At 73.4% G+C, this 57,671-nt stretch carries 41 protein-coding genes and 1 pseudogene (1 of these 42 running past the window's edge); 11 read left to right on the top strand and 31 right to left on the bottom strand.

Going from position 1 to position 57,671, the window contains the following annotated elements; genetic code table 11:
• Positions 1 to 156 carry the 5' portion of a hypothetical protein gene (locus AB0E98_RS30850; protein ID WP_361709057.1) on the bottom strand. It extends 63 nt beyond the left edge of the window, so only the first 156 of its 219 coding nucleotides appear in the window; the start codon lies at positions 154 to 156; its stop codon lies off the left edge, out of view.
• Positions 157 to 280: 124 nt separating this feature from the next.
• Between AB0E98_RS30850 and AB0E98_RS30845 the strand changes: the two genes are divergently transcribed.
• On the top strand, positions 281 to 1,018 hold the full coding sequence (locus tag AB0E98_RS30845; protein ID WP_361709056.1) for a TetR/AcrR family transcriptional regulator: 738 nt from the start codon (positions 281 to 283) through the stop codon (positions 1,016 to 1,018).
• Positions 1,019 to 1,076: 58 nt separating this feature from the next.
• On the opposite strand, the gene AB0E98_RS30840 is transcribed toward AB0E98_RS30845, so the two are convergent.
• The 5 genes and pseudogenes from AB0E98_RS30840 to AB0E98_RS30820 all read right to left on the bottom strand — a co-directional run bounded on the left by AB0E98_RS30840 (position 1,077) and on the right by AB0E98_RS30820 (position 6,916).
• The gene (locus tag AB0E98_RS30840) at positions 1,077 to 2,213 is read right to left on the bottom strand and encodes a tetratricopeptide repeat protein (protein ID WP_361709054.1); all 1,137 of its coding nucleotides are present in this window, start codon (positions 2,211 to 2,213) and stop codon (positions 1,077 to 1,079) included.
• Positions 2,210 to 3,070, bottom strand: a pseudogene (locus AB0E98_RS30835) (ATP-binding protein); the annotation flags it as partial. The gene AB0E98_RS30840 and the pseudogene AB0E98_RS30835, both read right to left, overlap by 4 nt.
• A gap of 168 nt (positions 3,071 to 3,238) precedes the next feature.
• Complete coding sequence (locus AB0E98_RS30830; RefSeq protein ID WP_361709052.1) at positions 3,239 to 4,366, bottom strand: amidase domain-containing protein; 1,128 nt, start codon at positions 4,364 to 4,366, stop codon at positions 3,239 to 3,241.
• A gap of 192 nt (positions 4,367 to 4,558) precedes the next feature.
• Complete coding sequence (locus tag AB0E98_RS30825) at positions 4,559 to 5,767, bottom strand: cytochrome P450 (protein ID WP_361709049.1); 1,209 nt, start codon at positions 5,765 to 5,767, stop codon at positions 4,559 to 4,561.
• 222 nt (positions 5,768 to 5,989) lie between these two features.
• Positions 5,990 to 6,916 (bottom strand): DMT family transporter, encoded by a 927-nt coding sequence (locus tag AB0E98_RS30820; protein ID WP_361709046.1) that lies wholly within the window; start codon positions 6,914 to 6,916, stop codon positions 5,990 to 5,992.
• 315 nt (positions 6,917 to 7,231) lie between these two features.
• On the opposite strand from AB0E98_RS30820, the gene AB0E98_RS30815 reads away from it, so the two are divergent.
• Positions 7,232 to 8,665, top strand: a complete 1,434-nt coding sequence (locus AB0E98_RS30815; protein ID WP_361709044.1) for an alkaline phosphatase family protein — start codon at positions 7,232 to 7,234, stop codon at positions 8,663 to 8,665.
• 97 nt (positions 8,666 to 8,762) lie between these two features.
• On the opposite strand, the gene AB0E98_RS30810 is transcribed toward AB0E98_RS30815, so the two are convergent.
• The 9 genes from AB0E98_RS30810 to AB0E98_RS30770 form a co-directional block, all read right to left on the bottom strand.
• Entirely contained in the window at positions 8,763 to 9,506 is a 744-nt protein-coding gene (locus AB0E98_RS30810) for a helix-turn-helix domain-containing protein (RefSeq protein WP_361709042.1), read from the bottom strand.
• A 358-nt stretch (positions 9,507 to 9,864) separates the two neighbouring features.
• Positions 9,865 to 10,929: a class I SAM-dependent methyltransferase gene (locus tag AB0E98_RS30805; RefSeq protein WP_361709039.1), complete on the bottom strand. Its 1,065-nt coding sequence runs from the start codon at positions 10,927 to 10,929 to the stop codon at positions 9,865 to 9,867.
• Positions 10,926 to 12,092: a glycosyltransferase gene (locus AB0E98_RS30800; RefSeq protein ID WP_361709036.1), complete on the bottom strand. Its 1,167-nt coding sequence runs from the start codon at positions 12,090 to 12,092 to the stop codon at positions 10,926 to 10,928. Before AB0E98_RS30800 ends, AB0E98_RS30805 begins: the two co-directional genes overlap by 4 nt.
• Positions 12,089 to 12,883 carry an alpha/beta hydrolase gene (locus AB0E98_RS30795; RefSeq protein ID WP_361709035.1) on the bottom strand — a complete coding sequence of 265 codons (795 nt, stop codon included), beginning with the start codon at positions 12,881 to 12,883 and terminating at the stop codon, positions 12,089 to 12,091. The genes AB0E98_RS30800 and AB0E98_RS30795 overlap by 4 nt, the downstream gene beginning before the upstream one ends.
• Positions 12,880 to 13,200: a phosphopantetheine-binding protein gene (locus AB0E98_RS30790; RefSeq protein WP_361709032.1), complete on the bottom strand. Its 321-nt coding sequence runs from the start codon at positions 13,198 to 13,200 to the stop codon at positions 12,880 to 12,882. The genes AB0E98_RS30795 and AB0E98_RS30790 overlap by 4 nt, the downstream gene beginning before the upstream one ends.
• Positions 13,197 to 17,708, bottom strand: a complete 4,512-nt coding sequence (locus tag AB0E98_RS30785; RefSeq protein ID WP_361709031.1) for a beta-ketoacyl synthase N-terminal-like domain-containing protein — start codon at positions 17,706 to 17,708, stop codon at positions 13,197 to 13,199. Before AB0E98_RS30785 ends, AB0E98_RS30790 begins: the two co-directional genes overlap by 4 nt.
• Positions 17,709 to 17,710: 2 nt before the next feature.
• Positions 17,711 to 24,559, bottom strand: a complete 6,849-nt coding sequence (locus AB0E98_RS30780) for an SDR family oxidoreductase (RefSeq protein ID WP_361709029.1) — start codon at positions 24,557 to 24,559, stop codon at positions 17,711 to 17,713.
• 280 nt (positions 24,560 to 24,839) lie between these two features.
• Positions 24,840 to 25,664 (bottom strand): SDR family oxidoreductase, encoded by an 825-nt coding sequence (locus AB0E98_RS30775; RefSeq protein ID WP_361709027.1) that lies wholly within the window; start codon positions 25,662 to 25,664, stop codon positions 24,840 to 24,842.
• A gap of 89 nt (positions 25,665 to 25,753) precedes the next feature.
• A complete protein-coding gene (locus AB0E98_RS30770) occupies positions 25,754 to 26,821 on the bottom strand; it encodes a helix-turn-helix domain-containing protein (RefSeq protein ID WP_361709025.1) in 1,068 nt (355 codons plus the stop codon).
• Between the two features lie 227 nt (positions 26,822 to 27,048).
• Between AB0E98_RS30770 and AB0E98_RS30765 the strand changes: the two genes are divergently transcribed.
• The 7 genes from AB0E98_RS30765 to AB0E98_RS30735 all read left to right on the top strand — a co-directional run bounded on the left by AB0E98_RS30765 (position 27,049) and on the right by AB0E98_RS30735 (position 35,462).
• A complete protein-coding gene (locus AB0E98_RS30765) occupies positions 27,049 to 28,065 on the top strand; it encodes a 3-oxoacyl-[acyl-carrier-protein] synthase III C-terminal domain-containing protein (protein WP_361709023.1) in 1,017 nt (338 codons plus the stop codon).
• A gap of 151 nt (positions 28,066 to 28,216) precedes the next feature.
• Complete coding sequence (locus AB0E98_RS30760; RefSeq protein WP_361709022.1) at positions 28,217 to 28,927, top strand: hypothetical protein; 711 nt, start codon at positions 28,217 to 28,219, stop codon at positions 28,925 to 28,927.
• Positions 28,914 to 30,680: a thiamine pyrophosphate-binding protein gene (locus AB0E98_RS30755; protein ID WP_361709019.1), complete on the top strand. Its 1,767-nt coding sequence runs from the start codon at positions 28,914 to 28,916 to the stop codon at positions 30,678 to 30,680. Before AB0E98_RS30760 ends, AB0E98_RS30755 begins: the two co-directional genes overlap by 14 nt.
• Before the next feature lie 103 nt (positions 30,681 to 30,783).
• Entirely contained in the window at positions 30,784 to 32,382 is a 1,599-nt protein-coding gene (locus AB0E98_RS30750; RefSeq protein WP_361709017.1) for an FAD-binding protein, read from the top strand.
• A 12-nt stretch (positions 32,383 to 32,394) separates the two neighbouring features.
• The gene (locus AB0E98_RS30745; protein ID WP_361709014.1) at positions 32,395 to 33,393 is read left to right on the top strand and encodes a histidinol-phosphate transaminase; all 999 of its coding nucleotides are present in this window, start codon (positions 32,395 to 32,397) and stop codon (positions 33,391 to 33,393) included.
• A gap of 120 nt (positions 33,394 to 33,513) precedes the next feature.
• Complete coding sequence (locus AB0E98_RS30740; RefSeq protein ID WP_361709012.1) at positions 33,514 to 34,353, top strand: NAD(P)H-binding protein; 840 nt, start codon at positions 33,514 to 33,516, stop codon at positions 34,351 to 34,353.
• A 59-nt stretch (positions 34,354 to 34,412) separates the two neighbouring features.
• A complete protein-coding gene (locus AB0E98_RS30735) occupies positions 34,413 to 35,462 on the top strand; it encodes a methyltransferase (protein WP_361709010.1) in 1,050 nt (349 codons plus the stop codon).
• A gap of 263 nt (positions 35,463 to 35,725) precedes the next feature.
• On the opposite strand, the gene AB0E98_RS30730 is transcribed toward AB0E98_RS30735, so the two are convergent.
• The 3 genes from AB0E98_RS30730 to AB0E98_RS30720 all read right to left on the bottom strand — a co-directional run bounded on the left by AB0E98_RS30730 (position 35,726) and on the right by AB0E98_RS30720 (position 38,891).
• Positions 35,726 to 36,649, bottom strand: a complete 924-nt coding sequence (locus tag AB0E98_RS30730) for a MurR/RpiR family transcriptional regulator (RefSeq protein ID WP_361709007.1) — start codon at positions 36,647 to 36,649, stop codon at positions 35,726 to 35,728.
• Positions 36,650 to 36,717: 68 nt separating this feature from the next.
• On the bottom strand, positions 36,718 to 37,929 hold the full coding sequence (locus AB0E98_RS30725) for an acyltransferase (protein WP_361709004.1): 1,212 nt from the start codon (positions 37,927 to 37,929) through the stop codon (positions 36,718 to 36,720).
• On the bottom strand, positions 37,929 to 38,891 hold the full coding sequence (locus AB0E98_RS30720; RefSeq protein WP_361709002.1) for an alpha/beta hydrolase: 963 nt from the start codon (positions 38,889 to 38,891) through the stop codon (positions 37,929 to 37,931). The genes AB0E98_RS30725 and AB0E98_RS30720 overlap by 1 nt, the downstream gene beginning before the upstream one ends.
• A 269-nt stretch (positions 38,892 to 39,160) precedes the next feature.
• On the opposite strand from AB0E98_RS30720, the gene AB0E98_RS30715 reads away from it, so the two are divergent.
• Complete coding sequence (locus AB0E98_RS30715; RefSeq protein ID WP_361709000.1) at positions 39,161 to 40,225, top strand: cobalamin-independent methionine synthase II family protein; 1,065 nt, start codon at positions 39,161 to 39,163, stop codon at positions 40,223 to 40,225.
• Between the two features lie 64 nt (positions 40,226 to 40,289).
• Here the strand turns inward: AB0E98_RS30715 and AB0E98_RS30710 are convergent, their stop codons facing one another.
• The 12 genes from AB0E98_RS30710 to AB0E98_RS30655 all read right to left on the bottom strand — a co-directional run bounded on the left by AB0E98_RS30710 (position 40,290) and on the right by AB0E98_RS30655 (position 55,037).
• The gene (locus AB0E98_RS30710) at positions 40,290 to 40,940 is read right to left on the bottom strand and encodes a DUF4360 domain-containing protein (protein WP_361708998.1); all 651 of its coding nucleotides are present in this window, start codon (positions 40,938 to 40,940) and stop codon (positions 40,290 to 40,292) included.
• Positions 40,941 to 40,992: 52 nt separating this feature from the next.
• Positions 40,993 to 41,637 (bottom strand): DUF4360 domain-containing protein, encoded by a 645-nt coding sequence (locus tag AB0E98_RS30705; RefSeq protein WP_361708996.1) that lies wholly within the window; start codon positions 41,635 to 41,637, stop codon positions 40,993 to 40,995.
• Positions 41,638 to 41,833: 196 nt separating this feature from the next.
• Positions 41,834 to 42,727 carry a catechol 1,2-dioxygenase gene (locus AB0E98_RS30700; protein WP_361708994.1) on the bottom strand — a complete coding sequence of 298 codons (894 nt, stop codon included), beginning with the start codon at positions 42,725 to 42,727 and terminating at the stop codon, positions 41,834 to 41,836.
• A 12-nt stretch (positions 42,728 to 42,739) separates the two neighbouring features.
• Entirely contained in the window at positions 42,740 to 43,714 is a 975-nt protein-coding gene (locus AB0E98_RS30695) for a quinone oxidoreductase (protein WP_361708991.1), read from the bottom strand.
• Positions 43,714 to 45,579, bottom strand: a complete 1,866-nt coding sequence (gene asnB, locus AB0E98_RS30690; protein WP_361708989.1) for an asparagine synthase (glutamine-hydrolyzing) — start codon at positions 45,577 to 45,579, stop codon at positions 43,714 to 43,716. Before asnB ends, AB0E98_RS30695 begins: the two co-directional genes overlap by 1 nt.
• 55 nt (positions 45,580 to 45,634) lie before the next feature.
• Positions 45,635 to 47,149: a 4-hydroxyphenylacetate 3-hydroxylase family protein gene (locus tag AB0E98_RS30685; protein WP_361708986.1), complete on the bottom strand. Its 1,515-nt coding sequence runs from the start codon at positions 47,147 to 47,149 to the stop codon at positions 45,635 to 45,637.
• Positions 47,146 to 48,018 carry a TauD/TfdA family dioxygenase gene (locus tag AB0E98_RS30680; protein ID WP_361708983.1) on the bottom strand — a complete coding sequence of 291 codons (873 nt, stop codon included), beginning with the start codon at positions 48,016 to 48,018 and terminating at the stop codon, positions 47,146 to 47,148. The genes AB0E98_RS30685 and AB0E98_RS30680 overlap by 4 nt, the downstream gene beginning before the upstream one ends.
• Positions 48,008 to 48,817 (bottom strand): TauD/TfdA family dioxygenase, encoded by an 810-nt coding sequence (locus tag AB0E98_RS30675; RefSeq protein WP_361708980.1) that lies wholly within the window; start codon positions 48,815 to 48,817, stop codon positions 48,008 to 48,010. Before AB0E98_RS30675 ends, AB0E98_RS30680 begins: the two co-directional genes overlap by 11 nt.
• Positions 48,814 to 49,821, bottom strand: a complete 1,008-nt coding sequence (locus AB0E98_RS30670; protein WP_361708977.1) for an isocyanide synthase family protein — start codon at positions 49,819 to 49,821, stop codon at positions 48,814 to 48,816. The genes AB0E98_RS30675 and AB0E98_RS30670 overlap by 4 nt, the downstream gene beginning before the upstream one ends.
• Positions 49,822 to 50,028: 207 nt before the next feature.
• Positions 50,029 to 53,355, bottom strand: a complete 3,327-nt coding sequence (locus AB0E98_RS30665; RefSeq protein ID WP_361708975.1) for a BTAD domain-containing putative transcriptional regulator — start codon at positions 53,353 to 53,355, stop codon at positions 50,029 to 50,031.
• 139 nt (positions 53,356 to 53,494) lie between these two features.
• Positions 53,495 to 54,202: an RraA family protein gene (locus AB0E98_RS30660; RefSeq protein WP_361708972.1), complete on the bottom strand. Its 708-nt coding sequence runs from the start codon at positions 54,200 to 54,202 to the stop codon at positions 53,495 to 53,497.
• A 115-nt stretch (positions 54,203 to 54,317) separates the two neighbouring features.
• A complete protein-coding gene (locus AB0E98_RS30655) occupies positions 54,318 to 55,037 on the bottom strand; it encodes a transglycosylase SLT domain-containing protein (protein ID WP_361708970.1) in 720 nt (239 codons plus the stop codon).
• 650 nt (positions 55,038 to 55,687) lie between these two features.
• On the opposite strand from AB0E98_RS30655, the gene AB0E98_RS30650 reads away from it, so the two are divergent.
• Positions 55,688 to 57,277, top strand: coding sequence for a M4 family metallopeptidase (locus AB0E98_RS30650; RefSeq protein ID WP_361709105.1), 1,590 nt, complete (start codon positions 55,688 to 55,690; stop codon positions 57,275 to 57,277).
• 67 nt (positions 57,278 to 57,344) lie between these two features.
• Here the strand turns inward: AB0E98_RS30650 and AB0E98_RS30645 are convergent.
• Positions 57,345 to 57,671, bottom strand: a 327-nt coding sequence (locus AB0E98_RS30645; protein WP_361708967.1) for a transglycosylase SLT domain-containing protein, incomplete at its 5' end; no start/stop codon positions are given.

The following is a 57,671-nucleotide window of genomic DNA, read 5'->3' as shown; positions in this document are numbered from 1 at the left end:
GGACTTCGTCTCCCCGTGGCACAGCACGGCCTCGGCCGGAGCGGCGAGCTGGACGACGGGATCCGGCCCGGCACCCGGTCCGGCGGCGTGGGCGGGGGACGCGGTGGCGCAGAGCACGGCGGTGCCGAGCACGCCGAGAGCGACGATCCTTCTCATGCCCGGCCCAACGATCCGTCAGGTCCGGCGGATGCGCTCCGGCCGGGAATCACCGCGGGTTTTCGTGTACCGGGTACGGTAATAGCTCATGACGGTATGACCGGAGGAGGAAGGAGAGGTCGCCATGGCCCGTACCGGCTCGTCCGGCCGTCCCGCCGGTGTAGATCCCGAGCGGCTCTGGTCGCGCGCCGAACGTCCCCGCCGGGGCAGGCCGCCGGCCCACAGCCGCGAGGCGATCACGGCGGAGGCCGTCGCCCTCGCCGACGCCGAGGGGCTCGCGGCGGTCACCATGCGCGCGGTCGCGGCCCGGATCGGCGCCGGGACGATGTCCCTCTACAGCTACGTCCCGAACAAGGAGACGCTGCTGGAGCTCATGATCGACCACGTCGGCGGCGACCACTCCCTGCCGGCCGGGCCCTCCGGGGACTGGCGCGCCGACCTCCGGCGGATCGGCCGCGAACAACGCGCGATCATACGGCGGCACCCCTGGCTGCCCGAGGCCCTGTCCGTCCGGCAGACGCTCGGCCCCAACACCCTGGCCGTCCTGGAGTACGTCCTCGCCGTGCTCGAACCCGCGGGCCTGGCCGCCCGGGCCCGGCTGGAGACCTTCAGCCTCCTCACCGGCTTCGTGGCCAGCCATGTCTCGCACGAACTCGCCCAGGAGCGGCTGATCGAGGCGACGGGCGGCGCGCCCGGCGCCTTCTTCGAGGCCCAGGCCCGCCATCTGCGGTCCGTCGCCGAGGGCGGCGACTACCCCCGGCTCGCGGCGGCCCTGGCGGCCCCGGCCGACGACTCCTCGCCGGAGGCCGTCTTCGACCGTCTCCTCGACCGCATGATCGACGGACTGACGGCGACGGCATGACCTGCCGGCCCGTCAGCCCGGGCGGACGGGCGGACGGGCGGACGGGCCGGCGGGTGACTCAGGGCCGGTTCGCCGGGGCGGCCTCGGCGGAACGCGTCGTCCTGGCAGCCCGCTCCGCGCGCTCGCGCTCCTCGCGGCGCCGGGCGGCCCCGTACCACATGGCCAGCACCACCGGCACGGCGCCGACCAGCGCGACCGTCCGCTCGGACGTCCGGTCCGTCCAGGGGACCGCCACCAGCGCCACCGCGCACAGCGTGCCCCACAGCGCGTGCGCGACCGGCAGGCGCGCGGACCAGCGGAGCCGGAGCAGCGACCACACCATGGACCGCGCGCCGCGCGGCAGCTTGCGGTAGGTGAGGAACCAGCCGCCCAGCACCCACACGATTCCCATCAGCACCAGGGCCCACAGCCGGATGCCGAGTGGTACGGGCAGTTCCGTCGGGGCGTCGCCCGTGGGGAAGGCCCGGGACGCCTGAGCGGCGATCACCAGAGTGCCCAGGGCGAACCATCGGGTGCGGCGCAGCAGCCGCAGGACGATCAGCTGGAGCCGGTGTTCGAGGTGGCGGGCGTCCGGTTCGGTGCCCAGCGCGGCGGCGTACTCCCCCGCCAGCTCGGGCAGCTTGATCTCGCGGGCGTCGGCCCGTATGTCCGCGAGCTGGGCGCGGGCGTCGGCGAATTCCGGGTCCAGGCGGAGCGCGGTGCGCAGGGCGTCGACACGGATGTCGTCGCGGCCTGTGTCCCCGGCGGCCGAGGCCAGGTTGAAGTGCGCGACGGCGCTGTCCGGGGCCAGTTCGACCGCCTTGAGCTGCGCGGCGTACCGTCCCTCGCGGTCGCCCGCCAGGAGCAGGCACCGGGCCAGCACGGCGTGGGTCGCCGCGACCTCGGGGCCCACGCGCACGGCCTCCCGGGCCGCTTCCAGCGCGTCGTCCAGGCGGAGGAAGAACGGCAGCAGGAAGGAGCGCCGTTCCCACGCGTACCAGCACGCGGGGTCGGCGGCTATGCCTTCGTCCGCCGCCTTCAGGGCGCCCTCGCGGTCGCCGGCGCGGAAGCGGCAGTGGGCGAGCCTCGCCCAGGCCCAGGCGTCGGCGGGCGCGTCCGCCAGGTAGCGGGCCAGGAGCTCGGCGGCCTGCTCGAACCGGTCGGCCTCCATGAGGGCCTGCGCGCGTTCCTTCAGCTCGGTCGTGCCCGTGCTCACAACATCTTCTTCCGCTTGAGGTGGACCAGCAGGTCGTCGTAGGCCCCGCCCTCGTCGACGAACCGCGCGACGTTGCGCGCGGAGGCGAACCAGGGGCCGGTGGACGGCCGGAGGCCGCCGAGGACGGCCGTGAAGTCGGCCGTGCCGATCATCCGGGCCTCGCCGGTGCGGGCCGGGTCCAGCAGCGCCCGTTCGGCCGCCGACTCGCACAGGTGCCGCAGGTCGGCACCGGAGAACCCGTCGGTCCGCCGGGCGAGCTCCGCCAGGTCGATGCCGGCGACCGGCCGGTCCATGAGGTGGTGCCGGAGGATCGCCTCGCGGGCCGGCCGGTCGGGCGGCGGCACCAGGAGCGTCCGGTCCAGGCGGCCGGGGCGGCGCAGGGCGGTGTCGACGTCCCAGGGGTGGTCGGTCGCGGCGAGGACGAACACGCCGTCGTCCGACGCCGCGTCCACGCCGTCGAGTTCGGCGAGGAGCTGATTGACCGTGGTGCGCATGCCGGTGTGCCGGATCCGGCCGCGCTCGGCGCCCAGCGCGTCGATCCCGTCGAGGAACAGGACGCAGGGGGCGTCGCGGCGGGCGGTCTCGAAGAGCCGGCGGAGGTTGCGCCCGGAGTCGCCCGTCCCCATGTCGAGGACGTCGCCGATGCTCACGGACAGGAAGCGGGCGCCGAGTTCGCCCGCGACGGCGCGGGCCATGTAGGTCCTGCCGCAGCCGGGCGGGCCGTACATCAGCAGGCCGCCGCTCAGACTCCTGCCGTAGAGGCGGCGCAGGGCGGGGTTGCGGAGGGGGGCGAGGAAGGCGGCCTCCAGCCGTGCCTTGACCTCGTCCATGCCACCGACGTCGGCGAGGGTGAGGGCGGTGCTCTCGACGTCCCGGGGGGAGGCGGGGGCGTCGTCCGGGTCGTCGCCGTGCGCGGCGTCGACGGCCGCGCGCGGGCTGGTGACCGGCGGGGACTCTTCAGGCATGGGCCACAGCCTAGACACGCCCGGTGGGCCCCTCCGGAGCGGGACCCACCGGGCGGGCTGTCAGGTGCGGTAGGCGTAGTAGACCGCGTCCGGGTAGGACGCGATGATGCTCGCCAGCGACTTACGGAAAGTGTTGGTCGAGTGGTAGGTCATGTACGGGATGCCGACGCGGCTCTTGTACGTGACGATCATGGAGTGGTCCTTCGAACCGTCACGGTCGAAGTCCATCTGGAGGATGTCGCCGACGTCCATCTGGTAGACGTTCTTCAGGTTGGTGACCCGCTTCGACGACATCGCGTACCAGGACCACTCGTTGGCGCCCACGAAGGACGTCGACTCGGCCTTGGAGTTGTTCCACCACTTCTTGTAGTCCGAGGCCGAGCCCGGCTCGTCCTTCCAGCCGCCGGCCCGCAGGGCCTGGCTGATGAAGTTGGTGCAGTCGCCGCCGGCGTCGTTGTACTGGCGGTACTGGGGGTTGTAGTTCCGCCAGTACTTCTCGGCGTAGGCGGCCATGGCCTTGTAGTCGTAGCCACCCGCCTTCTGGGACTTGGGCACCGGGCGCGCGCCCCAGGATATGGAGGCCGGGGTGGCCTGGGGGAAGCCCCCGGTGTCCTTGGCCGGGGCGGCCGGGGCGGTCTGCGGCTGGTTGATCGCACCCGGGCCGTCGTCCTGGGCCTTGAGGTCCGACAGCTCCCACTTGCCACCCTTGCCGCGGGTGAAGGTGAGGGTGTGGTGGGCGGTGAATCCGGTGGTGCCCGGCTCGTCGCCGCGGACCTTCTTGTAGGTCAGGACGGTGGTCTCGGTGACCTCGACCGTGGCGCGGTCGCCCTTGACGGTCGTCTTGTCCGTGGTGACCTTGGTGTCGGCGTCGGAGTACGCCTCACCGAGGGAGGCGAGGCGCTTCTTGCGGGTGTACAGCGAGGACACACCGCGGTCCTCGGCCTTCTCCATACCGCTGGAGAGGCGCACCTTCTTCTCCCGCGGAGCGTTGTAGCCCCGCTCCTTCTGTCCGTCGACGAGCGCTGCCGTGCGCTGGGTCAGCACGTCGTCGGCGATGCGACCGAAGGCCGCCGTGGTGGCACCGTCGACCTTGTGGTCTTCGGAGGCGTTCGCGCCGGGCAGCAACAGGGCGGAGGCACCCACTGCCAGCGTCGCACCGATGGCGATGCTCAGTGTTCTCTTCTTCACGAAGTTTCCCCTTGTCACCCGGTCCGTTCGGACCGGGAGTCGGAATCTTCGCATGAACTTTCGTACCGTCGGTCACATGGTCGACTCAAGCACCAAAAATCCCTGTTCAACGGGGTGTACGGGATCCCGGAAAGCCCGGGGCATACCCTGGGAACCGGTCAACCGGAATGCGATCGGCGCCGCTTCCGGGGGTCACCACTCCACGGTGAACCGGGCGGGGGCGATGACGTTGATGCCCTGTTCGTACGCAGGTGTCCGCTCCGTGACGCGGCGCATTCCCGGGTGGCGCCGCATGAGCGCGGCGAGGCCGGCCCGGGTCACCGTCCGGGCGAGGTTCACACCGAGGCAGTAGTGCAGCCCGTGGGAGAAGTGGAGACTGGTGCCGAGCTGCGGGCGGTGCGGGTCGAAGGAGTCCGGGTCCGCGAAGTGCCGTTCGTCGCGATTGGCCGAGGCCGTCAGGGCCCAGACGGCCGAGCCCGCGGGGATCTGGACACCCTCGATCTCCACGTCGGTCGCGGTGGCGCGGAAGACCCCTGTGGCCAGGCCGGAGCGGCGGAGGGTCTCGTCGAACAGGCCGTCGAAGCGGCCGGGTTCCGCCAGTAGCCCTTCCCAGCGGCGCCGGTCCCGGAGCAGCTCGTCGCACAGGTTGATCAGGGCGAAGCTGCTCGGCCGGATGCCGGCGGTGACGATGTCGAAGCTGAAGAGGCTGATGAGCTCCTCATCGGTGTAGTCCGCCTCCCCGTGGGACACCTTCCGCGTGAGCAGGCTGATCAGATCGCCCCCGGGGCGGCCGCGCCGCTCGTCGATGACTCCGGCCAGATACTCCTCCCACGCGCGGATGTCCTTGGCGTAGCCGAGCTGGACGTCCGGGGCGGGCCTGCCGAAGAAGAAGTCGTTGAGCGCGCGATGGCCGCGCAGTACGCGGTCGCGGTCACCGGCCGGGAAACCGGCCAGCTCGATGATGACGCTGTTCGCCAGCGGGCGGGCGTACGACTCGACCAGGTCGGCCGGGGGCCGGCCGGGCATCCCGTCGAGGTGCCGGTCGGCGATCGCGTTTATTCGCTCCTCCAGGCGCGACACACCCCGGAAGGAGAAGTACTGCGTGAGCGGCCTGCGCAGCCGGTCGTGGACCGGCTGATCGTCGAACCCCATGTTGGGCGCCGAGAAGGTGCTGGTGACGGCGAGGATCTCGCGGACCTCGGGCGGATAGCTCGCCAGGATGAAGGACCGGGTGGCCGCGGGAAAGCGCCGGGGGTCCTTGAGGATCCTCGCGACGTCGTCGTACCGCGACACGATCCACATGTTCAGCTCTTCGCCGAAGAACACCGGTGCCTCGTCCCGCAGCCGCTTCATCACCGGGTACAGATCCGGTGAACCGGGCGTGAGGAACACGGCCGACACGGCCGCCGAGGTAAGAGCAGAGGTAAGAGGGGAGGAGAGGGGTGGGCGCTGGGGTTCCCCGGCCCGCGCGCCGGGGCTGATCTCGGTCGACTCCGGCACGTTCCTGCCCGCCCTCGTTGGTGCTCGTCGGTCCACCCGTACGGATCCCTGACAGTTCCCCGGGATCCCCACAACAGTGCATATCAACGTATCAACATGGAATGCTCCCCAGAAGGACTGGATTTACCGGTCCTTCGGTGCGACACCCGGTCCATCGTTCCGCCCATCGCCGGCTACGCCCTCATCGGCCGGGCCCTTCGGCGCCTGCGGCTCCACTCCCGGCAGGGCCAGCACCCCGGCCGTCACCAGCAGGGCGCCGACAGCCGCGGGGAGCAGCCACCACCCGGTGCGGATGTGCTCCCCGTACAGCATCAGCCCCAGCGCCAGACTGACCGCCGCGTCGCCGAGGGTGAGGGCGGGCTGCGAGGCGATCAGCGGGCCGGACTCGACGGCGTTCGACAGCAGGAACAGCGAGCAGGCCCCGGACGCGGCGAAGGCGTACGTCTGCCACGTGGTGAAGAACGCGGCGGCGCCGTGCAGGGCGAAGGCATGGACGGCGGACTTCATCAGCGCGGCGGTCAGCGCGTAGCCGATGGCCGCGGCGGTGCCGAAGAGTGCGGCCCGGGCCCGGCCCCGGGGGCGCCGCAGGGCCGCCCCGACGCACAGCGTCATCGCACCGGCGGCGACGGCCAGGGTGAGCACCCACGTCGCGAGGCCGATCCCGGCGCGCCCGCCGGAGGGCGAGGCCGCCGCCAGCGCGATCCCGATCCCGGTGGTGACGGCGATGACGGCGGCCCAGCCCCGGGCCGGCAGCCGGCGCCGGAAGGCCACGCCGGCGATGAGCAGCGCGAAGGGAAGCTCGGTGACGAAGATCGGCTGGACCAGGGCCAGCGAGCCCATGGTCAGGGCCAGCGCCTGACAGACCGCGGCGCAGAGAATGGCGGCGATGCCGCCGAACCACACGGGCTGGTGCAGCAGATGGCGGATCAGCCTGAGGCTGAAGGCGTCGTCCTTGGGCACGGTCCGCGCCGCCGCCCGCTGGAGCACCATGGCGGTGGCGTTGCTCACGGCCGCCAGCACGGCGAAGAGGGCGGCGAGCGGCGCTGACACGGGGAGGCTCCTCCGGAGGGGCCGACGGGGTGGCTGTCGATCACGACATTGGCAGAGCGGCGAGGCGGGGCGCGGTGACAACACGCGCGGGCCGGACCCGCGGTTCCGGGCTCGCTTTCGGACTCGTTCTCGGGCTCGCGTTCGGGCGTCGTCGCCCCGGGGCCCGAACACCAGCGGATATATGCGCCATCTCCCGCCTCTTTACAGCCAATTGACACCTTGTTCACTTCCTCCCCCCTGCCCCTGACACGTGCGCGCCACGAAAGTCGTAGCGGTCATTCGTGTGGCACCGCACGACTCCAGGGAGGGATCCCCATGCCCGACATCACCCGGCGCAGGCTCCTCGGCACGGCGGTCGGTACGGCCGCGAGCGCGGCGGCGCTCTCGCTGCTGCCGCCGAGCGTCCAGCAGGCGGTGGCCGCCGGTCCGGCGCGGCGCGGTTCGCTCGGGGACATCCAGCACGTGGTCCTGCTGATGCAGGAGAACAGATCCTTCGACCACTACTACGGCACCCTCAAGGGCGTCCGCGGCTTCGCCGACCCCGACGCCCTCAAGCTCCCCGACGGGCGCAGCGTCTTCCACCAGCCCGACACGGAGAACCCCAAGGGCTATCTGTTGCCCTTCCACCTCGACACGCTCAAGACCCGCGCCCAGGCCATCCCGTCCACCGACCACTCCTGGCGGATCCAGCACGAGTCGTGGAACGGCGGGAAGATGGACCGCTGGATGCCGGCGCACCGCAGAGCGGACTCGGACGGCAAGAACGCGCCGTACGTCATGGGCTACCACACCCGCGAGGACATCCCGTTCCAGTTCGCCCTCGCCGAGGCCTTCACCGTCTGCGACAACTACTTCTGCTCGGTCTTCGGGCCGACCTGGCCCAACCGGCTGTACTGGATGACCGGCACCAACGACCCCTCGGGCACCCGGGGCGGCCCGGTCATCGACAACATCGCCCCCACGCCGTACCGCTGGACCACCTACCCCGAGCGGCTGGAGGCGGCGGGGGTCAGCTGGCGCGTCTACCGGCAGGAGGACGACTACGGCACCAACATGCTGGAGCAGTTCCGCCAGTTCAAGGACGCGAAACCGGGCAGCCCGCTGTACGAACGGGGGCTGCGGACGTCCCCCGAGGGCACATTCGAGGACGACGCGCGCAACGACCGGCTGCCGGCCGTCTCCTGGCTGCTGCCCACCACCGCCGGCTGCGAGCACCCCGACTCGATGCCCGCCGCGGGCGCGGACTTCATCGCGAAGAAGCTGGAGGCGATCGCCGACAACCCCGAAGTGTGGCGGAAGACCGTCTTCATCCTGAACTTCGACGAGAACGACGGGCTCTTCGACCACGTGCCCCCGCCCGTGCCGCCGAAGGGCACCAAGGACGAGTTCGTGGGCGGCCTGCCGATCGGCGGGGGCTTCCGGGTCCCGTGCCTGGTCGTCTCGCCGTGGACGGTGGGCGGCTGGGCGGCCGGGGAGGCCTTCGACCACACCTCCGTGCTGCGCTTCCTGGAGCGCTGGACGGGGGTACGGGAGCCCAACATCAGCGCGTGGCGGCGCCGTACCTTCGGCGACCTCACCTCGGCCTTCGGCTTCGGCTCCCCCGCCACGAGCCCGCCCGCGCTGCCGGGTGACACCGAGGAGCGGCTGCGCCAGGCCGAGTGGGACGTCGCCCATCTGCCGGCGCCCACGTTCCCGGGCGCCACGCAGCGGCCTCCGGTCCAGGAGCCGGGCACGCGGCCGCGGCGGTAGGGGGCGGCATCAGCGGTGTCGCGCCGGTCCCGAGCCCCGTGCGGGACCGCCGCGACGGGCTTCTCGCGGGGGCCGACGTCCGCGTGGATCGTGTGGCTCACGATGCCCGCCCCAGCGCGGGTCCCCGCAGGGCCGCGCCGACGGCCCGGCCCGTCCGGGCGACGGCGCGGGTGAGCCGTCCCAGGTCATGGGCCGGGTCGACCATCGCGCACAGCCCGGCGACGACCTCACCGCCCGGAGCCGTCAGCGGCACGGCGACACAGCACACGCCGGGCACCAGCTCCTCCCGGTCGACCGCCACTCCCCCGTCGCGGATGACGGCGGCCTCCCGCCTCCAGGACGCCGGCAGCGGATCCAGCGGCACGCGCGGCGACGCTGCGGCCACCAGGACCTTTCCGGCCGCGGCGTACCAGGGCCAGGTGGCGCCCGGCCGGAGGGGCGCCAGATGGTCCACCACGCCGGGCACGCCCTGGACGGCGAGGGTCCGGCCCTCGCGCAGCACGCAGATCCCGACCGAGGCGCCGGTGGCCTCCGCCAGCCGGCGCGCCGGTACCCGCGCCGCCGCGCACAGCCCCGGTGGTGGCTGCCAGCCCAGCCCCAGGCGGAACATCCGCGAACCCATCCGGTAGCGGGAGCCGTGGTGTTCGACGACGCCGAGATCGACCAGCTGCTCCAGGAGCCGGTACGCCGTGGTCTTGGGCAGCCCGCTGTCCGCCGACAGCGCGGTCAGCCCGGCCTCCCGCGCCTGTCCCAGGGCTTCCAGCAGGGCGAACGCCCCCTCGAGAACTCCCCGTCCGGGAGTCGGCCGCTCGCCCGTCCCCCCGGCCGCGGTTCTGCCCATCGCCGGTCCCCTTCCGAGAGCGCCTTCCGTATGCCACCGTCCGGACCGAGTGAACACCCACGGGGTAAACACGCCCTAAATGCGCTGGCCGTCCGCCCCGGCGGCGGTCCGCTCACCGGACCGCCGCGCGACAGTCAGGCCGTCGCGGCCCATGCTCGGTACCACGGGGGAACTCCGGCGGGCGCCGTCCTCCAGGTCTCCGGCGCCCGCCGGGGGACGGGCCGCCGTACGGGCGCGACTACGGCGACCGCCAGGGTGCGGGCCTACGGGACGCTCTCGGCCCCGTAGGGCTCGCGGACCGGTCGGGCCCGTACGGCGAAACCCGCGCCGACGGCGTGTGGGTGACGGAGCACCGGGATCAGGCCGCGGTTCCGTACCGTGCCACGATCCGGTACGCATTGGAGAGCCGCGTCCGGCGCAGGAGCGGGGCGAGCAGCTGTTCCGCACCGTACACACCGGCCAGCAGGGGGACGGACGACCAGAACAGGGCCGCGCGGGCCTTGCTCTGGAGGCCGCTGGGCGGAGCGGGGTACCAGGGGTCGTCGGCGGGCGGCAGGGCGTGGGCGAGGGCGAGGACCGCGGCGCCGGTGAGATCGAACGGGATGTGCGGCTCGTGCCGTTCGACGGCGACGACGGTGTAGCCGAGTGATTCCAGTTCGCGGCGGAGGTTGGCGAGCGGGATGAGGTGCAGGTGCTGGGGCTGGAAGTACGGCATCCACCAGCGGCCCAGGATCCCGCTCGACACGCACTCCGGGTCCGGGACCTCGATGATCAGGTGGCCACCGGGTGCGAGGACCGTGCGGGCGGCGGTCAGCTCCGCGCGCGGGTCGATGGTGTGCTCGAGGTAATGGAACATGCTCACCGCGTCGTACCTGCCCTCCAGCTTGGGGGCGAGGTCGGTGAGGAGGCCGCGGTATGCCTCGTCGATCCGGCCCTGGCGCTCGGCCTCCTCGGCACCCTCGCTGATGTCGAGGCCGTCGAAGACGGTGGCCGGATGGACCGTCCTGGCGCTCTGGGGGAAGTGGCCGTGTCCGGTGCCGACGTCCAGCCAGCGGCGAGGGGTTCCGAACGGGAGGAGGGCACGGGCGCTGGCGAGGTAGCGCTTGCGGTTGCCACCGCCGTTGAAGACCCATTCCGCCAGCGCGGCGCCCAGGCCGTCGTAGAAGTCCCGGTAGTAGAAGTCCAGCCCCTCGGGCGTGAGCCGGGGGTTCTGGAAGGAGTGGGAGCAGTCGCGGCACTGGTCGATCACGAAGGTGCCGGGCTTGTGCTGGAGCAGGTCGACGGTGCGCAGCCGGGTCCGCAGCCGGGAGGAGTCGCACCAGGGGCACGTGGTGCGCCTCGGCGCGTGGAAGCGGTCCGTGCCGTCGGCGAGTTCGCGCTGGTACGCGATGCGGAGCTGAGCGACCTCTTGGGTCCGGTTCATAGTTCTCCCTGTCGTGTGGCAACCGCTTCGAGGTGTGCGGCCGCCGCGGCGGCGCCGCCCGCCGAGCGGAAGGAGTCGCGCACGCGGCAGGCGGCCGCGCGGTATCCGGGTGCGGTGAGGACGCCGTCCAGCGCGGCGCCGATCGTGTGGCGGTCGCCACGGCCGAACCGGATCCGGATCCCGGCTCCGGCCGTGGTGACCTGTGCGGCGATCACGGGCTGGTCGTCCCGGATCGGGGCGACGACCAGCGGCACCCCGTGCAGCAGGGTCTCGGCGACGGTGTTGTGGCCGGCGTGGCAGACGACCGCGGACACCCGTCGCAGCAGGGTGAGTTGTGGCACCCGGCGTACGGGCAGCACGGCGTCGTCCGCGGTGCCGTCGAGCGCCCCGCCCGGGTCGGCGACGACGGCCTGGACCTGCCCCGCGCGCTCCCGTACGGCCGCCGCGCACTCGGTGAGGAAGCGGTCGCCGAGACCGGTGTTGGCGGTGCCGAGGGAGACCAGGACGGTGTGCCGTGCGGGGTCCAGCCGCTCCCAGGGGAAGGGGACCGGGTCGGGCCGCCGGGTGAGCGCGGGGCCCACGAAGCGGGTCTGCGGAGGGGCCGCGCTCTCGCCCGCGAGGGCGGTGGTGGTGAAGGCGAGGACGAGGTCCGGCGAGAAGCGGGGGTCGTGGGTCCGTGACGGGTCGCCGAGCGTGGCGCGCAGCTCGCCCAGCAGCCCGCGGATCCACTCCTCCACCTTCGGCATCCCGGCGAGCGGGCCGGAGAAATCGGCGGACGTGGTCGCCGAGGTGGCGCAGGGGATGCGGAGCCGTTCGGCCACCAGGGCCCCGGCGAGCGCCTGCTGGTCGGTGACGATCGCATCCGGGCGGAAGGCCGCCACGGCCTTTTCCACGCCGGGCGCCATCGCCGTGGCGAGCGGCCCGAGGAAGTCCTGCCACAGGAAGCGCAGCGCGGCGACTCCGCGCAGTTCAGGGGGGCGCCGCGGTTCGCTGGACATCGCGCAGGCGTGGATCTCGGCCCCGGGCCCCGCCAGCTCTTCGACGAGTCCGGGGTGCCCGGCCCAGGCGACGTGGTGTCCGCGCCGGGTGAGTTCGGCGGCCACCGCGACGGCCGGGTTGACGTGCCCGACGAGCGGCGGCACCACGAAGAGGAACCGGCTCATACCCGTACGGCCTCCGCGTGGTGCCGCTGGCCCACGCGGACCCAGTCGAGCATGAGCGCGCCGATGGTCTCCGGGGCGCTCACCAGCACGGAGTGGCCGTGGCCCGGCACCTGGTGGGTGCGGCAGCCGGGGAGCAGGGACTCCATCCGGGGCGCCGTGGCGGCGAGGTCGGAGGTGGCCCCGTACACCGCGAGGACGGGCAGGCCGAGGTCCCGCCAGCGTTCCTCGGGGGGTATGCGGCTGGCCGCGATGTCCTCTGCGATCGTCGTCCCGTGCAGCAGCGGGCGGGCCTGGCGGACCAGCCGGGCCGCGTGCCCGCCGTAGGTGTGCTCGATCCAGGGCAGGGCCCGCTCGTCGTGGAGCCGGCGCGCCGCGCCCGCCAGCAGGGTGCTCATCTTCGCCGCCCAGGCCGCGGTGGGCGGTTCGGACTCCACGACCAGGACGCCGGCGACCCGGCCGGGGTGGTGCAGGGCGTAGTCGAGGACGACGGTGCCGCCGAAGGAGTTCCCGACCAGGTGGACCGGACCGGTGGTGCGCGCGTCGTCGAGAACGGCGGCGAGGTCGCCGGTGAAGTCCTCCAGGCGGTAGCCGGTGGCCGGGCGCTCGCTGCGGCCGTGACCGCGCTGGTCGTACATCACCACGTCGTGCCCGGCCGCCGCGAGGGCCGCGGCCACGGTGAAGTAGTAGCTGGTCAGGTTGTCCGTGGCGATGCCGTGCACCAGGACGACGGGATCCCGGCCGGGCGGCCCGACGCGGGCGGTGTTCAGGCGCGGGCGGCGGACTGCCGTCACCCCAGGCGCCCGGTGATGTAGCGGACCACCTGGCCGGCGGAGAGCCCGATGATCTCGTTGAGTTCGAGGGAGGCGAAGAAGGCCGGGAAGTCGACGCGGTCGCCGTAGCGGCGGCCGAGCTCGGCGGTGAGGGTGACCAGGTCGATGGACTCCAGGTCGAGGTCCTCGACGAAGCGGGTGTCCATGGTGACGGCCGTGCCTTCGAGGCCGAGCTCGGGGATCACGGCGTGCAGGGCCTCGGTGAGCCCGGCGAGGACGGCGCGTTCACCGGGCTCCGGGTGGGAGGCGACGACGTCGGGTGTGGGGGTGGTGGTCATGAGGGGGTCTCCTCGTGGTGCTGCCGGTGGGTGTCCTCGGTCCAGGCGACGACGTAGCGGCGGGGGCGCAGGCCCGCCGGGTTGCCGGCCTCGGCGAGGGACACGGAGTGGGTGCGGCCGGATGGGGTGAGGACGGTCAGCCGGTCGCCGTCGGCGGCGGTGACGCGGAAGTCCCGCGGTCTGCCGCGCAGGCCGGTTCCCTCGGCCTTGGCCGCGGCTTCCTTGGCCGCCCAGAAGCGGACGAGGGTGCGCGCGTCGCCGCCGAGGCGGTCGAGGAGCGGGAGCTCCTCGGGGGCCAGGGCCGCGTCGCGGGCCGCCGCGGGCCGCTCGGTGATCTCTTCGATGTCGATGCCGGTGGGGGTGGTGCCCGCCGGGCGTACCAGGGCGACCGCGGCTTCCGCGCAGTGGGCGAGGGACAGCTCCAGGGGCGGCAGTTCCCGGCCGTGCACGCCTTCCGGGTACGGCCGGCCGCTGTCGTCGTTGCGTACGCGGATCTCGGCGGGGTAGACCGGGCCGGCGCCGTGCCGCCACAGGTGGTGGCGTACCGCGTCCTTGGCGGCGATCCGGCCGAGGAGCCATTGCTGTCTGCCCCGCGGGGGCCGGGCCGCGTAGGCGTCCCGTTCGGCGCCGCCCAGCACGTTGCGCATCATCAGCTCGCGGGAGGCCGGGTCGGGCCAGTGCTCGAAGACCAGGTGCCAGCCGCCGGGCTGGACCCGGGCCAGGGTGCCGCGCTCCGGGTGGCGCCGGATGGCGTCGGTGGCGGGCGGTGAGTCGAACCGGCGGTCCTCCCAGCCGTCGATCTCGCACCAGACGGTTCCGTGGTGGCTGAGCTGGATGTCCGCTGCCAGCAGGGTCTCGGTGAGGGAGGTGACGCGGACGTGGCAGTCGAGGCGCCGGCCGGGCTCGGGTTCCGGGCCGTGGAAGCGGATGGCGCGGATGCCGGCCGGCAGGACCACCGTGCGGTCGGAGCGGGTGGCCATCAGCCAGTAGCCGAGCAGCTGGCCGGCGTTGTCGAGGAGCGCGCCGGGCGCGGGCGGAGCGGTGAGCACGCCCCGGACGTGCCGTGCGCCGATCCCGGTGACCGTGGTGACGCCCTGGAAGAGCGGGCCGTGGAACATCCAGCGCTCGTCGTACATCCGCCGGGCCGAGACGGTGGGCGTCTCCTCACCGGCCGGAACGGGCCAGCGGGCGGGGGGTGCCGGGTGGCGGGGTGCCGTCTCGGTCTCCGCGCGCGCGTACCGGCCGAACTCCACGGTGCGGCGGCCCGGACGGCCGGGGACGCCCCGGACGGTCACCGCCACGTCGACGGCCGGTTCGGCGACCAGCCAGGCGAGGAAGCGGGCGTCGCGGACGGCGACGGTGACACCGGTGCCGGGCGGCGCGGCCACCGCTTCGGACATGTGCCGGATCATGGTGGTCGCGGGGACCACCGGCCAGCGGTCGCCGATGTCGGGCCAGTCCGGCCGCTGCCGGTAGAAGCAGTGGTCGGCGAGGTACGGCATGGTGTCGAGGGCGACCCGGACCGTGGTGGTCCGGCCGGGGTCCGCCGTGGGGCGCGGTGTCGCGGGGCCGGGGGCGGAGGTGCTGGCGTCCGGGATCGCCGTCGCCCGCCCGGGGACCGGTGCGGTGGTCCCCGGTCCGTCGTACGCCGCGAAGAGGGCCGCGGCCGTGTCGGCCGTCTCGGTCAGCAGGGCGCGCAGCTGTGCCGCTTCCGGGAACCGCCCTACGACACCGTCGAGTTGCGGGACTCCGGGCATCCCCTCGCCGGTGAGCGCCTCGCGCAGCAGCGTACGGAGCCGGTCGCGGGTGACGGGTTCGAGGTGGACGGGTCCGGCGTCCAGGCCGAGCCGTACGCCCGTCCGTCCCGGCGTGCCGGCGGAGGGTGCCGGCACGGTACGGGTGGCCCGGCCTCCCCGGGGGCGCAAGGCGGCGAGGTCGGGCTCCGCCCCGTAGGCCCACAGCCCGGCCACGGCCCGTCGCAACTGGCCCAGGCCGTCGCCGTCGGTGGCCGCGGCCGTGACCGCCAGGTGCTCGCGCCCGGCGAGGATGTCCCCGGTCAGGGCGGGCAGCTGGCCCTGGCCGGCCTGGACGAAGGCCCGGAACCCGGCCGCGTACAGGGATTCGACGAGTCCGCGGAACCGGACCGGCTCCAGGAGGTGGCGTACGGCCAGCTCGCGGACCTCCGGCTCACGGTCGGGGAACGGCGCGCAGGTCGTGCCCGACCAGACCGGTACCGAGGGCCGGTGCAGGGTGAAGCGCCGCATCGCCTCCCGGATGGGCCCCAGGTAGGGCGCCAGCATGGGTGTGTGGAAGCCGGACGCGAAGGGCAGCGCGCGGCCGAGCACACCGGCGCGGCGCAGGCGTTCGGTCACCTTCTCCACCTGGGCCGCAGGGCCGCAGACCACCGACTGGTGCGGGGCGTTGTCGTGGGAGAGCACCACCTCGCCGATCCCGGCCAGGGCCGCCTCCACCTGCTCGGCGGGGGCACCGAAGGCCACGAAGACCAGGTCCGGGACCAGCAGGGCCAAGGGGTCGAAGTCCTTGAGGAAGGTGTCCACTTCCTTGTCGGCGAAGATTCCGCCGACGGCCATGGCGGTCCACTCCCCCACACTGTGCCCGGCCAGGGCGTCGGGGGTGACACCGGCGCGGCGCAGCGCGGTGGCCAGGAGGCGGCCCGCGTCGACGACACCGGCGCCGTGTTCGGCCACGGCGCCGACCCGGGCCTGCTGCCAGGTGGGACGGGGCAGTCCGAAGTGGCGGGCGACGTCCTCGCCCTGGGGGGTGAACCCGGCCTCCAGGCCGGGGAAGAGGAAGGCGGTGCGGCCGCCGCCGGCCGGTCCGAGCAGGGGCCGGGGCGCGAACCACACCTCGCGGCGGCCGCCCCAGGCCCGGCCGCGGGCGACCGCCTTGCGGGCCAGCGCGAGCCGTTCGCCCCCGGGCCCGGCCACGGCCAGCCGGGCGCCTCCGTCGCCGGTGTCCCCTCCCGCGCGCAGGAGGGCGTCCTCCGCGTCGAGCAGCGCGCGCAGTTCCCCGGTGGTCTTCGCGGCGATCCGCAGGACGGGTTCGGGCTCGGCGACGTGGAGTGCCGTGGACGAGGGTCTCCTCCTGCCGGCCGTGGGCCGGAACTCCTCCAGGACCACGTGGGCGTTGATGCCGCCGAAGCCGAAGGCGTTCACCCCGGCCCGGCGCACCTCCGCCTCCCAGGGGCGGGCCACCGCGGACGGGCGGAAGCGGGTGGCGAGCAACCCGGGGTGGGGGTCGTCGCAGTGCAGGGTGGGCGGCAGCACCTGGTGGTGGAGGGCCAGAGCGGCCTTGACCATGCCCGCGGCGCCCGCCGCCGGCATGGTGTGGCCGATCATCGACTTGACCGAGCCGATCACCGCGTCCGGTGCGCGCGGGGTGCCGAACACCCGGCGCAGCGTGGTGATCTCGGCCGCGTCGCCGTTGGGGGTTCCCGTGCCGTGCGCTTCCAGCAGACCGATCGCGCCGGGGGCGGCCGGGTCCACGCCGGCCGCCTCCCAGGCGAGCCGGACCGCCCGGGTCTGACCGTCCGGGTCCGGGTTCACCAAGGTGGCGGCGCGCCCGTCACCGGCCACTCCGGTGCCCCGGATCACCGCGTACACCCGGTCACCGGCGCGCACGGCGTCGGCGAGCCGTTTGAGGACGAGCACCGCGGTGCCCTCTCCCATCAGCACACCGTCCGCGTCCCGGTGGAAGGGGCGGATCCGCTGGGTCGGGGAGAGGGCCCCGAGCCGGGCGAACACCGACCACAGGGTCACGTCGTGGCAGTGGTGGACGCCTCCGGCGAGCATCACGTCGCAGCGTCCCGCGGTCAGCTCGCCCACGGCCTGGTCGACCGCCAGCAGGGAGGAGGCGCAGGCCGCGTCGACCGTGTAGGCGGGACCACGCAGGTCGAGCCGGTTGGCGACGCGCGAGGCGGCGAAATTGGGGACCAGGCCGATGACCGCGTCGGGGCTGTCCGGTCCCAGGGCCTCCTCGAAGGCGGTACGGACCCGGGCCAGCCGCTCCTCGCCGAGCTCCGGCAGCAGTTCCCGCAGCGTGCGGGTCAGTTGGCCGGCGGTGCGGACGCGCTGGTCGAGTCGCGCCAGCCCGGCCGTGAGGTAGCCGCCGCGGCCCAGCACCACTCCGGTCCGTGCGGGATCCACCGTGGCGAGGCCGCCCGCGTCGGCGATCGCGGCGGCGGCCGTGCGCAGGGCGATCAGCTGGTCGGGCTCGGTGGCCGGGACGGAGTCCGGCATGATGCCGAAGGCGGCGGGGTCGAAGCCGGTGAGCCGGTCGTCGACGAAACCACCGCGCCGGCAGTAGATGGCACCGGAGTGGTACTCGTCCTCGTCCCAGCGCCCCGGCGGCGCCTCGGAGATGGCGTCCACGCCGGTGCGGAGGTTGTGCCAGTAGCGGTCCAGGTCGTCCGCGCCGGGCAGCGTGACCGCCATGCCGGTGACGGCCACCGGTTCCTGTGCGGGGTTCCCGGAGTGGCCGTGGTACACCGTCACCACCCCGGAGCCGCGTGGACGACCTCGCACGTGTCGTCGTCGCCCCAGGTCAGTTCGCGCAGCAGGGCGAGCGTCCCCTCCCTCGGGTCGATCAGGCCGACGCCGCGCCGGGCGTACTCCCGGGCGAGCTCCGGGCCGACCATCCCGCCGTGGGTGCCGTCCGGGGCCCAGGGCCCCCAGTGGACGGTCAACGCCCGTGTGCCCGTGGAGCGGTGCCATGCCCTGCCCAGTGCGGCGAGGGCGTCGTTGGCGGCGGCGTAGTCCGCCTGGCCCCGGTTGCCGTACACGGCCGCGACGGAGCCGAACAGCACGGTGAAGCGGGGTGGCGTGGGGAGCCGGCGCAGCGCGGCGAAGAGGGTGCGGGCGCTCTCCGCCTTCGTCTCGTGGACGCGGGTGAAGGACGCCGGGTCCTTGTCGGCGATGAGTCTGTCCTCGATGACCCCGGCGGCGTGCACCAGGCCGTCGACGCGTCCGTGGCGGGCATGGGTCTCCTTGACCGCCTGCTCGACGGCCTCCGCGTCCCGCAGGTCGACGGAACGGTATCCGCCCGCGCCGCCGGCCGCGCGGATCGCGGCGAGGTTCGCCTCGATCTCGCGGCGGGCGAGGACGAGGCCGGCTTGCCGGTCGATCTCCGCGGGGCGGAGCCCGCCGCGCTCGGCGAACGCGGCCCGCAGCGCGGCGCGTCCGGTGACGCCCGCGATCCCGGGCGGCTCGGGGCCGTCGGCCAGGGCGGTGCGGCCGAGCAGTTCGACCCGGCAGCGGGAGGCCGCCGCGAGGGCGACGGCGACGCGCGCGGCGATGCCGCGCGCCCCGCCCGCGAACAGCAGGACGGACTCCGGCCCGAGCCCGAGGGCGGTGGCCGCCCGCTCCGCCGTGGACTCGTCGTCCGTGAGCAGCGGGCCCAGTGGGGCTTCCCGCGGCTCGACGCCGAACCGCCGGCCGTCCTCGGTGCGGACGACGACGGGTTCCCGGTCGGGTGCGAGGAGTTCCCCGATGACCGTGTCCGCCAGTTCGTCGGCGTTCCGGCCGTCGGGGACGGACACCAGGCGGGCTGTCGTGTCCGGGTACTCGCGGGCGGCGGTGCGGAGGAAACCGCCCATGCCATCGACCGTCCCGTCGCCCGGGCCGCCGTCCTCGGCCGGCCGGACGCACAGCAGACGGCGCGGGCCTCGCCGGAGCAGATCCTTCAGGAGGGGGAAGGCGCCCGGCAGCACGGGCCCGGTGGACTGCGCAGGCCCGGGCAGGAGGATCACTCCGTCCAGCGGTCCGGCCGGATCCCGGGGCGTGTCGTCGGAGCGGGTGGCGTGCGCTCCGTGCTCCCGGAGCCGGGCGAGGAGGGCCCGGGCGGTACGGTCGTCGCCGCCGAGCACGAGGACGTGCGTGTCGCGCAGGGCGGCGAAGCCGTCCGGCGGCGGCGCGCCGTCCAGGGCCACGCTCCGCAGGACGTACCGCCGGGGCGCGATTCCGGTCGGCTCCGTGGCCGCGGTGTCGTCCGGCTCCCGCTCCGCGCGCGTGGTGGGAGTCCCGGCTTCTGCCGGACCACCCGTGTGCGCGTCCATCCACTCCACGATCGACGCCACGCTCCGTGCGCGGGTCAGGCTCTCCAGGTCCGCGTCGTCCGGGATCCGCGCTCCCGTGCCTCCCAGCCGTTTCACCAGTTCGCCCGCGATCTCCGTCCGCTTGATCGAGTCGACGCTCAGATCGGCCTCCAGGTCGAGCCGGGGGTCGAGCATCTCCACGGGGTAGCCGGTCCGTTCGCTGATGACCGCCAGCACCGTGCGCAACAGGTCGGGCTCGTCGGCTTCCCCGGGAACGGCCATCGCCGCCGCCGGAACGGCGGCCGTCTCCGTCACCGGCCCGGGGGCCTGCGGCGGGATGGCCGCCGTCTCGCCGAAGTACGTCAGCAGGACGTCCCGCTGCGCCGCGATCATCTCACGGCTGCCGCGCAGGAAGTCCTGGAGCAGCACCGCCCGGTCCGCCCCCGCGGTCCCGTTCGCGCGGTCACCGCCCGGGGCCTGTGCCAGCGGTGCGATCGGCCGGGCCGGCCGCATGCCTCCGGGAAGCAGCCCGCCGTCCGCGGTGCGGACCAGGTGCCCGTCCACGATCCAGCCGGGGCGCTCCGGCGTCCGCCCGGGCTCGGCCACCACCGCGTCCCGGCCCGCGAACAGCGCTTCCGCGTCGACGTGGACGCCGCCCGAGACCGCCAGCCGGGCCAGCGCCTCCAGGTGGCCGCGCAGCCCCGCCCCGGGGTGCGGCTCGAAGGGGACGGCCAGGTGCGGCCGGTCGCCGAGGGTGGCGCGCACCAGGCCGGTGAGCGCGGTGCCCGGGCCCGCTTCGACGAAGATCCGCGCTCCGGCCGCGTACATCGCCTCGATCTGCTCGGCGAACCGCACCGGCGCCGTGATCTGCCCGGCGAGCCGGGACCGCAGCTCCGCGGTGTCCGCCGGGTAGCGGGTGGCCGTCAGCCCGGACCACACCGGGATCTGCGGTGCCCGCAAGGGGCGGGAGGAGAGCACCTCGGCGAAGGTCTCCGCCGCGCCGGCCATCATCGGGCTGTGGAAGGCGCACGCCACGTCGAGCGGCTGGACGCCGAAACCGGCGTTCTTCAACGCCGCCACTGCCTGGCGCACCGCCTGGCTCGGCCCCGCGACCGTCGTCTGGGACGGGGAGTTGTGGCCCGCGACCACCACCTGGCCGGCGAGCCCGGCCCCGGCCAGGACGGCTTCCACCTCGGCCGCCCCGGCTGTGACGGCGGCCATGGCGCCCGGCTCGTCCCCGGCCGCGCTCAGCATCGCCCCGGCACGCAGTTCGCTCAGCTCCGGCAGATCCGCGGCGGGGAACGCGTCGGCCACGCACAGCGCCACGAGTTCCCCGTAGGAGTGACCGGCCACCATGTCGGGGCGGACTCCGAGCTTCGACAGCACGTCGTGGACGGCCAGGCCGGCGACGCCCAGGGCGGGCTGGGCCCGCCGGGTGTCGGCGAGCCGGGCACGCTGCGCTTCCCGGCCGGCCGGGTCGAACACGGCCGGCGGGAACATCGCGGCGCCCGGGGCCCGGCGCAGGTGCTCGTGCGTCTCCGGGAAGGCCGTGAACAGGTCCGCCAGCATGCCGGGCCGCTGGCTGCCCTGGCCCGGGAAGAGGAAGGCCAGCTTGCCGGTCCCGCGCCCGGCGGTGGCCGTGCGGTCGTCGTCCCGCTCGGCCCCGGCCGTGAGGACGCCCGGCGCCGCCCGGCCTGCCAGCGCGGCCCTCAGCAGGCCCGGCAGTTCGTCGAGCCCGGTGGCGACCACGGCCGCGGTGACCGGCCCGGCGGCCGGGTCCGCGGCCCGGCGCGCCGCCGTGCGTGCCAGGTCGCGGAGCCGCCACGGCCGCCAGTGGGTCGTGGCCTTCCCGTCCGCGGCGACGGCCGTTCCCGCGCCCGCGCGGTCCGCGCCCGCGCCCGCACCCGTGTCCGCGTCCGTCTCCGCCAGTCGCAACAGCTCCTCGATCGCCGCCTCGCCGCGGAACAGGAACAGCTCGGCGGGCCAGACGTCGGCGGCCTGACGCGGCGGCGCCCCGTCGTCACCCCCTCGCAGCACCACGTGGAAGTTGGTGCCGCCGAAGCCGAAGGCGCTCACTCCGCCCACCCGTTCCCCGGGCGGCGCGGCCCAGGGCAGGGCCCGTCGGTGGAAGACGAACGGGCTGCTCTCCGGCCGCCACGCCGGATTGGGCTGCCGGATGTGCAGGGTCGGCGGGCGTACCCCGGTGTACAGCGCCAGAGCCGTCTTGATCACACCGGCGAGACCGGCCGCGCACTTGGTGTGGCCGATCTGCGACTTCACCGAACCGATCACGCATCCGCCCGGCACCGCCCCCGATTCCCGGAACACCTCGGTGAGCACCTCGAGTTCGGTACGGTCACCGACCACCGTGCCGGTGCCGTGCGCCTCGACCAGGCCGACCCCGGCCGGTGAGATCCGGGCCTGGGCGTAGGCCCGCTCCAGCGCCGTGCGCTGACCCTCCGGCCGGGGCGCGGTCAGGCCGCGGGAGCGCCCGTCGCTGGAGGAACCGACGCCCTTGACGACGGCGTAGATCCGGTCGCCGTCGCGCCGCGCGTCGGCCAGTCGTTTGAGCACCACGCAGGCGACGCCCTCGCCCAGGGCGATGCCGTCCGCCCCGGCGTCGAAGGTCCTGCAGCGGCCGGTGGGGGACAGCGCGTGCACGGACGAGAAGAGGATGTAGTCGTTGACGCCGTTGTGCAGGTCGGCGCCGCCGCACAGGACGAGGTCCGCCGCGCCCGTCGTCAGCTCCTTGCAGGCGATGTCGACGGCGGCCAGCGAGGAGGCGCAGGCGGCGTCCACGGTGTAATTGGCCCCGCCGAGGTCCAGGCGGTTGGCGATCCGGCCGGAGATGACGTTGGCGAGCATCCCGGGGAAGGAGTCCTCGGTGAGGGCGGGCAGCTGCTCCGCCAGGTCCTCCGGGAGCCGTCCGCCCAGATAGGACGGCAGGACGGTGCGCAGCGTGGTCGCGTTGGACATGTCGCTGCCCGCCTCGGCCCCGAAGATCACGGCGGTGCGCGCACGCGGGAAGTCACGCCGCTCGTAGCCCGCGTCGGCGAGGGCCCGCCGGGCCGCCTCCAGGGCGAGCAGCTGCACGGGGTCGACGGAGGCGAGCGAGGACGGCGGAATGCCGAAGCACAGCGGGTCGAAGGGGATTCCCGGCAGGAAGCCGCCCCATCGGGAGGCCGAGGTGTCGTGCGCGGGCGCTTCCGCGCCGTGGTGGAGGGCCCGGTCCCAGCGGTCGTCGGGCACTTCGGTCACGGCGTCCGTGCCGTCGAGCACCTGGGCCCAGAAGGCGGGCAGGTCGGGGGCTCCGGGGAACATTCCGGCCATGCCGATGATCGCGACGTCGAGCGGGGGCGGCACGGGCGTGGACGCGGTGCCGGCCGTCGCCCCGCCGGTCAGTTCCGCGGCCCGCCGCTCGTAGAAGGCGGCCGCGCGGTGCGTGACGTCGCGGTGCAGTTCGGCGACGGTCGTGGTGGCGTCGCGCAGCACGGCGACTTCCCCGGCCATGAACATGCCCTCGTCGAACTGCCGCTGTTCGTCCACCTCGCGGAGTGCGCCGTCGACGCGCTCGACACCCTTGCTGGCGATGCGCAACCGTCCGAGGTTGAGCCGCTCCAGCCGCTCCCAGGCCTCTCGTCTGGGAACGCCCTGGCGTCGCAGCTCCTCCTGGTGCGTCCGGTAGGTGTCGGTGAAGGGGCTGGGTACGCAGCGGGTGACATGGCCGGGCGCGGTGTCCAGCAGGACGGTGCTCTCGGCGGTGAGCACGGTGCGCTGGAACGCCGGCCGGACCGCGCCGCACTCGACCGCCTCGTGGGTGAAGAGGTACGCGGTGCCCATCAGGACGCCGACCGCGGCGCCGCGTCGGGTGAGCCCGGCGGACAGGGCGGCGACCATCGTCGCGGAGCGCTCGTCGTGCACCCCGCCCGCGAACAGCACCTCGATCCCCGGTGGCTCTTCGTGCCGCGGCCGGGCGTCCAGGAAGTCCTCCAGGACGGCCAGCTGGGCCTCCCAGAGCGGGAAGGAGTTGCTGGGGCCGACATGGCCGCCGCACTCGGCGCCCTCGAAGACGAACCGCCGGGCTCCCGCGTCGAGGAACTGGCCGAGCAGCCCGGGGGTCGGGACCTGCAGGAAGGTGCGAATGCCCTGGGCTTCCAGTGCGGCGGCCTGCGCGGGGCGGCCGCCCGCGAGAACGGCGTGGGTGGGCCGGAGCTCGCGCACGGCCTCCAGCTGGGCGGCGCGCACGTCGTCCGGCGCGAAGCCCAGGATGCCGACGCCCCAGGGCCGCTCGCCGAGCGCGGCCCCGGTCTCCTCCAGGAGGGACCTGGTCCGCTCGGGACCGGCGAGGGCCAGCGCGACGAACGGCAGGGCGCCGCCCTCGGCGACGGCGCCGGCGAACCGCGCCTGGTCGCTGACCCGCGTCATCGGCCCCTGCGCGACGGGGAGTGCGGTTCCGAAGGAGCGGCTGAGGGCCGAGCCGGGGAGCAGTGCCGTCGCCGCGCCGGGGGTCCTGAGCGCCCGGTCGATGCCCTCGCGCACGGACCGTACCGCGGCGCCCACCGTGCGGTGGTCCCGGGCGAAACGGCGGGCGAGGAAGGCGTCCTGGCCGAGCGGGACGGGGCGGTCCCTCAGTTCGGCGGGGAGGCCCGGTCGGTCGCGGTCCAGCAGGCGCCGTCCGTCGGCGAGGACCGTGCCGGTGCCGTCCGTCGCGCGCAGCAGGCGGGCGAGCGCGGGAGGGGTGGCCGCCTCCTCCAGCAGGGCGAGCTGTACGTCGAGGACCACGCCGGCGGCGCCCGCGAGGACGGCCGCAGCGGCGGTGTTCGGCCCGATGCCACCGCACGCCCAGACGGGAACGTTCAACTCCGGGTCGGAGAGCAGCTGTTGCAGCAGGACGAAGGTGGACAGTTCGCCGGCCGGGCCACCGCACTCGCTGCCGCGCGCGACGATGCCGGCCGCCCCCGCCCGTGCCGCGGCACGGGCCTCGGCCCGGGAGCGGACCTCGGCCAGGACGGTGACGTCCCGCCCCCAGTCCGCGGGCCGGCCGGCGCCGGGGGCGAGCAGGACGGTGCGCGGCCCCGGCTCACGCCGGTCGCGCAGTTCGTCCGGCTGGAGCGCGCAGTCCTCCGCCACGCGTACGCCGAAGTCGCCGCCGGTCCAGCGGCGGGCGAGGGAGAGGGCTTCGCGGGCCCGTCGGCCCCCGGCGCCGAGGTCGAGGACGCCGAGCCCACCGGCTCCGCGGACGGCCGCGACGAGTCGCGGATCGGTCTCCCCGAAAGGACTGACACCGATGACGGTTGTCTGCACCACGGAGGCGGCTCCCCACCAGGGACTCTGGAAACTGATGATGCCGGAGGAGCCGGACGCAAGGACGATCGCTCCCGCCTCCGCAGTTGCTCGCGCCTCAGCAGCAAACGTTCCGGGTTACCGTTTCACGCCCGCAACCGGAGGAGCAAGTCCGTTTGGACGGCGCACAGTTGCGCATACGGGAATCCCGTCGGCGCCCGCGCATCGTATTCCGCTTGACAACGGACCTCAATACCTCACCCTCGGACCAGCCGTTCGCTCGTCCCCCCGGAATGACGTGACGTCAGCGTGCCGTGCCGCCGTCGCGCGGCTCGATGCGGAAGCCGAACGCGGCGGTGCCGGGGTCGAGCGCCGTCGCTCCGCCGTCGACGGTGAGGGTCGCGCCGTTGACGAAGGAGGCCGCGGGCGAGAGCAGCCAGGCGATCGCCTCGGCCACCTCCTCCGGCGCACCGGGGCGCCCCGTGGGGAGGAGCCGGGTCGCCTCCTCGTACGCCGCGTCGGCGCCGCCCTCCCCCAGGCCCGCCTCCTCGGCGAACCGGGTCATGCGGCGGTCGGCCATCTCCGTGCGGATCCAGCTGGGGCAGACGGTGTTGGCGCGCAGCCCGCGGTGGCCGTAGTCGACGGCGAGGGAGGAGCAGAGCTGGCGGAGGGCCGCCTTGGAGGTGGCGTACGCGGCGTTGGCGACGCCGTTGCGCAGGGCTGAGACCGAGGCGACGGCCACCACGGAGCCCCGGGTCTCCAGCAGGTGCGGCAGGGCGGCGCGCATGAGCAGGAAGGGGCCGGTGAGGTTGGTGCCGATGACGGTGTCCCAGTCCTCGACCGAGAGGTCGCCGATGGCTCCGCCGCGGCCGACGCCGGCGTTGAGCACCACGCCGTCGAGCCGTCCGTAGGCGGTCAGGGCCGCGTCGACGAGGCCCGTGACGGCCTCGGGGTCGGTGGCGTCGGAGGGGTGGGCCAGGGCCCCGGTCTCCTCGGCGACGCGCCGCAGCGGCTCGGGGCGGCGTCCGGATATCACCACCTGGTGCCCGGCCGCGCGCAGGAGCCGGGCCGTGGCGGCGCCGATGCCCGTCCCACCGCCCGTCACGATGACAACGCGCTGATCGGTCATGGTCGTACCGCCTCCGGAATTGATCGCTGACATATCGTCACGATCATACGGACGCGGTTTCCCCGGCGCCCCCGCCGATCCGGCCGCGCCTACCCGGCGGCCTCGCCCGTCCGGCCCCACCAGTCCATTCCCACCGGCGCGGCCGCTCCCGGCCCGGCCGACGGGCCGTCGCCCGGTGTGCGCAGCAGCCCCGTCCGCTCGGCGCGGGCGCCGGCCTGGAAGCGGCTGACGGCGCCGAGTTCCGCCATCGCGGCCTTCATATAACGGCGGCACGTCCTGGTGGAGATGGCGAGGCGGCGGGCGATCACCTCGTCCTTCAGCCCGGCGGCCATCAGCCGCAGCACGGTGCGGTTCAGCTCGTCGACGACCTTCTCGTACCGGGCCTCCCGCGGGGCGAAGGGCTGGGCGAGGACCCAGACGTCCTCGAAGCGGCGGTGCATGAAGTCGGCGACCGTCGCGTTGGTGACCATCGCCGCGCCGCCGCCGGCGCCGTCCTCCGGTGCCTGGGGTACGAAGGCGACGGACCGGTCGAACACGACGACGTACTCGCAGACCTCGGCGCTGGTGCGCACCTCGGCGCCGGCCTCGGCGGCCTGGACGACGAAGGCGCGGGTGGCCAGGCTGGCCCGTTCGGCGTGCTGGTAGACGACGCGCATCCGCACGCCTCTGCGCAGCAGGGCCAGGCTCCACTCGCGCGTGTGGCGGACGGTGTCCGTGTCGCGGCCGCCGTTCGGCTGGATCATCACGGCCTCGTGGCGGCAGCGCCGGGCGGCCGCGTCGAGCTGGCGCCGGACCTCCTCGGGGTCGTGGATGGTGCGGGTACCGTCCGGCGGGTGGGGCGAGGGGGCGCTGTCGAGGTAGACGGGCAGCAGCGCGTGGAGTTGGCCGCGGACGTGGGCGATGCGCCGCTCGTGCTCGTGGATGTCGCGTTCGAGCGGGGCGACCACGACGGCCTCGGCCAGCTCCGGGTGGACGGGGACGAGCGGGCCGCCGGCCCCGGTCGTGGAGAGCAGCCCCATGGCGTGGAGGGTCTCACGGGCCCTGGCCAGTTCGTCCGGCGGGATGCCGAGCTTTTCCATGATCGCGACTTCGTCGAAAGAACCGTGTCGCAGGGCCAGCGTGTAGACGGAAACGCAGGCCGAATCCAGATCGGTCAACTTTGCCCCCCGGCATTCTCAATGTCCTTGTTCGCTCCCACGCTTTCCGCTTGTTGCCACGCCACTATAGGACACCCCTATCCGGTTGTTGCCAGGTCACTATAGGACAGCGGTACGTCATGGCCCGGGGGACGCCGCCCGCCGCATACTCGAGTGTGTCGGGGGCCGGTGCTGGGGCACTCACCCGTGCCCGCGACGGCTGAGTTGCTACATGGGGGGACTACGGGGTGCGCAACAACCGGGCGAACTTTGCCCAGATCATCGATGTCGTCAACTACCTCCCCGAGCGAATCGTCACCAATGGGTCGCAGTCGGCCGGTGACGACCTGGGGGGCGATCCATTTTTTCGGGGAGTCGCGGAGCGTCGCTTCGCCTCGCCGGACCACAGCTCCGCCGAACTCGGGGCGCTCGCCGTGGAGAAGCTGCTGAACCGTACCGGTGTGGCGGCCACGGACGTGGATCTCATCATCTACAACTGCGTCTTCAACGACACCTTCTGGCCGGGCATCGGCCCGGCGGTGCAGAAGGCCGTCGGTGCGGATCGCGCCATGATCCTCCAGGTGGACACGAGCTGCTGCTCCTGGCTGTCCGGAGTGCGGACGGCCGCCGCCTTCATCGAGTCCGGGCAGCACCGCAATGTCGTGGTGCTCACGGTCACCAACTTCGTCTCGCGGCTCCCGGAGTTCCAGAAGTCGTCGCGCTCGCGCGTCCTGGGCGACGGTGCCACCGCGACCTTGCTGGCCCCGGGTGAGCAAACGATTCTCTCCACGTACGAGCGGTCGCACGGGGAGAACTACGGGCTGCTGCGCTTCGAACCCGATCTGGTGGACGGACAGTTCCGGCAATTCTGGGAGCGGGGCTGTGGCCCCATCACGGTCAACTTCACCCGGGAGAGCGTCGACGCGCTGCGCGCGAACGCGATGCGCCTGGTGCCGGAGGCCGTGGGGATCAGCCTTGAGCGGGCCGGTCTGGAGAGCCGGGACGTCTCGCTCCTCATCACCCACCAGCCGAACGACGAATATCTCGCCGAGTGGCGCAGGCGCTGTGGCATCGAACCACCGCGCGCGCATGACACGCTGGCCAAGTACGGGAATCTCTTCGCGGGCTCGATCCCGGTGACGCTGGCCGACGCGCTGGACAACTCCCTGGTCAAGCCGGGTGACATCCTGGCCCTCGGCACCTTCTCCAACGGCGGTGACATGGTCAGCGCCATGACGCTGCGCTGGCCCGCCGCCCGCGCGTGAGCACCACCGGATCCGGTGTGCCGCTCCGCGCTGATTCCGGGAATTCACCGGGGAAATCCACCATGCCGCCGAAGAACGCATACGGCTTCTTTACGGCCGTGCGATCCCCGCTCCCATAACCTTTCCGGACCACAGTATTCAAGGAGGCGTCATGACGCCTGAACCGAATCCCGCCGCGCCTGCCGACGGTTCCGGCCTGTCCGGGCTCGATCTCATTCGCTGTGAGAACACCGATGCGGAAGAGATCCACAAGGTGATGCTCGGAATGACCAAGGAAACCTATTCGCACGAGGAGATATTCGGCCCCTACTGCACGCTCGGCGAGCACATCGACGTCCCCTACGACGTGGTTTTCGACTACCTCGCCGACATCCGTTCCCTCGAGGAATGGTCGTACAGCATGCGGGAGCTGAGGCACATCGGTGGCGGGCTCTACCGGGGCCGCGAGGCCATCCAGCCCAACACCGAGATCTTCATCCGGGCCGAGGTCACCAAGGGTCCCCAGCACGGCCAGGTGGTCTGGCCCTGCGCCTGGGACCAGGGGCAGGAGCTCTGGATGCGCTACTACTTCACGATCATCGACGCCTGGCCGACCCTGCGCCGTCCCGGCACGGTGATCATCTGGACCAACTGCCGCCACCCCTACTACGACCGCGAGGTCACGGACGTGCCGGAGTACATCGCCGCCGGCCGGGCGCGCTCCGACCGGTACTGGGTCGGTGACATCTGGCCGCAGTTCGACGCGATCCACAAGGTGGAGATGGCGAACCTCAAGCGCATCCTCGAGCACCGGTTCTCGGTCGGCGCCGTCGGCCCGGCCGGCTCCCCCAGCGTGTCGGGGCCTGACGATGCGACTGGATGACGCGCTGGTCAGCACGCTCCGCGACTGGGACGTCCGCCATGTCTTCGGCGTCAGCGGGGCCAACATCGAGCACGTCCACGACGCCATCAACCGGCTGGGCGGCGACCGGCTGCGGTCGGTGATGGCCCGGCGCGAGGACGGCGCCGCGTTCATGGCCGACGGCCGGGCGCGGGTCCACCGCACCCTCGGCGTCTGCTGCGCCACCTCCGGCGGCGGCATGGTCAATCTCCTCGCCGGGCTCGCCGAGTCCTACGCGGAGTCGGTCCCGGTCCTCGCCCTCATCGGGCAGCCGCCGCTCCAGCTGGAGGGGCGCGGCGCGTTCCAGGACTCCTCCGGGATCGGCCGCACCGTCGACGCGGTCGGGCTGCTGAGGGCCACCACCAAGCGCGTGGCCAAGATCGAGGACCCGGCCGACTTCTGGCCCGAACTCCACGCCGCCGCGGTCGCGGCGCTCACCGGCCGGCCCGGCCCGGTGGCGCTGCTGCTGCCCCGGGACGTCTTCGAACTGTCCGTGGGGCCGCGACCCGAGGACTTCCCGGCCGAGCTCTCCGCGCTGCTCGCTCCCGCCGAGGCCGCCCCGCACACCGTCCGCCCGCTGTTCGACGCGCTGCGCGTCGCCGAGCGCCCGGCGCTGCTCATCGGGCACGGGGTGCGCCGCAGCGGCGCCGCCGACGTCGTCACCGAGTTCGCGCGCCGCGCGGGCGTCCCGGTGGTGGCCACCATGGCGGCGCGTGGCGAGTTCCCCAATGACGACCCGCTGTTCCTGGGAGTGGCGGGGGTGGTGGGGCACCCCTCCGCGCACCGCTATCTCAAGGAGTCGGACCTGGTCGTCGCGGTCGGCACCGGGCTCGGTGTGATGACCCGGGGGCCGCTGGGCCCGCTGGACCCGGCGCGCCTCGCCGTGGTCAACATCGACCCCGGGGAGGCGGAGCGGGCCACCTCGCCCGGCCTGGTCGTCGCGCGGGACGCCGGGGCCGTCTTCCGTACGCTGCTGGAGCTGCTCGACGCCGAGCCGTTCACCGCGGCGCCGCCCGACGACTACGAGCTGCTCCGGTACCGTCCGCGCCTGGCGCCCGCCACGGCCGCGGAGCGTACGCCCCGTACCGCCCGTGACACCCTGCGACAGAGCGAGGCGATCCGGGCCATCGAGTCCCATCTGCCGCGTGACGGCCACATCGTGCTGGACGCGGGCAACTGCGCCTCGGCCGCGATCCATCTGTCGCACGTGCCGGAAGGAACCTCGTCGACCATAGCGCTGGGCATGGGCGGCATGGGCTACAGCATCGCCGCGGCCATCGGCGCCCAGCTGGGCTCGGCGCCGGGCACCCGGTCGGTGGTCCTGTGCGGGGACGGGGCGTTCCTGATGAACGGCTTCGAGGTGCACACCGCCGTGGCCGAGCGGCTGCCCGTGCTGTACGTGGTCTTCAACAACAACATGCACGGCATGTGTGTCACCCGTCAGCAGACGTTCTTCGACTCGCGGCTGGAGTGCGTGAGCTATCCGTCGCTGGACGTGGCCACGGTGGCGTACGGGCTGGGCGGGCCGGACCGGCTCTGGGTCGGCACCGCCGGCACGCTGGACGAGCTCCAGGTCCGGCTCGCCGATTACCACGACGCCCACGCGCATCTGCCGGGCGTTCTCGAACTGCGGCTCCCGGTCGAGGAGGTGCCGCCCTTCGCGGCCTTCCTCCCGGAGGACGAGCCGACGTACGCCGTCGGCCGCCGCTCCGACAGCCGGGTATTCGCCGGCTGAGCACCGCCCGTGTCCGGTGGCCGCCCCTCGGCGGCCACCGGACACGGTAAGGCCGGCCGGTTCCACCGGCCGGGCACCAGAAACACTCAGGGGGAGAACACAGATGGAGCAAGACACTCGCCGTGTCGTCGACGCCGACGAAGCCGTCACCGGCCCCGCGCTCGGGACGGCACCGCCCGCCGCGGTCCTGGACGACGCCGCGCGGGCCGGGGCGGTCACCGTCGCGCCCGGCGACGCCCGGTACGCGGACCTGCGGCGCGGGTACAACCAGCGCTGGGTCTCGAACGCCGAGTCCATTCGTCTCGTCCACACCCGGCGCCAGGTGGAGGACGCGGTCCGCGAGGCGTTCACGGCCGACAAGAAGATCGCCATCCGCAGCGGGGGGCACTGCTACGAGGGCTTCGGCATCGACGCGAAGATCCTCCTCGATCTGTCGCACATGAACGCCGTCTACTTCGACAAGGGGCGCGGCGCCTTCGCGATCGAGCCCGGCGCGACGCTCGGCGAGGTGTACCGGGCGCTGTACAAGGCCTTCGGCGTCACCATCCCCGGCGGCGCCTGCCCCTCGGTGGGCATCGGCGGGCACATCGCCGGCGGCGGCCACGGCCCGCTGTCGCGGCTGCACGGCCTGACCGTCGACTACCTCCACGCCGTCGAGGTCGTCACCGTCAACACCGCGGGCAAGGTCACGACCGTCGTGGCCACCCGCGAGGACTGGGAGGAGGGCCGGCCCAAGGGCGCGCTGTGGTGGGCCCACACCGGCGGTGGCGGCGGCAACTTCGGCATCGCCACCCGCTACTGGTTCCGCGCCCCGGGCGTCACCGGGAACGACCCCGCCACGCTGCTGCCCAAGCCGCCCGAGGAGGTCTTCGTCTCCACGGTCACCTGGCAGTGGGCCGAGGTCACGGAGGAGATCTTCACCCGGCTGGTGCGCAACTACAGCACCTGGTGCGAGAACAACAGCGCCGCGGACTCGCCCTACGCCGCCCTCTACAGCCAGTTCATGCCGACGCCGCGCGCCGCCGGCTCGTTCTCCATGATCGCCCAGTTCGACGCCACGCGGCCGGACTCGGAGCAGTTGCTGAACGACTTCTTCGCGGCGGTGGGCGAGGGTACGGGCCTGACGCCCAAGACGCAGGTCCAGCTTCTGCCCTGGCTCCACGCCACGCTGTGGCCGGGCATCACCGGGCCGAACTCCCCCACGTTCAGTTTCAAGGCCAAGTCGGCCTACCAGCGCGCGTGCCTGCCGGACGAGCAGCTGCGGGCCATGTACCGGCACCTCGGGGGCGAGGCCGCCTACGCCAACCCGGCCGCCCGGCTCCTCATGATCACCTTCGGTGGGAAGATCAACACCCGCCCCCGGGAGGCGACCGCGTATCCGCACCGCGACTCGGTGATGGAGCTGCACTACGTCACCACCTGGGCGCCCGGCACCGACGACACCGCTCACCTGAAGTGGCTGCGGGACTTCTACGCGGACGTCTACGCGCCGACGGGCGGTGTGCCCGTGCCCAATGACGTCACCAACGGCTGCTACGTCAACTACCCGGACACCGACCTCGACGACCCGGCGTACAACAGCTCGGGCCTGTCGGCCCACCAGCTCTACTACGCCGACAACCTCGAGGCCCTGGTCGCGGCCAAGCAGGCCTTCGACCCGCACGACGTCTTCCGCCACGCCCAGTCGATACCGGTGAAGTGAGGTCGGAGAAGGATGACGCGATTACACGAGTTCCGGCTGCACCTCAACGAGAACCCCTATCCGCCGCTGCCCGAGGTCCGCGAGGCCCTCTCGGCAGGGCTGGACGCGGTCAACCGCTATCCGGAGTTCACCCCGGACACGCTCGTCGGGATGATCGCCGACTGGCTGGGCGTCGCCCGCGAGGCGGTGGCGGTCGGCAACGGCTCGGTCGGGATCGCGCTCCAGGTCCTCGACCTGAGCACCGGCCCGGGTGACGAAGTGGTGTACGGGTGGCGTTCGTTCGACGCCTACCCCATCATCACGCGGATGGCCGGGGCCGAGTCCGCGCAGGTGCCGCTGACGGCCACCGGCGAGCAGGACCTCGACGGGATGCTCGCCGCGGTCACGCCCCGGACCAGGGTCGTGGTGCTGTGCAATCCGCACAACCCGACGGGCACCGTCTTCGACCGCACCGCGCTGAAGTCCTTCCTCGCCGCCCTCCCGGAGCGCGTCACGGTGATCCTGGACGAGGCGTACCACGAGTTCGCCCGTGACCCCGGGATCCCGGACGGACTGGACCACCTCGCGGACCATCCCAACCTGCTGGTCCTGCGCACCTTCTCCAAGGCCTACGGGCTGGCCGCCCTGCGCATCGGCTACTGCGTCGCGGCGCCGGAGCTCGCCGGACGGCTCAGGCAGGCGTCGCTGCCGTACGGCATCAGCCCGCTCGCCCAGATCGGGGTGGCGGCGTCGCTGCGGGCCCGGGAGCAGCTCACCGAGCGCGTCGACGCGATCGTCGGCGAGCGCGACCGGCTGAGCGAGGGGCTCGCCCGCCTCGGCTGGCACAGCTTCCCGAGCCACGGCAACTTCCTGTGGCTCCGGGCCGGGGACGCGAGCGAGCGGCTGACGGCGGCGCTGGGCGGGGCCGGGGCGCTGGTGCGCTGCTACCCGGGCGAGGGGGTGCGGCTGACCGTGGGTCTGCCCGACGCCAACGACCTCGTCCTGCGCGCGGCCGGTCCGGCGGCCGCCTGATCGAAGGCCCCTCCCCCGTGCGGGGAGGGGCCTCCCCGACGTCCGGCCGATCTCGGGCCGGCGCACCACCGAAGGAAACCGTAGATCGGGCAACCGATCGCAGAGCACGGGAAGGGCATGATGAGCGAGACATTCTTGGTGCTGGGCGCCACCGGCAAGACCGGCCGCCGGGTGGCGGACCGGCTGCGGGAGGCGGGCAAGACCGTACGCGCCGCGAGCCGGAGCGGTGAGACCCGCTTCGACTGGCAGGACGAGTCGACCTGGGCGGCGGCGCTGGCCGGCGTCCACGCCGTCTACCTGGTGGCACCGACCGTGCCGAGCCAGGCGTGGCAGGTCGTCCCGCCGTTCGTGCGGCAGGCCGCCTCGGCGGGTGTCCGCCGGCTGGTGCTGCTGTCGGCTCGGGGCATCGACGCGGCGGGTGACGACAAGTTCCTGACCTCCGAGCACGCGGTGCAGGGGTCGGGCGTGGAGTGGACGATCCTGCGCCCGACGTGGTTCGCGCAGAACTTCAGCGAGGCGTTCTTCCTCCCGCAGATCCTCGAGGGCGTCCTGGCGGTGCCCACCGGTGAGGGCAAGGAGCCCTTCATCGACGTCGAGGACATCGCCGACGTGGCCGTGGCGGCCCTCACCCGCGACGGGCACTCCGGCAAGGTCTACGAGCTGTCCGGGCCGGAGGCGCTGACCTTCGGCGAGGCGGCCGCGAAGATCGCGGCGGTGCTCGGCCGGGAGATCCGCTTCGTGGACCTCGACGGCGAGGCCTTCCTCAAGGGCTCGGTCGAGGCCGGTGTCCCGGAGGAGCACGCCGGGGTGCTGCTGGGCCTGTTCACGGCCATCCGCAACGGCTTCGACACGCACCTGAGCACCGGTGTCCGGGACGCGCTGGGCCGTGAGCCCCGCGGCTTCGACGCCTATGCGCGCGCGGCCGCCGGAGCGGGTGCCTGGGCCGGCCAGGCCCGCTGATCACGTCCACACATGCGGTGGCCGGCACCGGCGGGTGCCGGCCACCCGGGGAGGTCGTAATGAACACCAACTCGTACACCGGGGTCCGGCCGCTGACCCCGGCGCCGCTGATGGCGATGGCGGACGGCTTCCGCGTCGCCAAGGTGCTCGCGGTCGCGCTCGACTTCGATCTGTTCACCAAGCTCAGCGGTACCGGGGGCACCACGCCCGAGGAACTGGGCCGCGCCGAGGGTCTCGCCGCGCGCCCCGCGACGCTGCTGCTGACCGCGTGCGCCTCGCTGGGGCTGCTCGACAAACGGGACGGACGGTACGTCAACTCGGAGCTGTCCGAGGAGTTCCTGGTGCGCGGCAAGCGCTACTTCTTCGGCGATCTGGTCACCTTCACCGACCGGCGCGAGTACGAGGCGTGGGCCAAGCTCGACGTCGCCCTGCGCACCGACCGGCCCAACACCTGGGATCCGGAGACGGAGCAGACGCTGTTCGACCCGCAGGACGAGCACATGGCGGAGCTCTTCCCCAAGGCCGCGCACTCCGGCGCGGTCTTCACCGCCCGGGCGATGGCCCTGTCGCACGACTTCACCGCCTACCGGAGGCTGCTCGACGTCGGCGGCGGGCTGGGCTCCTTCTGCGGCGAGCTGTGCGCGCACCACACCCATCTGCGAGCCACCGTCTACGACCTGCCGTTCGTCAGCCGGATGGCCGAGAAGCGGCTGGCGGAGACGGAGGTGGGCGAGCGGGTGGACGCGCTGGGCGGGGACTTCTTCGCCGACGACCTGCCCACCGGCTACGACGCCATCCTGCTGACCAACATCCTCCACGACTGGAGCGACGAGGAGAGCGCGCGGATCCTGGCGAAGTGCCACGCGGCGCTCGGTCCCGGGGGCGAGGTCATCATCGGCGAGGCGTTCCTGGACGACGACGGCACCGGTCCGGTCGCGGGTGCCGTGGCGGGCCTGAACATGCTGGTCGAGACGGCCGCCGGCACCAACCGCAGCCGTGGGGCGTACACGGGGATGCTGACCCGGGCGGGATTCACGGACATCCGCCGCGTCGGGCTGGTCGTCGACGCGCCGCTGATCAACGGGGCGCTGGTGGCGCGCCGGGCCTGAACGTTTTTTCCGGCGGCCCGGGTCCAGGGGGAGACCAGGGCCGCCGGAAGAGGGGGATCCGAGGGGAGCGGACCACCCGGACGACATCCGCGGGGCGATGAGGAGGACTCGTCCCTGGTGGTCGTCACCGTGGCGCCGGACCAGGGCGCCAGGGGAAGTAAATATATTTACCGCCGAGTACGCAAGGGCATGAAAAATTTCATGCCGGTCTGCCCCTGAAAAAGGGCCCCTGCCACGCGGCCGGGCCCGGGTCGGCGGCTCGCTCAGTCGTCCAGGAAGAAGGCGTGCTGCTCCGCCGCCTGCTCGTACTTCTCCAGCCGGAGCTGGGTGCGCTCGGGGTCGGCGTCGGCCATGGCCTGGAGCAGGGCCGCGCAGAGGACGCCCGGGGCCGCGTACGAGTCGAAGACCAGGCGGGAGCCGGTGGGCGCGGTGAAGGTCACATCCGCCTCGTCCACCAGGGGCCCGAGCGTGAGGTCGGTGACCAGCGCGACGCGCAGGCCCGTGCCGCGGGCGGCCCGGACGGCCGCCAGGGTCTCCTTGGCGTGCCGGGGCATGGCGAAGGCGAGCACCCAGGTGCCGCCCGCCTCGCGGGACTGGAGCAGCGCGTCGTAGGCCACGCTGCCGCCCCGGGAGACCAGGCGGACGTCCGGGTGGACGCGCCTGGCCGCGTAGGCGAAGTACTCCGCCAGGGAGACGGAGATCCGCAGCCCCAGCACGGTCAGGGGCACCGAGCGGGCCAGTTCGCGGCCGGCGTCCAGGATCCGGTCGGTGTCGGCGAAGACCCGGCGCAGGCTCTCCAGGTTGGCGATCTCGGCGTCGACGGCCGCCTGGAGCTCGTTGCGGCGGCTCTCCGCCCGGGCCTCCGGGGCGCCGGCGACCGCGCTCAGGGCGATGGGCTGGAGCGCCTCCCGGAGCGCGGGGTAGCCGTTGAAGCCCAGGGACGTGGCGAAGCGGGTCACCGAGGGCTGGCTCACGCCCACGCGTTCGGCCAGGTCCGTGATCGACAGGAACGCGGCCTCGGTGAGGTGGTCGGTGATGTACTGCGCGATGCGCCGCTGGGCGGGGGACAGCCGGTGGCCGCCGAAGAGGTCGCGCACGGTGCCCGCCGGGGGCGGCTCCGCCCCCGGGGACCGCCCGCCGGGAGTGATCGCGGACGCCTGCGCTCGTGCCTGCTGCCCTGATCGCACCGGTGTGCCCCCTTCTCGACTCTGCGGCTCAACATAACCCACAGGTCGTGCCGGGCGGCAGGTGATCGTCACCGCCGGTACGGGACCGGGATTCCGCTCCGCGGACGCGGCACTCCGGCGATGCCTCCGGCACCTAGTTCGCCCGCGGTCCGGGCGTCCCGGCGCGGCCGTCCCCGCTCGTACGCGCGGAACGCGGTCACGCACACCAGGAGGGCGGCCGCGAACACGGGCAGCCAGGCGAGCCGGGCGAGCACCCAGCCGGGCCCGTCGGGGAGGGTGTGGAGGCCGGGCAGCGGGCCGCCGGCGAGCAGGCCGGTCGCGGTGACCGCCATCATCGCGGTCTGGTGCCAGAGGAAGACCGTCATCACGGAGAGGTTCAGCAGGGCCACGGCCGCCCAGAGGGCGGGCCTACGGGTGAGGAGCCGCCGCAGCGGGCCGAGCAGCAACAGGGCCGCGCCGCACTGGGCGAGGCCGAAGGTGACGGCGGCGAGGGTGGGCGGGTTGAGGTTGGAGACGGGGGCGCCGGGGACGCCGACCATGGAGGCCGGGTAGCCGGCGTACAGGACGAGTGCGGCGGTGGCGGCTGTGCCGCCGAGCAGCAGGGCCCATCCGGTCGTCCGGCTGCTCGGGAGGCCCCGGGCCCAGGCGGCGCCGAGGCAGTAGGGGACGAGCCAGCCCGCCGCCACGTTGATCCAGCCGAGCCAGGCGGGGGCGCCGAGGCCGAAGCGCAGCACGTCGACGGTGAGGACGACGGCGAGCGGCCACGCCGGGTGGAGCCGGGCGACCAGCGGGGTCGCGGCCGTCAGCGCGGTGAAGACCAGCAGGAACCACAGCGGGGAGAGCACCAGCTTGCACAGCGTATGGACGGTGTCCGGACTGGTCCCGGCGGCGAGCATGGCGGCCGCCGCCACGGTCCAGACGGCCAGGACGGCGACGACGGGGCGGAAGAGCCGGGCGACGCGGGCGCGCAGCCACGCCCCGTAGGTGGTGCCCCGGGCGCGGGCGGAGGCGTGGCCGCGCGCGGCCACCAGCCCTCCGACGAGGAAGAAGACGGCCAGGGTCTGGAACACCCAGGACACGGGGGTGAGCGTGGGCAGGTAGGCCAGGGGGCTCGCGCCGTGGACCGTGCCGCTGTCGGCGACCAGGGCGGTCACCAGCCAGTGGCCGAGGACGACGCCGAGGACGGCCAGGGCGCGCAGCGCGTCGAGGGCGCGGTCGCGGCCGGGCGGGGTGGCGGCGTCGACGCGCCGGACGAGGTCGCGGAGGGCGGTGCGGGACATCAGCGGGCCGTCCCCTCGGGCGTCCGTCCGGAGGCGATCCGGGCGATGTTGGTCAGGGACAGGGAGCCGGGCTTGAGGTAGTCGCTGTGGCCGCCGTCGCCCGCCGGGAAGATCCGTGCGCCGAATCCGGGCGAGACGGGGTCGGTGCCGAAGCCCACGCTGGTGAAGGAGAGCGGGATCCGGGCGTGGGGTATGTCGCCGATCCAGTCGTCGGCGCCGCGGCCGGCCCAGACGGTGGCGCGGGTGCGCAGCGCGGCTGCGTTGTCGCGACCGGTGCCGGGGCTGCCGAAGAAGACGATGTCCGCGACGTCCAGGCCGGGCGCGGCGCTGCCGCAGACCACGGAGCCGTAGGAGTGGCACAGGAGGGAGATCCGGGCCGTGGGCGTGGCCGCGCGCAGTTCCCGGACGAAGTCGCGCAGCGCGGGGGCGGCGTCGTCGGCGAGGTCGGGGGTGATCGTGTCGGTGCTGAGCAGGGTGGGCGTCCGGTAGCCCAGCCAGGCGACGACGGCGGCGCGGTCGCCCAGTTGCCGCTGGAGGGCCGTCGCGCCGGCCCGCAGCCGCCCGTACGAGTCCAGGTTGGTGTCGGAGCCCGGTACGAGGACGGCTATCCGTTCGGCGCGGGAGAGGTCGCCGAAGACCTCGGTGGTGCGTCCGCCGTCGCGGCCGTCGAAGGAGAGGAAGTGCCGCGCGGGGTCGGCCATGGCGCGGAGGCCGGCGGCGCGCTTGTGGTCGCCGTGCGCGGTGGCGGCCCGTTCGGCTGCCAGGACGCCGGCACGGCCGGTGGCGTAGCGCTCGGCGAGCGTGGCCGGGGCCGTGTCCCGCAGCGGGGCGAGCGGGGCCGGGGCGGGTGCCGGTACGGCCGCGGGCCGGGCCGCGCCCGCCACCGGAACGGCCACCGAGGCGGCGACGAGGGCCGCGAGCAGGGTGCGGCGCAGGCGGCGGCTGCGAGGGCGGGGCGCCATGGGTGGGTCCTTCCGTACCGGATCTTTGGGGTTCGGTATGGAAGGTAGGGAGACGGCCGTGCGGTCGGCGTCCCGCCCGGGAGCCAGCTTTCGTGTAGCTCCGGAGTATGACGGGTAGGGGGCGGGGCCGATCGAGCGGGAGGGGAAGTCCGTGGGTGGGAAGGCCGTCGGCCTGATCCGTGGCCGGTAATCGACGTTGCGTCAGTTCTCTTGCGAAACTGGTCAGTTGTGCGATTGATGGGGTACGGGGGGTTATCTACGCTCGTGGGGTGACTCTTCCCACGGAACCCATCGGCAGTATCCCCCGCACCCCGGAGCTGCTCGCGGCCATGGCGGCCCACGCGTCGGGCGAGCTCGACGACGCCGGTCTCGCGGCGGCCCAGGACCTCGCGGTCCGCGACACGGTCCACCGCCTGGAGGCGGCCGGCTCGCCGGTCGTCACCGACGGCGAGCAGGCCAAGCCCAGCTTCGCGACCTACCCGGTCGCGGGGCTGGACCGGCTGGCGCCCGACGGCGTGGTCATCCCGTTCGCGGACGGGCACACACGGCAGCTCCCCCGGCTGACGGCCGGACCGCTGCGCTACACCGGCCACGCCGACCGGTATCTGGCGGCCGCCCGGCGGCATGCTCATGTGCCGGTGAAGCAGGCCGTCATCGCCCCCTCGGCGCTGAGCCTGCTCTATCCGTCCGACGGCATCGACGGCTATCCGCGCGAGGCGTTCCTGGACGACCTGGCGAACGAGTCGGAGGCGGAGATCCGGCGCTGCCTGGAGGGCGGCGCGCACGTGGTGCAGCTCGACTTCACCGAGGGGCGGCTCTCCCTGAAACTGGACCCCTCCGGCGGGGTGCTGGACCAGTTCATCGCACTGAACAACCGGGTGCTGGAGCGGTTCACCGAGGCCGAGCGGGCACGGATCGGGGTGCACACCTGCCCCGGCGGGGACCTGGACTCCACCCACAGCCTCGATGTCGACTACGCCGAGCTGCTGCCGAGGCTGCTGCGGCTGCGGGCCGGGAACTTCTACGTCCAGCTCGCGAGTGAACCCGATCCGGACAAGGTGCTGGCCGTCATCGCCGACCATCTGCCCGCCGACGTAAGGGTGTTCGTCGGGGTGACCGACCCGATCGACCCGGTCGTCGAGACGCCGGAGGAGGTGCGGGACCGGGTGCTGACCGCCGCCCGGCATCTGCCGGTCGACCGGCTGGGCACGTGTGACGACTGCGGCTTCTCCCCCTTCGCCGACGACACCTCCACCTCCCGCGACACGGCGTTCGCCAAGGTCGCCGCCCGGGTCGAGGGCACCGCCCTGGCGGCTGCGGCACTGGGGGTGTGACCGCCTACCCGTGAGCGGGTGGCGTGCGAGGTCGCGCACGCCACCCGCCCCTAGGGCCGGTCCCTCACGGCCGGGGGCACTCCTTCCACGCGAAGTGGTAGAGGGTGTTGATGCTGCCGTCGGTGGAGTCCATCGCCATGAGACTCGTCGTCCTGGTCGGGTCGGAGGTGCCGGCTTCCACCCGCAGCTCGGTGTTGATGTTGAAGTAGCGCATGGCGCCGCACGGGGCGTAGACCAGCTGATCGATGTCCGTGGTGTCGGACGCCTGCCAGTCGTCGTTCAGCGGGCCGTTGAAGTGGTGGTTGATGAAGGCGGTCTGGGACTGGCCCTGGAAGTAGTAGTTGGCCCGCTCCAGGCCGTTGGCGCCGTTCTCCAGGCGGGCGAAGCCCCGGTAGTCGGCCTTGGCGATCGCGTAGGTGAAGCCCTGGGGGACATGGACGTTCAGGCTGAGCTGACAGTTCTTCCGGAAGTCGGTGGGCTTGGCCCCCACACCGACCTGGGCGATGTAGTCGCTGTACGAGACGGTGAAGGCGGTGTTGTCCGGGGAGACGGCCACGTGCGCCGTCCCCGCCGGGCAGCCCGAACCGTTGACTCCCACCACGTCGATCACGATCTTGTCCGGGGGCGGCGCCACGCGTGCGGGCGCCGCCCCCGGGGTGAAGGTCGCGGCGAGGAGCGCCGCGGCCGCGCCACCGGTCGTCACCGGTCCGAACATCGAGTTCCCTCCCACTGCCTAGGGGCGCGCTCGGGCACCTGACGACCCCCGGTCAGGGGCATTCCTTCCAGGCGAAGTGGTAGAGGGTGTTGACGCTGCCGTCGGTGGAGTCCATGGCCAGGAAGCTGTTGGTGGACGACGGGTCGGAGGTGCCCGCGCCCACCCGCAGCTCGGTGTTGACGTTGAGGATGCGCTGCACGCCGCAGGGGGCGTAGACGAGGGAGGCGACGTCGGTGACGTCGGAGGTCTGCCAGTCGTCGCTGACCGGGCCGGCGAAGCGATGGCTGGCGGAGGCGGTCTGGGACTGGCCCTGGAAGTAGTAGCTGGCCTTCTCCAGGCCCGTCGCACCGCTCTCCAGGTGGGCGAAGCCGCGGTAGTCCGCCCGGGAGATGGCGTAGGTGAAGCCCTGCGGCACGTGGATGTTCAGGCCGAGCTGGCAGTTCTTGCGGAAGTCGGTGGGCTTGGAGCCGACGCCCACCTGGGCGAGGTAGTTGCTGTAGGAAACGGTGAAGGCGGTGTTGTCGGGGGCCACCGCCACGGCGGTCGTCCCGGCGGGGCAGCCCGAGCCGTTGACCGCGACCACGTCGATGACGATCCGGTCGGGCGGAGGAGTCTTCGCCGCCGCGGCGGCCTGGGGGGAGAAGGAGGCACCGAGGAGTACCACGGCGGCGCCGCCGACGAGGGCCGGTCTGAGCATGGGGATCTCCCTGCTGGTCGGGGGTGTCCGACAGGACGCCCTTCGCGCGGTCCATGGCAGCACCGGATATAAGACATGTACAGCTCAACTCCAGCCACCTCCGCTCCCCGCCCGCATCACGCCCCGACGGGCCCGGGCCGAAGGCCTGCCGCCGAGGTGGCGGGCGGCCCGCCGCCGTCCGCCGCCCCGGCGCGGTTCACATGCGGACCCTCCCGCTCCGCCAGCCGGCCTCGGGACGGTCGAACCACACATGGACCTGGCCGGTCCCGATGCCGCTCTCGTACGCGCCGAAGCGGCGTCCCGGGGCCGCGCACTCCGCACCGCCGAGCGCTCCGGCGAGCATCAGGTAGTGGCCGAAACGCGCCTCGGGGGCGAAGCGCCGGTACTCCGGCATCGTTGCCACGACCCGGTCGTGGCGGCCCTCCTCCAGCCACGCGATCCGTTGCTCGTCCGCCGCCCGGGCCTCGGGGGTGACGATGTTGTCCGGGTCCCCGGCCATGCGGTCGCGCAGCTCGGCCAGCGGCCGGAAGCGGTGCGAGAGTCCGCCCGAGGCCAGCAGCAGCACCCTCCGGTCGAGGTGGGCGACCGCCTCGGCGATGGCCTCGCCTGCGCGCAGATGGTCCTCGGTGGTCGCGGTCTGGCAGACCGAGACGGACACCCAGGGCGTCCCGGGCCGCCCGAGGTACGTCCAGAGGTTGAGCGTCGCGTAGTGGACGGGCAGATACGGGTCGTCGTTCGCGGCGAGCCACAGGGGGCGCCTGGCCGCGAACTCCTCGACCACCCGGCCGAGTTCCGGGTCGCCGGGCAGGTCGTAGGGCAGCCGGTTGATGGCGCCGGGCATCTCGTCCGAGGTGAACAGGCCCGTCCGGCGCGGATGGGAGGTGATCACCGTCTCGGTGGTGGTCGCCCAGTGGGAGTCGAGGACCACGACGGTGTCGTGCGCGGTCGTGTCGATCACCTCCTCGCGGAGGCGCCGCAGCCCGGTCGCGAGGGTGAAGTCGCGGCCGCCGTTCTCCTTGACGCGTACCTGCTCGGGGAACATGATGACGGGCGCGTGCGAGAGCAGGCCCGCGCCGACGATGTCGCCCATGGCGAGTCTCCTTTACGGGACGAGGAGGAGCTTTCCGGAGGTGCCGCGAGAGGCCAGGGCGGTGTGGGCGCGGTGCGCCTCGGAGAGGGGGTACGTCCCGGCGACGGTGAACGAAAGCGTGCCGTCGACGATGCCCCGGAACACCTCGCCCGCGCGCTCCTCGAACTCCTCGACGGTGACCCGGAAGTGCTCCAGATAGGGCCGGGTCAGGGTGAGCGAGCCGCCCCACAGCAGCCGCATCACGTCGACGGGCGGCACCGCGCCGCTGGCGCCCCCGAAGAGGACCAGCGTGCCGCGCGTGCGCAGCGAGGCCAGGCTCGCGTCGAAGGTGGCGGCGCCGACGCCGTCGTAGACCGCGTGGACGCCCTCCCCACCGGTGAGCGCGCGCACCTCGGCGGCCAGGTCATCGGTCTCGGTGTAGCGGACGACCTCGTCGCAGCCGTTGGCGCGGGCGGTGCGCTCCTTCTCGACGGTGGACACCGTGCCGATGACGCGGACACCACGCCGCTTGAGCATCTGGGTGAGCAGGAGGCCCACCCCACCGGCGGCGGCGTGGACGAGCACGGTCTCGCCGGCGCGGGCCGGGTAGGAGTCGTGGGCGAGGAAGTGGGCGGTCATGCCGTGGACGAGGACGCCGCCGGCGGTCCGCAGGTCGATGGCGTCGGGTACGACGACGGCCTTGTCCTCGGGCACGAGGACCCGCTCGGCGTAGCTGCCGAGCACGGTCGTCCAGGCGACCCGGTCGCCGGGGGCGAAGCGGGTGACGCCGGGGCCGACGGCCAGGACGACGCCGGAGCCCTCCTCGCCGGGCACGCAGGGCACGAGCAGCGGATAGCGGCCCTCGCGGCGGTAGAGGTCGATGAAGTTCACTCCGGCGGCGGCGAGTTCGACGAGGATCCGGCCCTCGCCGGGCCGCCCGGGGTCGGGCTTCTCCACGTAGAGCTGGACCTCGGGTCCACCGGTCTCCCGGATCTCGATGGCGTGCATCAGCGCTTTCCCTTCAGATCGGTGAGTGCGACGTCGTAGGTGCGCAGCCAGTCGTCCAACCGGACGGTGGACTCGACGAGGATCCGTTCGAACTCGGAGAGGCTGCCGTCGGTGGTCCTGCCGGTGAGGCGCTCCACCGCGCCGGCGTCGAGGTACGGGCTCAACGGCACCCCGTCGCCGGCGGCCGCGGTGAGGCCGGTGATGAGGGCGCGGTCGTAGGCGGGGTCCTGGATGGAGGGGTAGGCGGCCTTCTTGCGGCGGAGCACCGATTCCGGCAGCAGGCCGGCGGCGGCCGCGCGCAGCAGGGCCTTCTCCTCGCCGCTGAAGGTCTTCATCTCCCAGGGGACGTTGAAGACGTACTCGACGAGGCGGTGGTCGCAGAACGGCACCCGGCCCTCCAGGCCGACGGCCATGCCCATGCGGTCCTTCTTGTCGAGCAGGATGGGCAGCCAGCGGGTGAGGGTGACGTGGCCGAGCTCGCGGGTGCGCCGGTCCTCGGCGCTCTCCCCCGCGAGGCGGGGGACCTCGGCCAGGGCGGTGCGGTACAGGTCGGCCTCGTACTCGGCGAGGTCGATGCCGTCCACGAACCACGGGTGGAACAGCGACCGGGGGTCGAGGCCGCGGTGGGCGCCCAGCTTCAGCCAGGGGAAGGTGGTGGCCCCCCGCGCCTCCGGGTCGGAGAACCACAGGTAGCCGCCGAAGACCTCGTCGGCGCCCTCCCCCGACAGGGCCACGGTCGCGTGCTCGCGGACGGCGGCGAAGAGGAGGTGGAGGGAGACGTCCAGGTCCGCGAAGTTGAACGGCAGGTCCCAGGCGCCGAGGACGGCCTTGCGGACGGCCGGGGCGAGGAGCCGCGCCCGGTCCAGGGTGATCATGTGGTGGTCGCTGCCGACGTGCCGGGCGACCTCCAGGGCGTAGGGGCCGTCGGGAGTGGGGCGGATGGCGTCGGCCCGGAAGTTCTCGGTGTGGCCGGTGAAGTCCACGGAGAACGTGCCGAGGCGTTCGCCCTCGGCGGCCCGGGCGCGGGCGGCCAGCGCGGTGACGGTGCTGGAGTCCAGCCCTCCCGACAGCAGCGAGACCAGCGGCACATCGGCGACCATCTGCCGGGGCACGATGTCGTCGAGAAGCTCGCGGACGGTGGCGACGGTGGTCCGCAGGTTGTCGGTGTGCGGGCGGGCCTCCAGGGCCCAGTAGCGCTCCTCGACGATCCCGGAGCGGCCGACGCGCACCAGGTGGCCCGGCTTGACCTCGCGCATCCCCCGGAAGGGCACCCGGCCGGGGGTGCGCAGGAACAGCAGCGCGTCGCACAGTTCCTCGGGGCCGGCGGCGGCCTCGGTCAGGGGGTTGGCGAGGATCGCCTTGGGCTCGGAGCCGAAGAGGACGCCGCCGTCGGTCGGGTGGTAGAAGAGCGGCTTGACGCCGAGGCGGTCGCGGACGAGCAGCAGTTCCTCGCGGGCGGTGTCCCAGATGGCGATCGAGTACATGCCGTTGAGGCGGTGGACGAAGTCCGTGCCCCACTGGAGGTAGGCGCGCAGTGCCACCTCGGTGTCGCCGCGGGTGGTGAACCGGTGGCCGAGGAGGACGAGTTCCTCGCGCAGCTCGCGGAAGTTGTAGATCTCGCCCCCGTACGAGACGACGGCGCGGGGCCGGTCGCCGGGGCCGCGCTCGGGGGTGCGCATCGGCTGTGTGCCGTGCTCCAGGTCGATGACGGCCAGCCGCCGGTGGCCCAGGGCGGCGTGGGCGTCCAGCCAGACGCCCTCGGCGTCGGGTCCCCGGGCGGCCAGGGTGCGGGTCATGGCCGTGACGGTCGTGTGCTCGGCGGTGAGGTCGCGGGTGAAGTCGACCCACCCGGTGATGCCGCACATGTGGTGTCTCCGTTTCTCGGTCAGCGGTCGGCGGTCGGAGGCGGGGCGGGGCCGATCAGTCGGCGACGGCCGGGGCCTGCCACGGCCCCCGGCGCCAGCCGTCGGTGTCGTAGTCGTCCATGCAGTCCTGGACGAGGGCCTCGTAGCGGGCGAGGCTGCCGCGCTTGGCGGCCCAGCGCAGCGCGTCCAGCCGGACCTGTTCGCCGTTGCCGGAGTAGTTGCGCTCGTAGAGCTCGTGACGGCCGCCGAACTCGGTGCCGATCGCGTCCCAGACCAGCTTGAGGAGCTTGATCCGGTCGAGGGCGGTGGTGTCCGAGCCCCGGTAGAAGCGGTCGATGAGCGGCCGCAGTTCGGGGTTGGCGAGGTCGCGGACGCTGGAGGGCACCGCCAGCGGCGCGCCGCCGAGGGTCGTCTCGAAGAGCTCGTGGACCCGGTCCCAGATCTGGGCGTTGTACATCCGCATCGCGGAGGCGTGCTCCAGGCGGGGGACGACCGTGCCGCCGCTGCCGGGCTCGGGGTCGTACGCCATGGCGGAGGTGAGCGCCCACACCATGTCGCGCATGGTGATGATCTCGCCGACGGCGGCCTGTACGCCGCGGAAGGCATCGGTGCCGTTGGCCCTGGTGCCGCGGGAGAGCAGCCCGGCCATCAGCTCCAGCTTGACGCTCAGCCGGATACCGGACTGGAAGTTGTACAGGTTGGGGAAGCCGGAGGTGGCGTAGAAGCCGGTGGCGCGCTCGATGTCGCGGTAGACGAGGACGTCCTCCCAGGGGATCAGTGCCTCGTCGAGGAGGAGCACGGCGTCGTTCTCGTCGAAGCGGCTGCTGAGCGGCGCGTCGAACGGGTTCGTCCCGGCCTTGGCGTAGGGGGTGCGGCTGACGAGTTTCACCCCGGGGTTGTCCATCCGGACGAAGAAGACCAGCGCGAACGCCTCCGCCTTGCCCGGTGCGAGGGCTGCCGAGCCCACGGGGGCGACGAACCCGGCGTTGGTGATGGCCGAGCCCGTGGCCAGCATCTTCGCCCCGCTGACGACCACTCCGGCGTCCGTCTCGCGCACGGCGCGGACGTAGACGTCCGCCATGTCGTGGACGGCGCGCTTGCGGTCGACCGGCGGGTTGATGATGACGTGGTTGAGGTAGAGCGCCTTGCCCGCGTATTCGCGGTACCAGGCGTCGGCGTTGGCCGCGTACGGACCGTAGTAGGCGGCGTTGACGCCGAGGCCCGCCATGAAGGACGCCTTGTACTCGGGGGTGCGGCCGAGGAAGCCGTAGCTCATCCGCGCCCAGGTGGCGATGGCCTCGCGGGCCTCGACGAGCTCGGCGGCCGAGCGGCTGGGCTTGAAGAACTTGTGGGTGCGGATGCCCGTGGCCTCGTCGACGCCGGTGAGGACGTCGGCGGTGGCCGGGTCGTGGAGGGCGTCGTAGAGCCGGGCCACCGACAGGGCGGAGTTGCGGAAGGCGGGGTGGCGGGTGACGTCCTTGACGCGTTCGCCGTCCAGGTAGACCTGGCGGCCGTCGCGGAGGCTCTCCAGGTAGTCGTCGCCCGTCATGAGGGTGTCGTGGGTGGTCATCGCACCAGCCCCGGGTTGTCCAGCGGCGGGGTGCCGAGCACCTGGACGCGGCGCAGATGGCGGGGGGCGCCGCTGGTGAAGGCGTTCCGGCCGTGCAGCAGCGAGTAATTGTCGGTGACGACCAGGTCGCCGGTGCGCCAGCTGTGGGCGTACAGGTGCGCGGGGTCGTACAGGGCGGCGCGCAGGGTGTGGTGCGCCTCGGCGATCCCGTCCTCGGGCAGGCCCGTGAAGTGGAGATCGGGGTGGTTGACGAAGCCGGCGTCGGCCGTGGCCGTGGGCTCGTTGTAGCGGATGACGGGGGTGCCGCTGCCGGGGTGGGTGGTGACGAGCGGCGAGACGGTGACGCTGTCGTAGAACTCCATCTTGCGGTGGTAGGTGCCGGTCACCTGGGACCACTTGGCGACGATCGCGGGGTCGGTGTTCCGCAGTACGGCGGCGGTGTCGGAGAACGTGGTCTCGCCGCCGTTGCCCTCACCGGGGGCGTGGACGCACTGGAATATCTGGAACTCGGGTATCTGCTCGCGGTACATGCCGTCCCAGTGCATCGGCATGTAGCTGGAGTCGAAGATGTGGTCCTCGGGCCGTTCCTTCTCGACCAGTTCGAGGACGGTGCCGAACGGCCAGACGCTCGGCTGGCCCCATCGACCGCAGTACGCGGAGAGCTCCTCGGGCGTGCCGAAGGTGTCGAAGCCGCGCAGCAGCAGAACGCCGTGTTCGCGGACCAGCGCGCGCAGCGGGTCGACGGCGAGGTCGCGGACGTGGACGCCGGGTTCCGGTGCGTGGATCGTCACGCCGAAGGGGGCGATCGCCGTCACGGCGTAGCGGCTGTCGTCGAGCGGGTCGACGAGTGGTCCTTGCTCATCGGTCATGGTGGTCTCCTTGGGTGGTGAGGAGGGGTTCGCCCAGGACGCGGACCTGGCGGAGGCGGCGGTGGGTGCCGTCGGCCGGGGCCTCGCGGCCGTGGAGCAGCGCGTGGTTGTCGGCGACGACGACGTCGCCGGTCCGCCAGGCGTGGGCGTAGAGGTACCGGGGGTCGTACAGGGCCGTGCGGAGCCCGTCGAGGAGAGCGGGCACGGCGGTGGCGTCGATGCCGTCGAACTGGTGGCTGGGCCGGTCGAGGAGGTCCCGGTCGTCCTCGCGGGGCGGTTCGTGGTGACGGAGCGTCGGTGCCCCGTGGCGCGGGTGGGGGACGACGAGCGGGCGGACGGCGCGCGGTCCCCGGGGGACGCGGTAGGTGACCGTCACCGCCCGCCACGGTCCGGCCGGGCCGGGGCCGGCGTCCGCCAGCAGCCGGACGGTATCGCAGTACAGGGCCCGGCCCGCATGGCCGCCCTCAAAGGCGCTGACGCAGTCGAGGATCTGGAACTCGGGCGCGCACGGGTCGAACATGCCGTCCCAGTGCAGGGGCACGCGGCCCTTCTCGTCCGTGTCCAGGACCTCTCCGGCGCGCCCCCAGGCGCTCGCCCACTCGGCCGGTTCGCCGTCGCCGACGCAACCGGCGAAGCCGCGGAGGACGACGAGCCGGTGGCGGCGGACGAGTCGGCGCAGCGTGTCCACCGGGAGCTCGCGCAGGTCCCGGCCCAGGGAGCCGGGGCGGAGGAGGACGCCGAAGGGGGCGAGTCCGACGACGCGCACGCCGTCGGGGTGGAGGGTGGAGGTGGTGTTCACGCGCAGGCCCTGTTCCACGGCTCGCGGTGCGCGGGGGCGGGGAACCCCTCGGCGGCGGCCGGCTCCAGGACGTAGTGGCTGGGGCGCCCCGCCCGGTACGCCAGCGTGGCGCCCGCCTCCTCGGCCTCGGCCCGCTTCATGAGCGTGTAGCGGCCTCCGGTCTCTACGGCGACGCTGTGCCAGGGCGTCAGCCAGACGTCCGGGGTGTCGGCGAGCAGGATGCCGATCTTGTCAGTGGCGCAGGGCTGGGGGTGGATGGACAGCCGGACGGCGGCGGGGAAGAGCTGTCCCAGCAGTTCGCCCCACGCCTTGCTCCGCTGGATGACGCCGTAGGCGAGCTTGCGGCAGTGGCGCTGGAGGGCGGACCGGGTGCCGGTGTAGCCGGGGCCGGAGAGGTCCTCCAGCATGAACCGGGTGATGCCCCGGTACATGGCCAGCGGGGCGCCTCCGGCGCGGACCTCCTCGCGCAGTTCCTCGACCGTGGGGGCGTAGCCGGAGGAGAGCATGGCGCGCATGTCGATGTGGCCGGCGCCGCTGTAGACGTCGTCGAGGGTGAACTGCTCCAGGTGGGTGGCGCCGATCCTCTTGATCATCTGGTCGATGCCCCGGACGTAGCCGGTGACGTCCTCGTCGCTCACGCCGAGCAGGTCGTTGAAGACCCGGCCGTCGGAGCAGAGCAGAATAGCCGCGCCGGGCGGGTGAATGGCGGCGATGCGCTCGCACAGCCCGTCGAGGAAGCGCAGGGCGAGTTCCTCGGCGAGGTCGGGCAGCGGGCCGAGGACCTTGGCGGGGTTGGGGGACTTCGTCGGGAAGGCCGGCAGGACGAAGTCGATGCGCCGTCCGCTCTCCATGGCGCTGCACACCGTGTCCAGGTGGTGTCTGACGCACCGGAGGCAGATCCGTCCGGCGCAGCCTCCGTCGCGCAGTCTGCGCTGGTGGGCCAGGACCTCCCGGAGTACTTCTACGGCGGCCAGTTCGATATCGGGTGCGGCCGGATAGGACACCGCGTCTCCCTTCGTGGACGTGGGTCCCACCGTGCCGGTCGGGCGCATGAGAAACGCACAAGGACCGCACGGGGCCGCACAGCGCGGCGCGCGGGCCCGGTGGGGCCCGCGCCCCCCCCGCCCCCCCCCCCGCCCGGCCGCCCCCGCGCCCCCGCGCTGAGGTGAACGGGGCGGTTCGCCCCTTGTGTCGAGGGTCGTTTCGCCCCCCTATGCCGAGGGTGTCCCCTCGGCGAGGGGACGTGCCGGGGCGCCGGTGCGCGCGGCGGCGGCTATCTCCAGCCGGGCGCGCTCGGCCCAGTACGGCATGCGCAGGCCCCGGAACCCGGCCAGGGCCTCGGCGAGATGGCCCGCGCCCCGGCCCGGGTCCCCGAGCGCGGCGTGCGTCCGGCCCAGCCAGTACGCGGTGAGGGCCGCGCCCCGGCGCTCGCCGAGCTCGGCGAAGATGGACGCCGCCTCGCCGAGCGGGCCGAGCGCGCGGGGCGCCTGGTCGAGGCCGAGGCCTACGTGCATCCGGCCCAGCGTCAGCAGGGCGTACGCCTCGCCGGGCCGGTGCCGCACCATGCGGAACCCCGCCAGGGCACGGTGGAGATGGCGGGCGGCGCGGCCGAACCTGCCGTGCCCTATCTCGGCCCAGGCCAGCATCTGGAGGACGTCGGCGAGCGCGAGCGGGTGGCCCAGCCGCTCCGCCTCCTCCAGGGCCGGTTCCAGGACACCGATGGCCTCCGCCTCGCACTGCCGGCACAGCAGGGCGAAGCCCAGGCTGCGCAGGGCGACGACCCGGCCGTGGGCGTCGCCGAGGCGCTCCATGACGGCGGCGGCCGTCTCGGCGTCCTCGTGGGCGAGCCGGTCCATGCCCCGGTCGGCGACGGCGAAGCCGCGGTGGGTGCGCAGCCGGGCGGCGTGGTGCTCCTCGCCCAGCTCGTCGAGCCTTTCGATGGCCGGGGCCCATCGGGTCACCGCCTCGTCCACCTGCCCCCGCACGGCCAGGGCCCTGGCCAGGGAGCCCTGGGCGACCGCGGCGGCGACGGGGTCGCCGTCGGCGGTGGCCCGGTCGAGCGCGGCCTCCGCGACCCGTTCCCACTCGTCCCACCAGTTCCGCAGGTGGCAGATGTCCTCCATCGCGGCGGCGAGTGCGGCCGTCTGCGCGCCGTAGCCGGAGGCGGCGGCGAACTCGACGGCCGTGACCAGGCCGGGCCGTTCGCTCTCCAGCCAGCCGAACGGGTCGTCCGTCGCCGTGCCCGGGGCCTCACCGGCCCCCGGCCCGGCGACGTCGCCGGTTCCCGCCCGGACGAGCCGGTCGGCGGCGGCGCGGACACGGGCGAGACAGTCGTCGAGAAGCCGGGCCACTGCCGCCCGCCGCCACTCCGGGGTCTCCTCGGCGAGGGCACGCTCGGCGGCGTAGGCGTGCAGGAGGTCGTGCGTGCGGTAGCGGGGCCGGCCCTGGGCGTCGACACGGGCGACCCGCACGAGGTTCGCTTCGAGGAGGGCGGCGAGGAGGGCGTCGGTGGCACGGGCGGGCACGGGGGCGGCCTCATGGCCGGGGTCCGGGCCGGTGGCGGGGCCCGCGTCGTGCCGGGCCCCGGCCCCGTGGGCGGGGTCGTGGCGGAGCCCGTGGCCCGCCGGGGCGTGGCCCGGGTCGTGGCCGGGCTGACGGTCCGTTCCCGGGGCGGCGGCACGACCAGCGTCGGACCCCATGCCGAGAGCCGCACCGGGGCCGGTGGCGGGACCCGTTCCGAACCCCGCGCCGCGGCCCGCGTCAGGGCCGCCCACCCCGCGCGGGGCAGCGACCGCGTCCCCGTCCCGGGCCGTCAGGAGCGCCGTGAGCGCCCAGGACGGGAATTCCGGGGACGGGAGCATGCCGATGGCCCGGAAGGCCCTCGCGGCGTCGGGCGCCAGGTCGCGGTAGGTCGCGGCGAGCCAGACGTGGGCGGTGAGTTCTCCCGCCGGGTGCTGGTGTTCCTTGGGGCACGACCGGGCCTCGGCGAGGCGGTCGGCCAGGCAGCGCACCCGCCAGTGGGGGCGGCTCGCGAGGGCCGCGCCGGCGACCCGCAGCGCCAGGGGCAGCCCGGCACAGCCCGCCAGGACCTGTTCGGTCGCCTCCGGTTCCACCGCGAGGCGCCGGGTGCCGATGATGCGCCGCAGCAGGGTGGCCGCCTCCTCGTCGTCGAACGGGGCGACGTCGATGAGGTGCGCGCCGGCGAGGCCGGAGAGCCGGTTCCTGCTGGTGACCAGGACGGCGCATTCGGGGGCCCCGGTGAGCAGCGGGCGGATCTGGTCCGCGTCGCGCACGTCGTCCAGGACGACCAGCGCCTTGCGGTCGGCCGCCAGGGAGCGGAACATCGCCACGCGGTCCACCGTCGCCCGGGGCACGGACGAGCCGGGGACGCCCGCGCGCCGCAGCAGCTCCGCCAGGAGCGCGGCGGGCGTGCGCCGGGGGCCGCGCGCGCCGTCCAGGTGGAGGAACAACTGGCCGTCGGGGAAGGCGTGCCGCAGCAGGTGGGCGAGGCGGGTGGCCAGGGTGGTCTTGCCGATGCCCGGGGGGCCGGTGAGGACGACGACGGGTGCGGCCGGAGCCGGGCCGCCGGAAGGGGCGGTGGGCGGGAGCGCGCTCATGGAACGCGCGGCGGCGAGTTCGAGCAGCGCGGCGGCGCGTGACATCACCAGGTCGCGTCCGGTGAAGTCGGCGATGTCGGAGGGGAGCCGGGGATCCGGCCGCCAGACGGCCACGGGCCGTACCGGCTGGACGGGATGGACAGGCGCGTCGCCCAGCGCCGGGTCCCTGGTGAGCACCGCGCGGTGCAGTCTGCGCAGTTCGTCGCCGGGTTCGAGGCCGAGCTCGTCCCGGAGGGCGGCGCGGGCGAGGGCGTACGACTTGAGCGCGTCGCCCGGCCGGTGGCAGCGGTACTGGGCCACCATCAGCTTGGCCCACAGCGACTCCCGCAGCGGGTCACGTTCCACCTGCGTCAGCAACTGACCGACGAGTTCCCGGTGTTCACCGAGGGAGAGCCGGGTCTCGGCGTAGTCCTCGAAGGCGGTCAGCCGGGCCTCCTCCAGGCGTGCCACCTCGATCTGGAGGGCCTCGTGGTGCGTCACCCGGTCGAACGCGCCGCCGCGCCACAGCGCGAGCGCCTCCCGCAGATTGCAGACGGCGCCGCGCTGGTCCCCTTCCGCCAGCGCGGCCCGCCCCCGGGCCATCAGGTCCTCGAACCGGTAGAGATCCAGCTCGTCGGGGTCCACGCGCAGTTGGTAGCCGCGGTGGCCCAGGCTCAGCCGGTCCTCGCCGGAGGCGGGGCCGAGCACCCTGCGCAACGCGGCGACGTAGCTACGGACGTTGGCGTGGGCGGACGCGGGCGGGCTCTCCCCCCAGATCTCGTCGCACAGTCGGTCCGCGGACACGGCGGTGTTGGCGTTGACCAGCAGCGTGGCGAGCAGGGTACGTTGTTTCGGCCCGCCGAGCGGCAAGGGACGGCCGTCCGCGACGGCCTCGAGTGGCCCCAGCACCTTGAACTCGACGCGCGGCACCTCGACCCGCATGACCACCCTTCCCCCGGTCGCACGGCAGAGCGCGTGACCGCTCCGCTGTGCGCGACTCGGACGAACACAAGTCCGTCAACCATAGGGTGAATGCGGTGGACGATGTTCCACTTGCCGTGGCAAGGGGTAGTAGGGACCGCTACTCCTCGATGGCCCCGCCCACGGCCCGCAGGTGGTCACGGAACGTCAGGGACGGGTCCTCCCGGCGCCGGGCGAGATAGGCGCCGAAGCGCACCTGGTCGCGCAGGGACACCCCCGCGCGGATGCGTTCGGCCTGCCGTCGCTCGGTGTCGCGGATCGTCTCCGCGAGCGCGACGAGCTCCCCGGCGCGGTCCGCCGGAAGGAACAGCACGCCGTCGTCGTCGCCGACGACCACGTCCCGGCGGCCCACGGTCCACTCCCCCACCGTGGCGGACTCCAGCGCGTCGCCGGGCCGGGCGTCGAGGCGCAGGGGGCCGGTCGGGACGGCCCCGAGGCTGAAGACCGGCAACCCGATGGCCCGGATGTCAGCGGTGTCGCGGTGCAGCCCCCAGATCACGACGCCCTCCAGCCCGGCGCCGCGGGCCTCCAGCACGGCGAGGTCGCCGACGCACGCCTCGTCGAGCCGTCCGTCGTTGTCGACCACGAGGATGTCGCCGGGCGCGGCGTTCTCGAACGCCTCCAGGAAGACGTCGACGCTGCCGACGTGCCGGGCGGGCAGCACCCGGCCGGCCAGCCGCCCGCCGGGCTCCACGGCGCTCAGCCCGGCGGGCCCGCAGCGCACCGGGACCCGGGCGCGTACGCACGCGTCGGCCAGGTGGGCCGTGGTCAGGGACGCGCAGCGCTTCCGAAGCTCGTGCTGGTCCATGCGGTCTCCCCCCTCATGGTTCCTCGGGGGCTCAGTCTAGGCACGGGTACCGCATACGACAGGGCGGCGGCGCCCCGGGTGGGGTGCCGCCGCCCTGTCGCGACTGCCGGTCTGATCAGTACGCGGAGTTGACGTTGTCCATGGAGCCGTACTTGTCGGCCGCGTAGGCGCAGGAGGCGGTGATGTTGGCGACCGGGTCGTAGATGTTCCAGGACGTGCCCTCGACGTGATACGCCTTGAACGTCGGGTCGATGATCTGGAGCAGGCCCTTGGACGGGACGCCGTTGACGGCGTTGACGTCCCAGCCGTTGATGGCGTTGGGGTTGCCGGTCGACTCACGCATCACATTGCGCTTGATGCCCTCGTAGGAGGCCGGGATGCCCTTGGAGCTCAGGATGTCCAGGGACTGCTTGATCCAGCCGTCCAGATTGTCGCCGTAGGCCTTGGCGGCCGGGGCCGCGGGGGCGGCCGGCTTCAGGGCCTTGCGCTCGGTGGAGCGGCTGGCGGCCTCCTTGGCGGCACGCTCCTTGTCGGCGGCCTTCTTGTCGGCCTGAGCCTTGGCGTCGGCCTCGGCCTTGTCGGCGGTGGCCTTCTTGGCCTCGGCGGCGACCTTGGCCTGCGCGATGGCGGCGTCCGTCTGCTGGGTGAGCTCGGCCTGCTGGGTCTCGCCGAAGGAGTCGGCGTTCCACGCGACGGTCTTCATGGCGTGGGTGCCGGCGGCGGTGGCCGGCACGGCGGCCAGGGCGACAGCGGCACCGGCGGCCACGAGGACAGCGGTGGCGGAGATCTTGTGGGCCTTGGGCAGAGCGGTATAGCCGGAGATGGTGGAGCGCATAACTGAGCCGAACCTTCCAATCGCGTGAGTCGCAGTGGCCGTCATTGGCGCGAAGAAAGCGCCGCGTCTCGATCGACGGCGCCCTGCGACTCCGCAATTGTTAGCGGCGGCCGGACCCGCTGGCAAAGGTGTGACCTACTACCCCACACCCCCATGAACGAGGTCCAGACCACCCCGGAAATGTCCGTTTTGCACCGTACGGACGACCCGGCGCCCCACTAACCGCCTTCGTATGTGATCCAGCCCTCATGAGCGGCCTCACAGCGAACCCCCTCACCACCCACTCGGGGTGACGGTCCGGACACGCCTCGTCCCGCCTCCCCGCCCGATTCGGGGCCACACCCCCCGTTGTCCGTTAATCGGTGACACTCCCCCATCCATCGGTCAACTCACGACCAACTCTTCGTCGTGGACCTGCCAAGCATCCGGATTCGGTGGCACGCTCACCACGGCTCGTCCGAACGAGCCTCGAACAACCCCACCGAACGCACCGAACGCACAGCAGGCACCACCCCGGCGACAGTCCGCCGCCGGGCCAGCGCAGGCCGTCGAAAAACGGCCGGGCCCAAGGAGTTCGCGTGAGACCCACCCCCCATGACGACGACCGCCGTTCCTCCTTCCGCTCCTCCCGCGCCTCCCGCCGGACGCGGATGAGCGCGGCGTTCGTCGCCACGGCCGCGATGGTGGCCGTGGGCGTCCAGGCCGGCACCGCCGGCGCCGCGCCGGGTACGGCGACCGCGTCGGCCGGTGCCGCCGCGGCGTCCCCCGCCCAGCGGACCGCCCTGATGTCCGCCGCCCAGAACGGTGCCGGGTCCACCGCCCGGTCGCTGGGCCTCGGCACGCAGGAGCGGCTGGTCGTCAGGGACGTCGTCAAGGACGCCGACGGCACCGTGCACACCCGCTACGACCGGACGTACGCGGGGCTGCCCGTCCTCGGCGGCGACCTGGTCGTGCACGTCAAGGGCGACCGGCGCACCGTCACCAAGGCGACGTCCCGGAGCATCGCCGTGCCCAGCACCACCCCCAAGGTCCCCGCCGCCACCGCGCAGCGGACCGCGCTCGCGCACGCCTCCGACGCCAGCCTCGCCCGCCCGGCCCAGGACAACGTGCGCAAGGTCGTCTGGGCCGCCTCCGGGAAGCCGGTGCTGGCCTGGGAGTCGGTGGTCACGGGAACGCAGAAGGACGGCACCCCCAGCCAGCTGCACGTCATCACCGACGCCACCAGCGGCAAGAAGCTCTACGCCTTCGACGGCATCGAGACCGGCACCGGCACGGGCCAGTACAACGGCCGGGTCACCATCGGCACGACGAAGAGCGGCAGCTCGTACCAGTTGCGCGACAACACGCGCGGCGGGCACCAGACCACCGACCTGCGCCAGGGCACCTCCGGCAACGGCACGCTGTTCACCAACTCCTCCGACGTCTGGGGCAACGGCAGCGCGAGCAACCGGCAGACCGCCGCCGTCGACGCCCACTACGGCGCGCAGGAGACCTGGGACTTCTACAAGCAGACCTTCGGCCGCAGCGGCATCCGCAATGACGGCGTCGCGTCCTACTCCCGCGTCCACTACGGCAACAGCTACGTGAACGCCTTCTGGGACGACAGCTGCTTCTGCATGACCTACGGCGACGGCCAGGGCAACACCCACCCGCTGACCTCCCTCGACGTCGCGGGCCACGAGATGACCCACGGCGTCACCTCGGCCACCGCGGGCCTGGAGTACAGCGGGGAGTCCGGCGGCCTCAACGAGGGGACCAGCGACATCTTCGCCACCGGCGTGGAGTTCTTCGCGAAGAACCCCAGCAACCCGGCCAACTACCTCATCGGCGAGAAGATCGACATCAACGGTGACGGCACCCCGCTGCGCTACATGGACCAGCCCAGCAAGGACGGCGCCTCCCTCGACTACTGGAGCCCCGACGCCGGCAGCGTCGACGTCCACTACTCGTCGGGCATCGCCAACCACTTCTTCTACCTGCTCTCGGAGGGCAGCGGTACGAAGACGATCAACGGCGTCACCTACAACAGCCCCACCTACGACGGCTCCTCCGTCCCCGGCATCGGCCGGGACAAGGCCCTGGCCGTCTGGTACAAGGCGCTGACCACGTACATGACGTCGACCACCGACTACGCGGCCGCCCGCCAGGCGACCCTCCAGGCCGCCGCCGACCTGTACGGCAGCGGCAGCACCGAGTACCAGGTCGTCGGTAACACCTGGACGGCGGTCAACGTCGCCTGACGTGACCCACACGCCGACGGCGGCACCCCGGGAGTGGGGTGCCGCCGTTTCGCGACTGCCGGTCTGATCAGTACGCGGAGTTGACGTTGTCCATGGAGCCGTACTTGTCGGCCGCGTAGGCGCAGGAGGCGGTGATGTTGGCGACCGGGTCGTAGATGTTCCAGGACGTGCCCTCGACGTGATACGCCTTGAACGTCGGGTCGATGATCTGGAGCAGGCCCTTGGACGGGACGCCGTTGACGGCGTTGACGTCCCAGCCGTTGATGGCGTTGGGGTTGCCGGTCGACTCACGCATCACATTGCGCTTGATGCCCTCGTAGGAGGCCGGGATGCCCTTGGAGCTCAGGATGTCCAGGGACTGCTTGATCCAGCCGTCCAGATTGTCGCCGTAGGC

The organism is Streptomyces sp. NPDC037389 (assembly GCF_040636475.1).
In the GTDB taxonomy this organism is placed as follows: Bacteria; Actinomycetota; Actinomycetes; order Streptomycetales; family Streptomycetaceae; genus Streptomyces; species Streptomyces hesseae.
The sequence above is the reverse complement of the archived record's forward strand: the minus strand, read 5'-3'. Positions and strand labels throughout refer to the sequence as shown.

Coding starts and splice junctions, on each gene's coding strand:
- AB0E98_RS30845 (WP_361709056.1), top strand. CDS start 281: ATGGCCCGTACCGGCTCGTCCGGCCGTCCCGCCGGTGTAGATCCCGAG.
- AB0E98_RS30815 (WP_361709044.1), top strand. CDS start 7,232: ATGCCCGACATCACCCGGCGCAGGCTCCTCGGCACGGCGGTCGGTACG.
- AB0E98_RS30810 (WP_361709042.1), bottom strand. CDS start 9,506: ATGGGCAGAACCGCGGCCGGGGGGACGGGCGAGCGGCCGACTCCCGGA.
- AB0E98_RS30805 (WP_361709039.1), bottom strand. CDS start 10,929: ATGAACCGGACCCAAGAGGTCGCTCAGCTCCGCATCGCGTACCAGCGC.
- AB0E98_RS30800 (WP_361709036.1), bottom strand. CDS start 12,092: ATGAGCCGGTTCCTCTTCGTGGTGCCGCCGCTCGTCGGGCACGTCAAC.
- AB0E98_RS30790 (WP_361709032.1), bottom strand. CDS start 13,200: ATGACCACCACCCCCACACCCGACGTCGTCGCCTCCCACCCGGAGCCC.
- AB0E98_RS30775 (WP_361709027.1), bottom strand. CDS start 25,664: ATGACCGATCAGCGCGTTGTCATCGTGACGGGCGGTGGGACGGGCATC.
- AB0E98_RS30760 (WP_361709022.1), top strand. CDS start 28,217: ATGACGCCTGAACCGAATCCCGCCGCGCCTGCCGACGGTTCCGGCCTG.
- AB0E98_RS30755 (WP_361709019.1), top strand. CDS start 28,914: ATGCGACTGGATGACGCGCTGGTCAGCACGCTCCGCGACTGGGACGTC.
- AB0E98_RS30750 (WP_361709017.1), top strand. CDS start 30,784: ATGGAGCAAGACACTCGCCGTGTCGTCGACGCCGACGAAGCCGTCACC.
- AB0E98_RS30745 (WP_361709014.1), top strand. CDS start 32,395: ATGACGCGATTACACGAGTTCCGGCTGCACCTCAACGAGAACCCCTAT.
- AB0E98_RS30740 (WP_361709012.1), top strand. CDS start 33,514: ATGAGCGAGACATTCTTGGTGCTGGGCGCCACCGGCAAGACCGGCCGC.
- AB0E98_RS30735 (WP_361709010.1), top strand. CDS start 34,413: ATGAACACCAACTCGTACACCGGGGTCCGGCCGCTGACCCCGGCGCCG.
- AB0E98_RS30725 (WP_361709004.1), bottom strand. CDS start 37,929: ATGTCCCGCACCGCCCTCCGCGACCTCGTCCGGCGCGTCGACGCCGCC.
- AB0E98_RS30720 (WP_361709002.1), bottom strand. CDS start 38,891: ATGGCGCCCCGCCCTCGCAGCCGCCGCCTGCGCCGCACCCTGCTCGCG.
- AB0E98_RS30710 (WP_361708998.1), bottom strand. CDS start 40,940: ATGTTCGGACCGGTGACGACCGGTGGCGCGGCCGCGGCGCTCCTCGCC.
- AB0E98_RS30705 (WP_361708996.1), bottom strand. CDS start 41,637: ATGCTCAGACCGGCCCTCGTCGGCGGCGCCGCCGTGGTACTCCTCGGT.
- AB0E98_RS30700 (WP_361708994.1), bottom strand. CDS start 42,727: ATGGGCGACATCGTCGGCGCGGGCCTGCTCTCGCACGCGCCCGTCATC.
- AB0E98_RS30695 (WP_361708991.1), bottom strand. CDS start 43,714: ATGCACGCCATCGAGATCCGGGAGACCGGTGGACCCGAGGTCCAGCTC.
- asnB (WP_361708989.1), bottom strand. CDS start 45,579: ATGTGCGGCATCACCGGGTGGGTCGACTTCACCCGCGACCTCACCGCC.
- AB0E98_RS30685 (WP_361708986.1), bottom strand. CDS start 47,149: ATGACCACCCACGACACCCTCATGACGGGCGACGACTACCTGGAGAGC.
- AB0E98_RS30680 (WP_361708983.1), bottom strand. CDS start 48,018: ATGACCGATGAGCAAGGACCACTCGTCGACCCGCTCGACGACAGCCGC.
- AB0E98_RS30665 (WP_361708975.1), bottom strand. CDS start 53,355: ATGCGGGTCGAGGTGCCGCGCGTCGAGTTCAAGGTGCTGGGGCCACTC.
- AB0E98_RS30660 (WP_361708972.1), bottom strand. CDS start 54,202: ATGGACCAGCACGAGCTTCGGAAGCGCTGCGCGTCCCTGACCACGGCC.
- AB0E98_RS30655 (WP_361708970.1), bottom strand. CDS start 55,037: ATGCGCTCCACCATCTCCGGCTATACCGCTCTGCCCAAGGCCCACAAG.
- AB0E98_RS30650 (WP_361709105.1), top strand. CDS start 55,688: ATGAGCGCGGCGTTCGTCGCCACGGCCGCGATGGTGGCCGTGGGCGTC.